General features: G+C 73.0%; 37 protein-coding genes and 1 riboswitch. Of the genes, 11 read left to right on the plus strand and 26 right to left on the minus strand.

The window, feature by feature from the left end; translation table 11 throughout:
• From ONA70_RS10175 to pdhA, 5 genes are all read right to left on the minus strand, one after another.
• Positions 1–1262, minus strand: a 1262-nt coding sequence (locus ONA70_RS10175; RefSeq protein WP_265006113.1) for a L,D-transpeptidase, incomplete at its 3' end; no start/stop codon positions are given.
• A 196-nt stretch (positions 1263–1458) separates the two neighbouring features.
• Positions 1459–3138: a right-handed parallel beta-helix repeat-containing protein gene (locus ONA70_RS10180; protein WP_265006114.1), complete on the minus strand. Its 1680-nt coding sequence runs from the start codon at positions 3136–3138 to the stop codon at positions 1459–1461.
• A 103-nt stretch (positions 3139–3241) separates the two neighbouring features.
• The gene (locus ONA70_RS10185) at positions 3242–4621 is read right to left on the minus strand and encodes a dihydrolipoamide acetyltransferase family protein (RefSeq protein WP_406601177.1); all 1380 of its coding nucleotides are present in this window, start codon (positions 4619–4621) and stop codon (positions 3242–3244) included.
• Positions 4618–5622 carry an alpha-ketoacid dehydrogenase subunit beta gene (locus ONA70_RS10190; RefSeq protein WP_265006116.1) on the minus strand — a complete coding sequence of 335 codons (1005 nt, stop codon included), beginning with the start codon at positions 5620–5622 and terminating at the stop codon, positions 4618–4620. Before ONA70_RS10190 ends, ONA70_RS10185 begins: the two co-directional genes overlap by 4 nt.
• Positions 5622–6827, minus strand: a complete 1206-nt coding sequence (gene pdhA, locus ONA70_RS10195; RefSeq protein WP_265006145.1) for a pyruvate dehydrogenase (acetyl-transferring) E1 component subunit alpha — start codon at positions 6825–6827, stop codon at positions 5622–5624. Before pdhA ends, ONA70_RS10190 begins: the two co-directional genes overlap by 1 nt.
• Positions 6828–6899: 72 nt before the next feature.
• Here pdhA and ONA70_RS10200 point away from each other — a divergent pair, with 72 nt between their 5' ends.
• The gene (locus ONA70_RS10200; RefSeq protein WP_265006117.1) at positions 6900–7406 is read left to right on the plus strand and encodes an Lrp/AsnC family transcriptional regulator; all 507 of its coding nucleotides are present in this window, start codon (positions 6900–6902) and stop codon (positions 7404–7406) included.
• A 1-nt stretch (position 7407) separates the two neighbouring features.
• Here the strand turns inward: ONA70_RS10200 and ONA70_RS10205 are convergent, their stop codons facing one another.
• The 3 genes from ONA70_RS10205 to ONA70_RS10215 form a co-directional block, all read right to left on the minus strand.
• Positions 7408–8382 (minus strand): DNA polymerase domain-containing protein, encoded by a 975-nt coding sequence (locus tag ONA70_RS10205; RefSeq protein ID WP_265006118.1) that lies wholly within the window; start codon positions 8380–8382, stop codon positions 7408–7410.
• 44 nt (positions 8383–8426) lie between these two features.
• Positions 8427–8756, minus strand: a complete 330-nt coding sequence (locus ONA70_RS10210) for a hypothetical protein (protein ID WP_265006119.1) — start codon at positions 8754–8756, stop codon at positions 8427–8429.
• Positions 8757–8905: 149 nt separating this feature from the next.
• Positions 8906–9136: a hypothetical protein gene (locus ONA70_RS10215; RefSeq protein WP_265006146.1), complete on the minus strand. Its 231-nt coding sequence runs from the start codon at positions 9134–9136 to the stop codon at positions 8906–8908.
• A 143-nt stretch (positions 9137–9279) separates the two neighbouring features.
• On the opposite strand from ONA70_RS10215, the gene ONA70_RS10220 reads away from it, so the two are divergent.
• The 4 genes from ONA70_RS10220 to ONA70_RS10235 all read left to right on the plus strand — a co-directional run bounded on the left by ONA70_RS10220 (position 9280) and on the right by ONA70_RS10235 (position 13917).
• On the plus strand, positions 9280–10011 hold the full coding sequence (locus tag ONA70_RS10220) for a histidine phosphatase family protein (protein ID WP_265006120.1): 732 nt from the start codon (positions 9280–9282) through the stop codon (positions 10009–10011).
• Positions 10012–10186: 175 nt separating this feature from the next.
• Positions 10187–11707, plus strand: a complete 1521-nt coding sequence (locus tag ONA70_RS10225) for a S8 family peptidase (RefSeq protein WP_265006121.1) — start codon at positions 10187–10189, stop codon at positions 11705–11707.
• A gap of 119 nt (positions 11708–11826) precedes the next feature.
• On the plus strand, positions 11827–12327 hold the full coding sequence (locus tag ONA70_RS10230) for a hemerythrin domain-containing protein (protein ID WP_265006122.1): 501 nt from the start codon (positions 11827–11829) through the stop codon (positions 12325–12327).
• Between the two features lie 64 nt (positions 12328–12391).
• Positions 12392–12480: riboswitch (ZMP/ZTP riboswitch) on the plus strand.
• An 18-nt stretch (positions 12481–12498) separates the two neighbouring features.
• Entirely contained in the window at positions 12499–13917 is a 1419-nt protein-coding gene (locus tag ONA70_RS10235; protein WP_265006123.1) for a glycine hydroxymethyltransferase, read from the plus strand.
• Positions 13918–14076: 159 nt separating this feature from the next.
• On the opposite strand, the gene araB is transcribed toward ONA70_RS10235, so the two are convergent.
• The 7 genes from araB to ONA70_RS10270 form a co-directional block, all read right to left on the minus strand.
• Positions 14077–15717 (minus strand): ribulokinase, encoded by a 1641-nt coding sequence (gene araB, locus ONA70_RS10240; RefSeq protein ID WP_265006124.1) that lies wholly within the window; start codon positions 15715–15717, stop codon positions 14077–14079.
• A gap of 56 nt (positions 15718–15773) precedes the next feature.
• Entirely contained in the window at positions 15774–16025 is a 252-nt protein-coding gene (locus ONA70_RS10245) for a hypothetical protein (protein WP_091658185.1), read from the minus strand.
• 69 nt (positions 16026–16094) lie between these two features.
• Positions 16095–17462, minus strand: coding sequence for an aminotransferase-like domain-containing protein (locus ONA70_RS10250; protein WP_406601178.1), 1368 nt, complete (start codon positions 17460–17462; stop codon positions 16095–16097).
• Positions 17411–18526, minus strand: a complete 1116-nt coding sequence (locus ONA70_RS10255; RefSeq protein ID WP_265006126.1) for an alpha-hydroxy acid oxidase — start codon at positions 18524–18526, stop codon at positions 17411–17413. Before ONA70_RS10255 ends, ONA70_RS10250 begins: the two co-directional genes overlap by 52 nt.
• The gene (locus ONA70_RS10260) at positions 18519–19505 is read right to left on the minus strand and encodes an alpha/beta hydrolase (protein WP_265006127.1); all 987 of its coding nucleotides are present in this window, start codon (positions 19503–19505) and stop codon (positions 18519–18521) included. The genes ONA70_RS10255 and ONA70_RS10260 overlap by 8 nt, the downstream gene beginning before the upstream one ends.
• A gap of 9 nt (positions 19506–19514) precedes the next feature.
• On the minus strand, positions 19515–20732 hold the full coding sequence (locus tag ONA70_RS10265; protein ID WP_265006128.1) for a cytochrome P450: 1218 nt from the start codon (positions 20730–20732) through the stop codon (positions 19515–19517).
• A 67-nt stretch (positions 20733–20799) separates the two neighbouring features.
• Positions 20800–22080, minus strand: coding sequence for an SGNH/GDSL hydrolase family protein (locus ONA70_RS10270; protein ID WP_265006147.1), 1281 nt, complete (start codon positions 22078–22080; stop codon positions 20800–20802).
• A gap of 338 nt (positions 22081–22418) precedes the next feature.
• Between ONA70_RS10270 and ONA70_RS10275 the strand changes: the two genes are divergently transcribed.
• The 4 genes from ONA70_RS10275 (at position 22419) to ONA70_RS10290 (ending at position 35364) form a co-directional block, all read left to right on the plus strand.
• Positions 22419–24008, plus strand: a complete 1590-nt coding sequence (locus ONA70_RS10275; protein ID WP_265006129.1) for a class I adenylate-forming enzyme family protein — start codon at positions 22419–22421, stop codon at positions 24006–24008.
• A complete protein-coding gene (locus ONA70_RS10280) occupies positions 24005–25270 on the plus strand; it encodes an MFS transporter (RefSeq protein WP_265006130.1) in 1266 nt (421 codons plus the stop codon). Before ONA70_RS10275 ends, ONA70_RS10280 begins: the two co-directional genes overlap by 4 nt.
• 217 nt (positions 25271–25487) lie before the next feature.
• Positions 25488–34853 carry a SpvB/TcaC N-terminal domain-containing protein gene (locus ONA70_RS10285; RefSeq protein ID WP_265006131.1) on the plus strand — a complete coding sequence of 3122 codons (9366 nt, stop codon included), beginning with the start codon at positions 25488–25490 and terminating at the stop codon, positions 34851–34853.
• Between the two features lie 52 nt (positions 34854–34905).
• Positions 34906–35364: a TorF family putative porin gene (locus ONA70_RS10290; RefSeq protein ID WP_265006132.1), complete on the plus strand. Its 459-nt coding sequence runs from the start codon at positions 34906–34908 to the stop codon at positions 35362–35364.
• 415 nt (positions 35365–35779) lie between these two features.
• Here the strand turns inward: ONA70_RS10290 and ONA70_RS10295 are convergent, their stop codons facing one another.
• Genes ONA70_RS10295 through ONA70_RS10305 form a run of 3 tightly spaced genes read right to left on the minus strand, consistent with a single transcriptional unit; the run spans position 35780 to position 37848 of the window.
• Entirely contained in the window at positions 35780–36259 is a 480-nt protein-coding gene (locus ONA70_RS10295; RefSeq protein WP_265006133.1) for an SLOG cluster 4 domain-containing protein, read from the minus strand.
• 21 nt (positions 36260–36280) lie between these two features.
• On the minus strand, positions 36281–37552 hold the full coding sequence (locus tag ONA70_RS10300; RefSeq protein ID WP_265006134.1) for a cupin domain-containing protein: 1272 nt from the start codon (positions 37550–37552) through the stop codon (positions 36281–36283).
• Between the two features lie 8 nt (positions 37553–37560).
• Positions 37561–37848 (minus strand): hypothetical protein, encoded by a 288-nt coding sequence (locus ONA70_RS10305; protein WP_265006135.1) that lies wholly within the window; start codon positions 37846–37848, stop codon positions 37561–37563.
• A 192-nt stretch (positions 37849–38040) separates the two neighbouring features.
• Between ONA70_RS10305 and ONA70_RS10310 the strand changes: the two genes are divergently transcribed.
• Both ONA70_RS10310 and ONA70_RS10315 read left to right on the plus strand, forming a co-directional pair.
• Complete coding sequence (locus tag ONA70_RS10310) at positions 38041–38784, plus strand: PIG-L deacetylase family protein (protein ID WP_265006136.1); 744 nt, start codon at positions 38041–38043, stop codon at positions 38782–38784.
• Positions 38785–38793: 9 nt separating this feature from the next.
• Positions 38794–39630 (plus strand): DUF72 domain-containing protein, encoded by an 837-nt coding sequence (locus ONA70_RS10315; RefSeq protein WP_265006137.1) that lies wholly within the window; start codon positions 38794–38796, stop codon positions 39628–39630.
• On the opposite strand, the gene ONA70_RS10320 is transcribed toward ONA70_RS10315, so the two are convergent.
• The 8 genes from ONA70_RS10320 to ONA70_RS10355 form a co-directional block, all read right to left on the minus strand.
• Entirely contained in the window at positions 39587–40015 is a 429-nt protein-coding gene (locus tag ONA70_RS10320; protein ID WP_265006138.1) for a DUF2267 domain-containing protein, read from the minus strand. The genes ONA70_RS10315 and ONA70_RS10320 overlap by 44 nt on opposite strands.
• Before the next feature lie 299 nt (positions 40016–40314).
• Positions 40315–41187 (minus strand): DUF72 domain-containing protein, encoded by an 873-nt coding sequence (locus ONA70_RS10325; protein ID WP_265006139.1) that lies wholly within the window; start codon positions 41185–41187, stop codon positions 40315–40317.
• Between the two features lie 47 nt (positions 41188–41234).
• On the minus strand, positions 41235–41633 hold the full coding sequence (locus ONA70_RS10330; RefSeq protein ID WP_265006140.1) for a TraR/DksA family transcriptional regulator: 399 nt from the start codon (positions 41631–41633) through the stop codon (positions 41235–41237).
• A gap of 288 nt (positions 41634–41921) precedes the next feature.
• A complete protein-coding gene (locus ONA70_RS10335) occupies positions 41922–42551 on the minus strand; it encodes a nucleoside/nucleotide kinase family protein (RefSeq protein WP_265006141.1) in 630 nt (209 codons plus the stop codon).
• A 56-nt stretch (positions 42552–42607) separates the two neighbouring features.
• Entirely contained in the window at positions 42608–43216 is a 609-nt protein-coding gene (locus ONA70_RS10340; protein WP_265006142.1) for a winged helix-turn-helix domain-containing protein, read from the minus strand.
• A gap of 292 nt (positions 43217–43508) precedes the next feature.
• The gene (locus ONA70_RS10345) at positions 43509–44075 is read right to left on the minus strand and encodes a winged helix-turn-helix domain-containing protein (RefSeq protein ID WP_265006143.1); all 567 of its coding nucleotides are present in this window, start codon (positions 44073–44075) and stop codon (positions 43509–43511) included.
• Positions 44076–44181: 106 nt separating this feature from the next.
• Positions 44182–44673, minus strand: a complete 492-nt coding sequence (locus ONA70_RS10350; RefSeq protein WP_265006144.1) for a rhodanese-like domain-containing protein — start codon at positions 44671–44673, stop codon at positions 44182–44184.
• Between the two features lie 56 nt (positions 44674–44729).
• Complete coding sequence (locus tag ONA70_RS10355) at positions 44730–45182, minus strand: cysteine dioxygenase (RefSeq protein WP_265006148.1); 453 nt, start codon at positions 45180–45182, stop codon at positions 44730–44732.
• Positions 45183–45216: the final 34 nt, after the last annotated feature.

The raw sequence follows: 45216 nt of genomic DNA on the forward strand, positions 1-45216 counted from the left end.
CTCGGCGACGGGGCGGGGGCGGGCGATCCGCCGGCCACCGCGCCGGGGTGCGGCACCGCGCTCTGCGTGGGCTTGAGCCCGGCCGGGACCGGCAGCGCGCTGCCCTTGGCGAACTCGTCCCAGCCGACGTTCCAGGCCGTGAAGCCGTTGCCCTGATCCAGCTTCACCTCGGTGCCCTTGACGGTGACCAGGTCACCGACCTGGGTGATGCCCATCAGCCAGTCCGCGGCGGCGGCGGAGACGTTGGCGCACCCGTGCGAGGTGTTGGTGTAGCCCTGCTCCCCCTCCGACCACGGTGCCGAGTGGATGAACTCGCCGCCCCAGGTGAGCCGCTGGGCGTCGTCCACGTCGACCACGTAGCCGCCGTTCGGGTCGCCCCGGGTGTCGAAGGTGGTCCGGTCGAACTTCTCCATGATCACCATCGTGCCGCTGGAGCTGGGCGTGCTCTCCTTGCCGAGGCTCACCGGGATCTTGCGGAGCAGCTTGCCGTCCTGGTAGACGGACATCTGCTTGGTGGCGTTGTCGATGTCGAGCGAGACCTGCCGGCCGACCTTGGAGGTCGCGCTGTGGTCGGCGTCACCGATGGCGTCCTTGCCGATCGGCAGCCCCTCCAGGGCGCTGCGCACGCTGATCTTCGTACCGGTCTTCCAGAAGTCGGGCGCCCGGTATTCGACCTGCTTGCCGTCCGACTCCCACGACCAGGTGCCCGGCTGCGGCGGGTCGGTCTTCACGAACAACCGGCGTTGCACGTCCGCCCTGGCCTCTTTGGGAATTGGCGGATCGAACGCGACGACCACCGGCATCGCCGTCCCGTACGTCTGATCGGCGGTGAAATAGAGTTCGCTCTTGATGGCCTGTTTGGTGGATTTCGCCATCGTGGTGAACGTCGTCTTCTGCGTGGTCGTCCGCCCGGAATCGCCGGTCGCGGTCACCTCCGCCGTGTACGTCCGGGAATTCTTCAGCGGCGCGTCTGGCACCCAACTCGACCCGTCCTCCCGCGGCCCGGCCGGCACCGGCTGGCCCTTGTCGTCGGTCAGCTTGACCGCGGTGATCTTCCCGCGGTCGACCTTCGCCCCAACCTCGGCGCTGACCGGCACGTCCTTCGTTCCCTGCGCCGGGGTCAGGGTCACCGACGGCGCGGACGCCTGCTTGCCGTGGCCGCCCTTCACGGCCTCTCTCTGGCCGGCGGTGCACCCGCCGATCACCAACGGTGTGGCCGCGATGGTTACCGCCAACAGCGTCAATCGCCGCCTCACATCCATATTCCACACCCCATTTCCACTCCCCCTTGACTCACATTCTGTCGACGCCAGGCGACGCCGAGGCCTATTCGGAGAAATTGCTCGGGGCACCGAGTTCGTTTTCGATTCGGACGTACGGAAGTGGGAATCGCCGACACGGAAAGGGGTCTGCGTCACGTGGTGCGGCCGCTGCGCCGGACCGGACGGGACGACCGGTTCAGCCCGGGTCGTCGGTGCCGTGGTTGCGTTCCCAGCGACCGCCGGTCGGCGACCTGTCCAACCGGATGGGTCCCTCCGCGTTGCCGGCGAGGTCGTTGTCCTCGATCCGGCAGTCCACGCAGCTGCCCCGTCCGGTGATCCAGAGCCCGTGGGTCTGCGCCTGCGGGTGCCGCCTGTCCCAGATCCGGTTGCCCCGGATGCTGGCCGAGTCGAGGGCCGCGTTCACCGTGATGCCGGCCCGGGTCGGCGGCGCCGCCGGCAGCTCGTACGAGGTGCCGGGCACGGGAGTGTCCGCGCTCCAGCCGGTGTGGGCGTCCGGCCGGATCGGGGCGAGGCTCAGCGTGGCGGAGTCGTTCGCCGCCACCACGGCGATCCGGTCGCCGACCCGGACCACCTTGCCCCGGTGCTCGTCGGGCTGCCAGGTCGCCCGGCGGTCGACCACCTGCTTCTCGCTGTACCGCACCGAGTCGCCGCCGCCGCGCTCGGCGGGGCCGCACTGCCGGCCGTTGCCCCGGATCCGGTTGTTCACGATGATCGCGTCGTCGATCGGTCGGTCGATCCGGATGGCGTCGAGGCTGTTGTCGTAGAAGTCGTTGCTCTCCAGCACGATCTCCCGCGCGTGCGCCTGCTCCTCGCCGCCCAGGCTGCGCTGGTGGTAGCCGTACCGACCGTTGCCGCTGATCCGGTTGCCCCGGATGGTGTACGGCCCGGGGGTGTTGCCGATGCTGATCCCGTCCCGCATGTTCCCGTCGATCACGCAGTCGGTCACGATGCCGCCCCGCCCGGCTGAGTGGGTGGTGCCCTTGGCCGAGACGTGGAAGCCCGCCTCCAGGTTGCCGGTCATCGTGCAGGCGGAGACGATCGCCCCGTTGGCACCCCAGTCGGAGATGCCGAACCGGTTGCCCTGGGCGTGGCAACCGATGATCCGGATGCCCCGCGGCCGCAGCTCACCGGCCTGCTGCAGCTCGAGGAAGATGCCGTTGGTGGCGTTGCCGACCGCCGAGCAGTTGACGATGTTCAGCCGCTCGACGCTGCCCCACCCGCCGATGCCGATCCCGATCCCGGCGCCGCCCATCTCGGTGCCGTTGTCCAGCCGGCCGCAGCCCACCACCAGCACCCCGTCGATCAGGCTGTCCTGCAGGAAGTCGCAGCCCAGGCCGCTCGCCGCGGTGTGGTGGATGTACAGGTTGCGGAACACGCCCCGGACCACGTACTGCAGGGCCAGCCCCTTGGCGAGCGGGTTGTACTCGGCCGAGGCCACCCCGGAGCCGTCGATCTCGAAGTCGGCGAAGGTGCAGTACGCCAGGTGCCGTTCCCGGTCCGCCCCGTGCAGCGCGGCGGTGTGAAAGGCCAGCGGGGTCGGGTCGGCCCGGTTGCCGGAGTTGCTCAGCACGAAGCGGGTCGCCCCGGGACCGGCCCCGACCAGCGAGACGCCGGCGCGCCACACCGTGCCGGCGTCCCGGATCGAGTAGACGCCGGGCGGGCAGTAGATCACCCGGGCCCGCCCGTCGGCGGCGTACGCGTCCCCCAGCCGGTCCACCAGCGCGGCGAACGCTGGCTGGTCGTTGGTCGTGCCGTCCCCGGTCAGGCCGTGCTCGTGGGCGTTGCAGAGCAGCGGCGCGCCGGCGACCGGGTAGGGACGCACTCCGGCGACGGAGGGCATGCTCGGGTACGCCATCCGTCTCCTCCCCCTCGACGACCCGGCCCGCTTTCCCGGTCCCGAGCAGGAGAAACGACGCGGCCCCGGCCCCCTGGCGGGGGCCGGGGCCAGGCGGGAGGGCTCAGACGTTCGCCACCAGCAGGGCGGGCTGCTCGACGCAGTCCGCCACGTGCCGCAGGAACCCGCCGGCCACCCCGCCGTCGCAGACCCGGTGGTCGAAGGTCAGGCTGAGCTGGGTGACCTTGCGGACCGCCAACTGCCCGTCGACCACCCAGGGCTTGTCCACGATCCGACCGACGCCGAGCAGCGCGGCCTCCGGGTGGTTGATGATCGGGGTGGAGCCGTCCACGCCGAACACCCCGTAGTTGTTCAGCGTGAAGGTGCCGCCGGTCAACCGGGCCGGGGGCAGGGTGCCGGCCCGGGCGGCGGCGGTGGTCTCCGCCAGGGCGGCGGCCAGCTCGCGGGTGGTCAGCCGCTGGGCGTCGCGCAGCACCGGGACGACCAGGCCCCGGTCGGTCTGCGCGGCGATGCCCAGGTGCACCCCGGCCGACTGGACGATCCGCTGCCCCTCGGTGTCCACGTGTGCGTTCAGCTGCGGATACCTCCGCAGGCCGCTGAGGCAGATCCGGGCCAGCAGGGCCAGGATGCTGACCGGCGCGTCCGGGGTGGCGGCGTTGATCGCGGCCCGGGTCGCCAGCAGCCCGGTGGCGTCCACGTCCACCCAGATGGTCACCTCGGGGATCTCCCGCCGGCTGCGGGAGAGCTTGTCGGCGATCGCCTTGCGGATGCCGGTGAGCGGGATGACCACGTCACCGTCGGGGGCAAGCCCGACGTGCGCGTCGGGCACGGCGGCGAGTCGGGCCGCCGGGGCGTCCAGGGCCGCCTCCACGTCGGCGCGGCGGATCACCCCGCCGGGCCCGGTGCCGCGCAGCGACGCCAGGTCGACACCGCGCTCCTTCGCGAGCCGCCGCACGATCGGCGAGATGACCAGGGGGGCCGGCGCGCCCTGGGCGGGCGACCCGGTGCCGCCGGTGGCCTCCGTCGGGGCGGGCGCCGCCGGGACGGCCGCGGCGTCCGCCCCGGCCGGGACCGCCTGCGCCGGAGTACCGGGGTCCGGGGCTAGCGCCAGGCGGGGGCGCCGCCGGCGGCGGCCGGCACCGCCGTGGCCGGTGCCGTATCCGATGAGGACGTTGCCGGAGCCGGCGCGCTCCTCCTCCCGGTAGGTGGCGTGCGGGTCGTCCCCGCCGTCGAGCGGGGCGATGGTGATCAGCGGCTGGCCCACCGGGCGGACCTCACCCGCCGCGCCGTGCAGGGCGACGACCCGTCCGGCGTACGGGCAGGGCACGTCGACCACGGCCTTGGCGGTCTCCACCTCGACCACGGTCTGGTCGACGCTGACCACGTCGCCGACGGCGACCCGCCACTCGACGATCTCCGCCTCGCTCAGCCCCTCGCCCAGGTCCGGCAGGAGGAAGTCCCGGGTTCCGGTCGCGGTGGTCATGCCGCCACCCACTTTGTGTCCGGCTGGTCGTCCCACTGCAGCCGGGCGACGGTGTCCAGCACCCGGTCCACCGAGGGCAGGTGGGTGTGCTCCAGCATCGGCGCCGGGTACGGGATGTCCAGGCCGGACACCCGCAGCACCGGGGCGTGCAGGGCGTGGAAGCAGCGCTCCTGCACCCGGGCGGCGATCTCCGCGCCGACTCCGGCGAAGCCCTGCGCCTCCTGGATCACCACGCACCGGCCGGTCCGGCGCACCGAGGCGGTGACCGTGGCGTCGTCGAACGGCACGATGGTGCGCACGTCGACGACCTCCAGGTCCCAGCCCTCCTCGCGGGCGGCCTCGGCCGCCTCGAGCGCGACCGGCACGGCCGGGCCGTACGCGACGAGGGTGGCGTCGGTGCCGGCGCGGCGGACGACGGCCTTGCCGAACGGCGCGGTACGGGCCGGCAGCTCCGCCTCGGCGCTGGAGAAGTAGAGCTTCTTCGGCTCCATGAACACGACCGGGTCCGGGTCGTCGATCGCCTCGCGCAGCAGCGAGTACGCGTCCTCGACGGTGGCCGGGGTGACCACCTTCAGGCCGGGGGTGTGCGCGTAGTACGCCTCGGACGAGTCGCAGTGGTGCTCCACGCCGCCGATGCCGCCGGCGTACGGGACGCGGATGACGATCGGCACGCTGAGCGCGCCCCGGGTGCGGTTGCGCAGCTTCGCCACGTGCGAGGCGATCTGCTCGAACGCCGGGTACGCGAACGCGTCGAACTGCATCTCGACCACCGGCCGCAGGCCGGACATGGCCAGGCCGACGGCGAATCCGACGATGCCGGCCTCGGCGAGCGGGGTGTCGAAGCAGCGCTTGTCGCCGAACCGGGCCTGGAGCCCGTCGGTGATCCGGAAGACGCCGCCGAGCTGGCCGACGTCCTCGCCGAAGACGACCACCCGCTCGTCGTCGAGCAGCGCGTCGGCGAGCGCGGCGTTGAGCGCCTTCGCCATGGTCATGGTGGCCATCAGGCGTCCCCCTGCTCGTCCCGGGCGGCGGCCAGCTCGGCGCGGACCTGCTCGCGCTGCTCGACCAGCTGCGGGGTCGGCTCCGCGTACACGTGCTCGAACAGGCTGAGCGGGTCGACCGCCGGCTGGGCGTTCATCCGGTCGCGCAGCGCGGCGGCGTACGCCTCGGCCTCCTCGGCGATCGCCGCGACCGCGGCGTCGTCCAGCGCCTCCCGGCTGCGCAGGTACGCCTCCAGCCGGGCGATCGGGTCGCGGTCCCGCCACGCCTCGACCTCCTCGGCGTCCCGGTAGCGGGTGGCGTCGTCGGCGTTGGTGTGCGGCTCCATCCGGTAGGTGTGCGCCTCGACCAGGAACGGGCCCTTGCCGGACCGGGCGTGCTCGACCGCGCGGGTGAGCACCGCGAGGACGGCCACCGGGTCGTTGCCGTCGACCTGCTCGCTGGGCACGCCGTAGCCGACGCCCTTGTACGCCAGGCTCGGCGCGGCGGTCTGCCGGGACAGCGGGACGCTGATCGCGTACTTGTTGTTCTGCACGAAGTAGACCACCGGAGCCTTGAAGACGGCGGCGAAGTTGACCCCCTCGTGGAAGTCGCCCTCGCTGGTGGCACCGTCCCCGATGAAGGCCAGCGCCACGGTGTCCCGCCCCTGGTACGACTCGCCGTACGCCAGGCCGGCAGCGTGCACGCACTGGGTGGCCAGCGGGGTGCACTGCGGCGCAGTGTGCGTGGCGGCCGGGTCGTAACCGCAGTGCCAGTCGCCGCGCAGCAGGGTGAGCACCTCGACCGGGTCGATGCCCCGGGAGGTCAGCGCCATCGACTCGCGGTAGGTCGGGAAGACCCAGTCGGTGTCCCGCAGGGCGAGGACCCCGCCGACCTGGCACGCCTCCTGCCCGCGCGAGGACGGGTAGACGGCCAGGCGGCCCTGCTTGGTCAGCGCGGTGGCCTGCACGTCGAAGCGGCGGCCGACGGCCATCCGGCGGTACATCTCCCGCAACGCGTCGACCGGCGGCTCCGGGTAGTCGTCCCGGGCCGGCAGCGGGGTGCCGTCCGGGTTCAGCAGTCGGACCGGCTCGGTGGTCGGCAGCAGGCCGGCCGACGGATCGGGGGCGGCCGGGGTGGCCGGCCGGCGGGTGCGGGGGGATGCCCTGCGGACCGCCTGGGGTGTGGTCGTCACGGCGGGGACCTCCTGGACGTGTGGTGGCCCTATGCTCCTGCTGTCGGATGATTGACTCAACATCGCGGATGAACGCGGGACGAATGGCATTGGAATGAGGGCTTCATGAGCCAGGAGACCGGCACCACACCGGGCACGGCGGGCGGAACGGGACGTTCGGCCGGGCCGCTCGACGAGGTGGACCGGCGGATCCTGCACGAACTGGTCCGCGACGGTCGGCTGTCCATCCGTACGCTGGCCGAACGGGTGCACGTCTCACGCACCAACGCGTACGCCCGGCTGGAGCGGCTGGTCCGCGACGGGGTGGTCACCGGGTTCCAGGCGCGGGTCGCCCCGGAGCCCGCCGGGCTGGGCACGTCGGCGTACATCGCGCTGACCATCGAGCAGAACACCTGGCGCGAGGTGTCGGCCGAGCTGGCCCAGGTCCGCTACATCGAGCACGCGGCGCTGCTCAGCGGCGAGCACGACGTGCTGGCCCTGGTCCGCGCGCCGGACAACGCCACCCTGCGGGACGTGGTGCTCGACCGGGTGCAGAGCATCGCCGGGGTGCTGTCGACGCGCACCTGGCTGGTCTTCGGGGAGTTCGACGGGACACAGACCCCCTGGCCGTGAGTCACCGCTCCGGCGGGGACTCCAGCCCTTCCCGATCGGCCAGTTCCAGCAGCGGTTCGAGGGAGAAGCGCCGCTCGTCCAGGCCGGCGTGCGGGTCGCCCCGCTCGGCGAACCGGGGCGGCAGGCTGACCACGTCGAAGTCCTCCGGCCGCGCGTCGTCCAGCTCCGACCAGTCCAGCGGCGCGGAGACCAGGGCCTGCGGGGTGGGCCGGATCGAGTACGCCGAGGTCATGGTGTGGTCGCGGGCCATCTGGTTGTAGTCGACGAAGACCGGCCGGTCCCGCTGCTCCCGCCACCAGGTGGTGGTGACCAGGTCGGGCAGCCGGCGCTGCATCTCCCGGCCGAGGGCCAGCACCGCCCGGCGGCAGTCGCCGAAGCTCCACCGGGGCTCGATGGACAGGTAGACGTGGATGCCCCGGCCGCCGGTCGTCTTCGGGTAACCGACCAGGCCCAGCTCGTCGAGGAACGCCCGTACCTCGTGGGCGACCGGCACCACCTGGGCGAAGTCCACCCCGGGCATCGGGTCGAGGTCGATCCGGAGCTGGTCGGGGTGTTCCACGTCGGCCTTCGACACCGGCCACGGGTGGAAGCGCAGGGTGCCCAGGTTGGCCGCCCAGGCCACCACGGCCAGTTCGGTCGGCGCGACCTCGTCGGCGGTGCGGCCACTGGGAAAGGTGATGTGCGCGGTGTGCACCCAGTCGGGCGCGCCCGCCGGCAGCCGCTTCTGGTAGAACGCGTCACCCTTGTTGCTCTGCCGGGTGGCGATCTTCGCGCCCTCGAACACCCCGCGCGGCCAGCGCTCCAGCATGGTCGGCCGGTCACGCAGGGCGCGCAGGATGCCGTCGCCGACGGCGAGGAAGTAGCTGACCACGTCCAGCTTGGTCAGCCCGCGTTCCGGGAAGTACGGCTTGTCGGGGCTGGAGACGCGGACCAGCCGCTCCCCCACCAGGATCTCCTCGGCCGCCGCGGTCGCCACGCCTCACACCGTACGACGCGGCGGCGCACCACGCGGGAATGTCGTCAGGTGATGAGCAGGACGCCGACGGCGATCAGCGGCACGGAGACGAAGAGGAAGATGCCGATCCCGGTGAGCACCCGTCCGCCGCCCCCGTCCTCCCGCTCCGGCGCGAGACCGAAGGCGGACCGCGCCGGCAGCATGCCGATCCGGCTCAACGTCAGGTCACCGGTCATCCCGAGCAGCGCACCGACCAGCATGAACGCCACGCCGAGCCGGTGGGTGAACTCGCCGCCGCTGACCCCGACCCAGACGCCGACCGCGACACCGATCACCACCACCGCGATCACGAAGAGCACCAGGGCTTCCCGTAGCCCCTTGATGACCGTCGACATGCGCCGTCCTCCCCCGCGGACCGGGCCCGCCCCGGTACGCCGGACGACATTCTGCCCGGTCGATGCCACGGTGCACAGTCCCGTTCCGGTCGGCAGGAGGACACGCCACGGCCGGACGGGCACGTGCCCGCCCGGCCGTCGGGTACGGCTCAGCCGTTCTCCTTCTGGAGCCGGCTCATGAGCATCTTCTTGCCCTGGTCGCCGGCCTTGCGATTGTTCTCCTGGATCTTCCGGAACCAGGTCGCCAGCTCGGTGTCGCCCCGATCCTCCGCATCGGCGATGTACGTCTCCATCTGCCAGATGTGCTGCAGTGACATCTGCACCGCGTGGATCAGGTCGTAGTTCTTGTCCTTCACCGGGCTCATCGGCTCTCGAACCATGGTCGCCACGGCACACCTCCCCGTGTGTCGGCTTTCGGAGCACCGCGCTTACCCGTCCCGGCGCGGTTCACGCCTCGTCCCGCCGGCCCGGCGGCCACTACCGGCACGGTTACCCGCAGCGGGCCCCGGGTACCGGAGGCCGCATGGCGGAACTCGCAGCCCTCTGGATCGTCCGGCATGGCGAGAGCACGGCGAACGTCGCGGCGACCGCCGCCGAGGCGTCCGGCGCCGAACTGATCGACCTCACCCACCGGGACGCCGACGTGCCGCTGTCGGCCACCGGCGAGGAGCAGGCCCGGGCGACCGGCCGTTGGCTGGCCGGACTGCCGGCGGGCCACCGCCCGGAGGTCGCGGTGGTGTCGCCGTACCTGCGTGCGGTGCGGACCGCCGAGCTTGCCCTCGCCGGCACCGGTGTACCGGTCAGCCGGGACGAGCGGCTGCGCGATCGCGACCTGGGCATCCTCGACGGGCTCACCCCGCACGGGGTGCGTTCCCGCTACCCGGCCGAGGCGGAACGCCGGGCCCGGCTGGGCAATTTCTACTACCGGCCGCCCGGCGGCGAGTCCTGGACCGACGTCGCGCTGCGGCTGCGCGCCCTCCTCGGCGACCTGCGCCGCGACCACGCCGGCCAGCGGGTGCTGCTCTTCGGCCACGACGCGCTGGTCTTCCTGCTCCGCTACCTCGTGGAGGGGATGACCGAGAAGGAACTGCTGGCGTTGACCCGCCAGCAGGTGATCGCCAACTGCTCGGTCACCGGCTGGTCGACCCACCGGGCCGGCCGGTTGACGCCGGAAGTGTTCAACGACGTCGCCCACCTGCGCCGGCAGGGCGCGCGCCCGACCCGGGAGGACGAGGTCCATGCCGAGCCGGTCTGAGGCCCCGTGCCCGTTGGCCACCGTCTGACGGTTGTTGTTCGTCCGTTCGGGTGTGTGTAACACCACACCAAATCCCTACGCTGATCCCTCGAAAGCGAGCGACCTGCTCGTTTTCCGCCGGCCCGCTTCCCGCCAGGGAGTGGGGCTCGGCCGGATCGGCCCCCTGGGAGTCTGTGTGAAGAACCTCCGTCGCAAGACACTGGCCGCCGCGTCCGCCATGACGCTCGCCGTCGGCCTCGCCCTCACCGGCGGGCTGGCTCCGGCGGCGGCCGCCGGACCGGAGACCTCGTATCTGGTCCTCGCCCCGCAGGGCGCCAACACCAACCAGGCCGCCGCCCGCGTGGCGTCCGCCAACGGCACCGTCGTGGCCACCTACGACCAGATCGGCGTGCTCGTCGTCCGCTCGACCAACCCGAACTTCGCCACCCAGGTGGCGGGCGCGGGCGTCGAGTCGGTGGCGTCCACCGCCGGCCTGGGCACCGCCCTCGATGACAGCGAGACCGTCGAGGCGTCCGCGGCCGACGTCGCCAGCGCCACCGGCGACCCGACCAAGGAGCCGCGCTACGGCGAGCAGTGGGACATGAACATGATCCACGTCCCGCAGGCCCACGCGATCACCACCGGCAGCCCGAACGTCGTCGTCGGCGTGCTGGACAGCGGTATCTCCAGCACCCACCCGGACCTGGCGACCCAGATCGCCAAGGACAAGAGCACGTCCTGCCTGGGCGGTGTCGTCGACACCACCGAGGCGGCGTGGAACCCGACCAGCAGCGACCACGGCACCCACGTGGCCGGCACCATCGCCGCCGCCGTCAACGGCGTCGGCGTGACCGGCATCGCGCCGGGCGTCAAGGTCGCCGCCGTCAAGGTGGTCAACAACGACGGCTTCATCTACCCGGAGGCCGCGGTCTGCGGGTTCGTCTGGGCCGCCGACCACGGGATGCAGCTGACCAACAACAGCTACTTCATCGACCCGTGGGAGTTGAACTGCCGCAACGACGCACGCCAGCGCCCGGTATGGCAGGCCGTGCAGCGGGCCATCCGTTACTCGCAGAGCAAGGGCGTGCTCAACATCGCGTCCGCGGGTAACTCGAACTACGACCTGGCCCACAAGAACACCGACTACGACAGCCCGAACAACCTGCCGGCGCCGCAGGAGCCCACGCCTCGCGAGGACCTCAACAGCGCCTGCCTCGACCTGCCGGCCGAGGCGCCGGGCGTGGTCACCGTCGCGGCGGTCGGCCCGACCGGGCAGAAGAGCTACTACTCGTCGTACGGTCTGGGCGTGGTCGACGTGACGGCCCCGGGTGGTGACACCCGGTTCCGCACCCAGGGTGCGCGGTCGACGCTCGCCGACGGCATCCTGTCGACGACCTTCAACACCGCCACCCGGACCAACGGGTGGGGCTACAAGCAGGGCACGTCGATGTCCGGCCCGCACGTCACGGGTGTTGCGGCGCTGGCGCTGTCGGCACACCCCGGGATGACCCCGAGTGCGCTGTCGTCGTTCCTGGAGCGTACGGCGGTGGCGCAGCCCTGCCCGGCGGGCGTTTACGACCCGGTGCCGAACTGGCCGGTGCCGGTTCCGCCGGCCACGCTGCCCCACAACATCGGCCCGTCGTACTGCTCGGGCGGGACGGCGCGTAACGCGTTCTACGGCGCCGGCATGGTCGACGCGTTCAACGTGGTGAAGTGAAGTAGCGGTAGCACCATCTATCGCGGGGCCCGGCGACGTGTCGCCGGGCCCCGTCCGTTTTTCCAGCTCAGGCCGGGGGTAGTGGATCACCGACAAAGCCGACCTACAAGGAGGTGCCGGTGTCCACCGACGCGATCGTCCTGCTCAAAGAGGACCACAAACAGATGCGCCGCCTGTTCCGCGAGTTCGAGAAGGCGGCGGACGGCCCCGCCGCCCGGCGGCAGGAGCTGGTGACCCGGATCATCGAGGCACTCACCGTGCACACCTACCTCGAGAACGAGGTGATGTACCCGCAGGTCCGCGAGCTCCTGCCCGACCTGGCGGACGACATCCTCGAGTCGTACGAGGAGCACCACGTCGCCGACCTGCTCTGCGCCGAGCTCGCCGACCTGGACGCCGCCGACGAGCGGTTCGTCGCCAAGACCACGGTGCTCATCGAGAACGTCGAGCATCACGTCGAGGAGGAGGAGCAGGAATGGTTCCCGAAGGTCCGCGAGGCGCTCGGCCGTAACCAGCTCCAGGAGATCGGCGAGCGGATGATCGCGATGCGCCCGGACGCGCCCCGCAGCCCCAAGGACCCGAAGGCGCGCCGGAGCGCCCGCGACGCCGCCACCGCCTGAGGCGGCCGGTACCCGACCTGGGGCCCGGCCTCTCCGGTCGGGCCCCGGCGTACCCGGTAGGATCGGCGCGGGCCGTGACTGGCGCGTGGGATGGAGCACCATCGGGGAGCGGTCCCGTCACGAGGACGCACGCCGAGCGCCTGGGCCTTCCGCACGTCACCAGGAGGTCGCATGTCGCTGAACGCCGAATCCACCGCCTTCCGCAGCGCGCTCGAGGTGATCCGCGCCGTCGAACCGCGGGTGGCCGACGCCATCGGGGCGGAGCTGGCCGACCAGCGCGAGTCGCTCAAGCTCATCGCCAGCGAGAACTACGCCTCCCCCGCGACCCTGCTGGCCATGGGCAACTGGTTCAGCGACAAGTACGCCGAGGGCACCGTCGGCCGCCGCTTCTACGCCGGCTGTCAGAACGTGGACACCGTCGAGGCGCTCGCCGCCGAGCACGCCCGGGAGCTGTTCGGCGCGGCCCACGCGTACGTGCAGCCGCACTCCGGCATCGACGCCAACCTGGTCGCCTTCTGGGCGATCCTGGCCGACCGGGTGGAGTCCCCGGCCCTGAAGAAGGCCCAGGTACGCCAGGTCAACGAGCTCACCGAGGCGGACTGGTTCGCGCTGCGCCGGGAGCTGGGCAACCAGCGGATGCTGGGCATGTCGCTGGACGCCGGCGGTCACCTGACCCACGGCTTCCGCCCGAACATCTCCGGCAAGATGTTCGACCAGCGCAGCTACGGCACCGACCCGGCCACCGGCCTGATCGACTACGACAAGGTCGCCGAGGCGGCCCGCGAGTTCAAGCCCCTGATCCTGGTCGCCGGCTACTCGGCGTACCCCCGGAAGGTCAACTTCCGGATCATGCGGGAGATCGCCGACTCGGTCGGCGCCACCTTCATGGTCGACATGGCGCACTTCGCCGGTTTGGTCGCGGGCAAGGTCTTCACCGGCGACTTCGACCCGGTGCCGCACGCGCACATCGTCACCACCACCACCCACAAGTCGCTGCGCGGCCCGCGCGGCGGCCTGGTGCTCTGCGGCCCGGAGCTGGCCGACCAGGTCGACCGGGGCTGCCCGATGGTGCTCGGCGGCCCGCTGCCGCACGTGATGGCCGCCAAGGCGGTGGCCCTCGCCGAGGCCCGCCGCCCCGACTTCGCCGACTACGCCTCTCGCATCGTCGCCAACGCCCAGGCACTCGCCGAGGGGTTGCTGCGGCGGGGCGCGAAGCTGGTCACCGGCGGCACCGACAACCACCTGGTGCTGATCGACGTCTCCGGGTACGGCCTCACCGGCCGGCAGGCCGAGCGGGCGCTGCTCGACTCGGGCATCGTGACCAACCGCAACGCGGTGCCGCAGGACCCGAACGGCGCCTGGTACACCTCGGGCATCCGGATCGGCACCCCGGCGCTGACCACCCGGGGCCTCGGCACCGCCGAGATGGACAGCACCGCCGAGCTGATCCACACCGTGCTCAGCCAGACCACCCCCGGCGAGTCCAAGGCCAAGTACGTGCTCGACCCGGCCCTGGCCGACAAGGTGAACAAGCAGGCCAGCGAGCTGCTGGCCGGCTTCCCCCTCTACCCCGGCGTCGACCTCGGCTGACGGTCGGGCCGGCCGGCTCCCGGCCCGGGCCTGATCGACACGGAATGCGGTGGTCGGGGCTGTCCGGCGCAACGGATGCCCCGGCTTGCCGCAGCGCGAGCCGATCCAGCCCGGGCCGCAGCGCGAGTCGGATCCAGCCCGGGCCGCAGCGCGCGCCGGTCAGGCCCGGCGGCGGAGGGCGCGCAGGCGGTGCAGGACCTCGCTGCCGCCGCGCCCGAAATGGTCGTGCAGGGCGCGGTACTCGGCGTACAGCTCGTCGTAGGCGGCGGCCCGGGTCGGGTCCGGGTACCAGGTCTCACGGCGCGGCGCGGCCATCGCCGCCGAGGCCGTCGCCACGTCCGGGTACGCTCCGGCGGCCACCGCCGCCTGGATCGCCGAGCCGAGCGCGGCCGGGTGCGCGGTGTCGACCACGTGCAGCGGGCGGCGCAGCACGTCGGCGTAGACGCGCAGCAGCAGCCGGTTGGCGGTCAGCCCACCGGCGGCGGTCAGCTCGTCGACGCGTACCCCGGCGGCCTCGAACGCCTCGACGACCGTCCGGGCGCCGAACGCGGTCGCCTCCAGCAGGGCCCGCCAGATCTCCTCCGGCCGGGTGGCCAGGGTCAGCCCGACCAGCACGCCGCTCAGCTCGTGGTCCATCAGCACCGAGCGGTTGCCGCTGTGCCAGTCCAGGGCGAGCAGCCCGTGCCCGCCGACCGGCTGGTCGGCGGCCAGGGCGTCGAGCAGCGCGGGCACCGGTACGCCGCGCCGCCGGGCCTCCTCGGCGTACCCGGCGGGCAGCGCCCGGTCCAGGTACCAGGCGAAGATGTCCCCGACGCCGCTCTGCCCGGCCTCGTAGCCCCACCGGCCGGCGGTCACCCCGCCCTCGACGACGCCGCAGACGCCGGGGACCTCCCGGCAGCTGTCCGCGTTCATGATCAGGCAGGTCGAGGTGCCGAGCACGGCGAGCATCCGGCCGGGCTCGACCGCGCCGGCCGCCGCGGCGGTGACGTGGGCGTCGATACCGCCGACGGCCACCGCAGTGCCCTCCGGCAGCCCGGTCCAGCGGGCGGCCTGGGCGGTCAGCCCACCGGCCCGGCTGCCCGGGGCCAGCAGCGGCCCGTCGAGCTTCGGCAGCAGCGCGGGCAGCTCGGGGTGCAGCGCGGCGAGGAAGTCCGAGGTCGGGTACCGGCCGTCCTGGCGCAGCCCCTTGAACCCGGCGGCGGAGGCGTTGCGGGTGAGGCGTCCGCACAGCTGCCAGACCAGCCAGTCGGCGGTCTCGATCCACCGCTCGGCCCGGTGGAAGACCTCCGGGTCCTCCTCCAGCACCTGGAGGGTCTTGGCGAGCTGCCACTCGGCGGACACCCGGCCCCCGTAGCGGGGCAGCCACGACTCGCCCCGGCCGGCGGCCAACGCGGTGATCCGGTCGGCCTGCCGCTGCGCGGCGTGGTGCTTCCAGAGCTTCGGCCAGGCGTGCGGCCGCTCCCGCAGCACGGTCAGCTGCGCGAGCGGGGTGCCGTCGGCGCGGGTGGGCAGCAGCGTGCAGGAGGTCGCGTCGAGGCCGACGCCGACCACGTCCGCCGGGTCGATCCCGGCGGCCCCGACCGCGGCGGGCACCGCCTTCCACAGCACTTCCCGGTGGTCGGCCGGGTCCTGCAGCGCCCAGTCCGGGGGCAGCGGTCCCCCGTCGGGCAGCCGCTCGGTGAGCACCCCGTTCGGGTACTCGTGGACCGCGCTGCCCAGCTCGGCGCCGGTGGCCACGTCGACCACGACGGCCCGCCCGGAGAGCGTCCCGAAGTCCAACCCGACGACGTACCGGCCCACCCGTGACTCCTCACCCCCACCGCCGGGGGTCGGCGCCGGGGGAGACAGGCTACCCGTCAGCGCAGCGGCCGCTTGAGGTGGTAGCGGTGCACCTCGGTGCTGCCCTGCACGTTGTTCACGTCCTCGGCGGCCGAGACCAGCTCCCAGCCCTCCCGCCCGACCCGGTTGAGGTGCGCGATGGCCGTGTCGCCGTACGCGGTCACGTCGGTGCGCGACCCGTCCGGGGCGTACCAGACGAACGAGACGTGGAAATTGCGGCCCTGCCCCTGATAGCGGCGGACCAGCAACGCGTACTCCCAGGCAACCATCCGTCCATTATCTACGGACGGATCTTCGGGCGGGAACACGGGTGGTGGCGGGACGGCGACACTGCGGCGTCACGCCGGCACCGGACGGGCGGCCAGTTCGTCGGTGATCAGCGCGGCGAGCCGGTCCAGCCCGAGGTCGATCTGCTCCGGCGTCACCGCGCTGACCGACAGCCGCAGCGCGTTCACCGGCACGCCGTCGTCGTAGAAGTGCGCCATCGGGGTCCAGAGCACGCCGTGCTCCCCGGCGGAGCGGTGCAGCAACGCGTCGTCCACCCGGAACGGCACGGTCACCACCACGAAGAAGCCGCCGGCCGGGACGTTCCACCGCACCGGGCCACCGGCCGGGAAGCGGTCGGCCAGGCCGTCCACCAGGTGCCGCAGGTTGCGGGCGTACGCGGCCCGCTCCCGGATGTTGGCCGCGACCAGCGAGCAGTCGTGGGCCAGCAGCGCCCCGCCGATCACGGCCTGGGCGATCGGCGAGGTGTTCACGGTGACCATGCTCTTGATCTTGGCGAGCTGGTCGGCGAGCGGCCCGACCGACCCGTCGGAACCGGCCACCCGCTGGTCGGCGACGACGTACCCGACCCGGGCGCCGGGCAGCACGGTCTTGGCGAACGAGCCGAGGTAGACCACCCGGCGGCGGGTGTCCAGCGCCTTGAGGGTGGGCAGCCGCTCGGTGCCGCCGGCCGGGAAGAGGCCGTACGGGTTGTCCTCGATCAGCAGCAGCTCCTCGTCGGCGGCGAGGTCGAGCAGCCGCCGCCGCTGGGCCAGGTCCATGCTGACCCCCGAAGGGTTGGCGAAGTCCGGCATCACGTAGCAGGCGCGCGGGCGCAGCCCCTCAGCTCGGGCCCGGCGCAACTGCTCCCGCAGGTCGGCCAGGTCGATCCCGTCCGGGCCGCCGGTGACCGGGCGCACCGGCAGGTCGACCAGCCGGGCGGCCCCGGTCAGCCCGACGTACGTGGGGGCCACGGCGAGCAGGACGTCCGCCGGCCCGGCCCGCAATGCCCGCAGCACCAGGAACATCGCTTCCTGGCAGCCGACGGTCACCACGATCGTCTCCGGGTCGACGGTGATCCCCTCGTCCACCGCGAGGTTGCGGGCGATCAGGTGGTGCACGATCCCCTTGGTCCGGCCGTACTGGAGCAGGGTCCGGTCGACCTGCACGGGGTTCAGCCCGAGGTCGTCGGCGAGGTGCCGGCGGAAGGTGTCCAGATGCTCGTGCAGCGCCCCGGCGTCGAAGAACTCCTCGTACGGGCGCCCGGCGGCGAGCGAGACCGCGTCCGGATAGTGCTGGGCCACCTCGTTGAGAAAGTTCATCGAGTTCAGCGCGGGGTCGTCGACGCTGGCGTGCAGGGCCGCCACGGTCAGGTCCACCGGCTCCATCGTCAGCCTCCGATCAGGGTGCGTAGCTGCCGCGCCGCGGCCGGGTCGGGGCAGCCGGCGAGGGTGAGCGCGTCGCGCAGTTCGGCGGCGAGCAGCGCCAGGGCCGCCTCGGCGCCGGCCCGCCCGCCGGCCGCCAGGGCCCAGAGCAGCGGCCGGCCGACCAGCACGCCGGCCGCGCCGAGGGCGAGCGCGCGCAGCACGTCGGTGCCGCTGCGGACCCCGCCGTCGAACAGCACCGTGCACCGCTGCCCCACCGCCGCGACCACCTCGGGCAGGACGGTCGCCGACGCCGGGGCGCCGTCGAGTTGCCGCCCGCCGTGGTTGGATACCACCACGGCGTCCGCGCCGGCCTGCGCCGCGCGCACCGCGTCGCGCGGGTCGAGGACGCCCTTCACCACCAGCGGCAGCGGCGTACGCTCGCGCAGCCAGGCCAGGTCGGCCCAGCTCATCGCGGGGTGGAAGACGGCGCCGGTGTGCGCGGCCACCGCGGACCTGCCGGGGGTGCCCTGGTGGGCCAGGTCGTCGCGGCCGCCTGCCAGGTTGGCGGCGGTGACGTGCGGGGGCAGCGCGAAGCCGTTGCGCACGTCGCGCAGCCGCCGGCCGAGGACCGGCACGTCCACGGTGACCATCAGCGCGGTGCACCCGGCGGCCCGCGCCCGGTCCACCAGGTCGGCGACCATCACCCGGTCGCGCAGCCAGTAGAGCTGGAACCACACCGCGCCGCCCGCCGCCGCGACCTCCTCCAGCGGCGCGCTGGCCACGGTGCTGGCCACGTAGGGCACGCCGGCGGTCCGGGCGGCAGCCGCCAGGGCCACCTCGCCGTCCGGGTGCAGCAGTTTCTGGTACGCCATCGGTGCGACCGCGGCCGGCAGGGCGCACGTCCCACCGGGCAGCGCCGCCTCGGTACGCGGGGTGTCCACACCGGTCAGCACCCGGGGCAGCACCGCCACCCGGTCCAGGGCGGCCCGGTTGGCGGCGAGTGTGGACTCCGTGCCGCTGCCGCCCTCGACGAAGTCCCACACGTCGGCCGGCAGCACCGCCCGGGCCAGCGCGGCGAAGTCGGCCAGGCTGGCCGGCGGCACGAATGTCTCGACGGATGCCGTGAGCTGTTCAGCCATCCGCCGACCCGCCCGTGGCGGCGCCGGACGCCGACGCCGCCGGGGTGCGGCCGAACCGGTCGCGGAGGAAGGCCGCCGCCTGCTCCTGGGCCCGCCGTCCGGCGTCGAACACCCCGGGCATGGCGAAGAAGCCGTGGATCATGCCGGGGTACCGGGTCGCCTCGGTGGGGACGCCGGCCTCCCGCAGCCGGGCGGCGTACCGCTCCCCCTCGTCGCGCAGCGGGTCGTGCTCGGCGGTGATCACCAGCGCCGGGGGCAGCCCGGAGAGGTCCTCGGCGAGCAGCGGCGAGGCGAGCGGGTGGGCCGCGTCGGCCGGGTCGGTCAGGTAGTGCTGCCGGTACCAGGCGACGGAGTGCCGGTTGAACAGCAGCGGGTCCTCGTCGGCCCGGGCCGGGGCCGGGCCGGGGCGCTGGTCGGTGTTCGGGTAGACCAGCAGTTGGGCGACGAGCCGGGGGCCACCGTCGGCGCGGGCCAGCAGCGTGACCGCGGCGGCGAGGTTGCCGCCGGCGCTGTCCCCGCCGACCGCGAGCCGGTCCGGGTCGACGCCGACCTCGTCGGCGTGCGCGGCCAGCCAGCGCAGCGCCGCGTAGCAGTCGTCCACGGCGGCCGGGAAGCGGTGCTCGGGCGCGAGCCGGTAGCCGACCGTCACGGTCTGGCAGCCGGTGGCGTTGGCCAGCCGGCGGCAGATCCCGTCGGCGGTGTCCACGCTGCCGAGCGTCCAGCCGCCGCCGAAGAAGTAGACCAGGGTGGGCAGCGGGCCGTCCCCGGCCGGCCGGTGGATCCGCACCGGCAGCGGCCCGTCCGGGCCGGGGACCTGCGTGTCGCGTACCTCGTGGACCGGCTCGACCGCGCCGGAGCCGGCGCGGATCGCGGCGAGGTCGGCGGCGCGGGCCTCGGCCAGGGTCTGGGTGTAGAGCGGTGCGGTGCCGGCGGCCGCGCGGGCGGCCCGCCACGCGACCACCTGCGGGTCGAGGGCCATGCCGGTCTCCTAACTGCCGGTGGTGACGAAGAGCTTGTCGATGCCGCGCAGGAAGAGGCTGCCGCTGTACGTGAAGTCCTGGCTGACCGCCAGGCGGGGGAAGCGGGCGAAGAGTCGGGGCAGGGCGAGCCGCCCCTCCAGCTTGGACACCGCCGAGCCGAGGCAGAAGTGCAGCCCCACGCCGAAGGCGAGCGAGGGCGGGCCCTCCCGGTGCGGGTCGAACCGGTCCGGGTCCGGGAAGCGGGCCGGGTCGCGATTGGCCGCGGCGATCAGCAGCAGCACGTTCTCGTCCTGCTTGACCGGCACGCTGCCGAGGTCGGTGTCGCGCGGGGCGGACCGGGCCAGGAAGTGCACCGGGCTCTCCATCCGCAGGATCTCGTCCACGCAGCCGCGGGCCAGCTTGTCGTCGCCGGGCAGCGCGGCGACCACGTCGGGGTGGGCGAGCAGCAGCGGCAGGCCGTTGCTGAACATGTAGACGGTGGTGACGAAGCTGGCGTTGAAGAGCACGATCAGGTTGCTGATCAGCTCCTCCTCGGTCAGCTCCACCCCGCCGGCGTCCAGCACCTCGACCAGCCCGCTGATCAGGTCCTCGCCGGGCTGCCGCCGCCGGTGGGCGATCAGCTCCCGGTAGTACCCGCGCAGTTCCTCGGCGGCCTGGTTGGCCCGGGCCAGCCGTTCCGGGGTCTTGCCGGCGACGTCCATGTACTCGTCGATCCAGTCGACCCGCTGCCGGTACCAGGCCAGGTCGGCCTGGGGCAGGCCGATGAACTCGGCCATCACCAGCGCCGGGACCGGGTACGCGAAGTCGGCGACGAAGTCCACCTCGGCCCCGCCGGCGCCGGCCTCGGCCATCCGGTCCAGCCGCTCGTCGACGACCCGGACGATCACCGGCTCCAGCGCGCCCAGCCGGCGCGGGGTGAAGGTCTTCGCGAACACCGACCGCATCCGGGTGTGATCGGGCGGGTTGGTGAACATCATCGAGCTGAGGAAGGTACGCAGGATCTCCTGCTGCTCCCAGCCCGGCGGGAAGCCCTTGTACCACTCCGGGTCGCGCAGCACCTGGTCGACCAGGTCGTACCCGCCGGCGACGGCGGTGACGGTGCTGTGCTCGGCGCGGGTCGGGACAGCGTTGATCGGCCCGTGTTCGTGCAGGGCCGCGTACCACGGGTAGGGGTTCTGCCGGCCCTGCTCGCTGTACAGGCCGGTCAGGATCTCGTCGACGTCCACGGCGGTGGTTCCTCCCCAGGAGTGAGCGGCGGGGGCGGCGTGGTGCCGACGCCGCCCCCGCCAGGTGTCACAGGCTCAGCAGCGGCAGCGGTACGGCGTCCGCCATGGCCTGCGCGCCGCTGTCGTTCGGGTGGATGTGGTCCCCGGCGTCGTACGCGGGCAGCAGCCGGCTCGGGTGCGCCGGGTCGCGCAGCACGGCGTCGAAGTCGAGCACGCCGTCGAACTCCGCCGCGCCCGCGCCGCGCAGCCAGCTGTTCACCGCCTGCCGGGTGGCCTCCTTCTCCTCCGTCCACACGCCCGGCCCACCGTTGCCCTCGTATGGGGTGATGGTGCCGACCAGGCTGGTCAGGCCGCGCTCCTTGGCCTGCTGGTTGATCTGCCGCAGGGTGGCGATGATGCGCTCCGCGCTGTCGCCGTTCATCCAGATGTCGTTGATGCCCAGGTGGGTGATGAGGGTGCGCACCCCGGTCTGCGGGAAGACGTCCTCGTTGAGCCGGGCCAGGGCGTTCGGGCCGAGCTCGTAATAGCCCGGGAAGTCGCCCGCGCCGGGCTCGGTGCCCTCGTGGTTGAGCCGGTTGCCGGACAGGCTCAGGTTCAGCACGCCCGGGGTGCGGACCTCGGGCCGGGCGTCGATGAGCCGCGCGGCGAGCAGGTCCGGCCAGCGCCGGTCCTCGTTGACCGTGCTGCCGTTGCCGTCACCGATGGAGTCGCCCAGGACGACCACCGCGCCGGGGCTCATCCGGCGTTCCACGTCGATGCCGGAGAGGAACATCCAGCAGCAGTTCGGCTTGATGGTGAAGCCCGCGCCGCCGGCGGCGGTGGTGAGGTCGGTGGCGCCGATGAAGTTGGTGACCCGGGACTGGCCGTGGAACGTCACCGGGCCGGTGAGCACCGGGAAGTACACGGTGACGACCAGGTCCTCCTGCTCCTCGACCGGGAAGTCCAGCGGGTCGCTGAGCAGCTCGGCACCCTTGTTGATGGTGGCCGAGGCGACGCCGGAGAAGGTGAGTTCCCGGACACTGGCCGGGTCGATGTCGGACCGGTCCGCGGTCGCGGCGTCGGGCCGGGCGACGGTGGCGTGGCCGACCTTCACGGCCTGCTCGCCGTAGAGGTTGGTCAACCGGACCCGGAGCCGGTCGCCGCCGACGGTGGTCTGCACGGTCATCCGGATGCTCTGGTTGTTCAGGCCGGTGTTGGTCAGGCCCACGGTGTTGCCACGGGTGACCGCCGCGGCCCAGCTGGCCGCCCACTCCGCGCGCCCGCCCCGGGCGCTGTCGGTGTCGGCGGGGCCGGCGCTCGCGGTGACCGCCGGGGTGCCGGCGATCAACAGCGTGGCGGCGGAAGCTATCACGTGCCATCTCTTCGGGGTCGGCATTGATCCTCCATCGTCGGCAGCTCGGGGGCACGGTCGGATCGACGGCACTGCCCGGGCGATGGTCCGGAAACTAGCCGCCCAGCAAGATGAGCGTCAATCAACCTGATCGACATGATCAAATGTCTTCGGGGTGCCGGCGGACGCCGTTCGGCTCTGTCCTCCCCGGATCGTCCTGCCTAGGCTCTACAACCGGCGGCGGTGCGGTCGCCGACCCTGGCACCTGTCGTCGCGTCCCGGCTCTGACCTGCCCGGACGCTGTTCTCGGCGGCCTGCGTTCCCGCCGGCCGCAGATCACGATGGGGGCTGGAGCGATGACCGACGGCGCGGACCGACCGACGTCCTACGTGCACCGGGCGCTGGACCTGTTCGCCGACTTCGGCGACCGGGAGGCGCTCGTCGGTGGCGGCCGGCGACTGACCTATCCGGAGGTCGCCGCCGAGGTGCGCGGGCTGGCCGGCGCGCTGCTGCGGCACGGCGTACGCCCCGGCGACGCGGTGCTGGTGATGCTCGGCAACGCGGTGGAGGGGCCGCTGCTTCAGCTCGCCCTGCACCTGCTCGGCTGCCGGGCCATGTGGGTCGCCCCGGTGACCTCGCGGCGGGAGGTCGACGAGTTCGTCGTCCTGGCCCGCCCGGACGCCTTCGTCTACGACGCCCGCGACGGTGCTTCGCTGGGGCCGGAGATCGCCGCCGGCCTGGCCGGCGTACCGGTGCTCTGCCTCGGCCCCGGCGGCGCGGGGCCAGACCTCACCGCGGCCGGCGGCGAGCCGGTGGAGCTGCCCGCCGAGGTGCCCGCGCCGGAGTCGTTCCTGCAGACCAGCGGGACCACCGGCACCCCCAAGCCGGTGCACCACCGGGAGAGCTTCTACCAGCAGGTCCTCGCCCTGGCCGCGGACTTCCGGGCGGCCGGCTTCCCGCCGCTACGGCACCTGTCGCACTCGCCGATGTGGCTGGCCAGCGGCCAGATCACCGCGCTGTTCAACCTGTTCACCGGCGGGGTGCTGTTCCTGCGCGAGCGGTGGGACCCGGAGGCGTTCATCCGTACCGTGGACGCCGAGCGGCTGACCTCCACCTTCGTCACCCCGCCGATGCTCTACGAGGTGCTCGACCACCCGGCCCTGGCGGGGGCCGACTTCTCCGCCATGTTCATGTTCAACGTGGGCGCCGGGCCGGCCGCGCCGGCCCGGCTGCGGCAGGCGATCGCCCGCTTCGGCCCGTGCCTGCGCATCGTGTACGGGCTCAGCGAGGCGGTGGTGATCTGCGCGCTGCCCGGGCTCACCGAGGACCCGGAGCACCCGGAGCGGCTGCGTTCCTGCGGCCGGCCGTACGGGGACGTGGCGGTGGAGATCCGCGACGCCGAGGGCCGGGTGCTGCCCACGGGCTCCGACGGGGAGGTGTGGGTCCGCACCAGGCTCAGCTTCGCCGGCTACCACGGCCAGCCGGAGCTGACCGCCGAGACGCTGGTCGACGGCTGGGTGCGCACCCGCGACATCGGCCACCTCGACGACGACGGCTACCTCTACCTGGTCGACCGGCTCCAGGACCGGATCCTCACCCGGCAGCGGAGCTGGCCGATCTACTCCCGCCCGATCGAGGACGTGCTCGCCGCCCACCCCGAGGTACGTGCCGCCGCGGTGATCGGCGTGCCGGATCCGGTGGCCGGGGAGCTGCCGTACGCGTACGTGGTGCCGGCGCCGGGGGCGACGGTGACCGGCGACGAGCTGATCGCGCTGGTGACCGGGGAGCTGAGCGACACCTGGGCGCCCGGCGCGGTGGAGTTCGTCGACGCGCTGCCGCTGAACCGCTCGGCCAAGGTGGACAAGCGCGCCCTGCGCGCCCGGTACGCGGCCGCCCACCCGACGGATGCGGAGTCGGTGGGCACCGTGATCGGGAGTTCGGCGTGACCTCGCGCCGGGAGCTGTACACCCGGGCAGGCCCCGGCGGAAACCCGCGCCGGGAGCTGTACACCCTGGTCGGCGCCGACCTGCTGTCCAACCTGGGCACCCGGGTCTCGGTGGTGGCCATCCCCTGGCTGGTGCTGGAGACCACCGGCAGCCCCACCCGGATGGGCCTGGTCGCGGCGGCCGAGACGTTGCCGTACATGCTCTCCAGCGCCCTCGCGACCCCCTGGGCGGACCGGTTCGGGGTGCGCCGCACGGCGGTCACGGTGGACGCGGCCAGCGCGGCGGCGATGGCGGTGGTGGCGCTCGCCCCCTGGCTCGGGTTCGGCGCGCTGCTCGCGCTGGTCGCGGTGGCCGGCGGGCTGCGCGGCATCGGCGACCGGGTCAAGCACGTGCTGTTCAAGCCGGCCGCCGAGCGGGCCGGGGTACCGCTGATCCGGCTCACCTCCGCCTACGACGGGCTGGTGCGGGGCATGACGCTGTTCGGCGCGGTGCTCGGCGGGCTGCTCGTCGACTGGGTCGGGGTGACCCGGGCGATCTGGATCGACGCGACCACGTTCGCGGTCTGCGCGCTGCTGATCGGCGTGCTGGTCCGCCCGCCCGCACCGGCCCGACCGGCCCCCCGGGAGAGCTACCTGCGCGCGCTGCGGGGCGGGTTCGGCTACCTGCGTACCGACCGGGTGCTGCTGACCATGCTGGTCGTGGTCTCGGTGTCGAACATGTTCGCCAACGCCAGCGTCGCCGTCTGGATCCCGCTCTGGGTCGACCGGGTGCTCGGCGACCCGGCCGGCTTCGGCCTGCTGCTGGGGGTGTTCTCCGGCGGGGCGCTGCTGGGCAACCTGCTCTTCACCGTGGCCGGGACGCGGCTGCCCCGCCGGCTCACCTTCGCGCTGGGCCTCACGCTCAGCGGCGCGCCCCGGCTGCTCGCGCTCGCCCTCAGCGACCACCTCGCCGTGGTGCTCACCGTGATGTTCCTGTCCGGCATCGCGGTCGCGGCGGTCAACCCGCTGCTCGGCACGGCCCTCTACGAGCGGGTGCCGGAGTCGTTGCAGACCCGGGTGCTGGGCATCTCCGGCTCGGTGGCGTTCCTCGGCCTGCCGGTCGGGGCGCTGCTCGGCGGCTGGTCGGTGGCGCTGCTCGGGCTGACCCCGGCGCTGCTGGTGATGGCCGTGGTCTGCCTGGTGCTCACGGTCGGCCCGCTGCTGCTGACCCGATCGCAGGTGGACCGTCCGGCGCCGGAACCGGCGGTCTCCCCGGCGGCGTGACGCCGGTCTGGCGGGTTCGCGGGCGGCTCGCCCCGCTCCGGGCGTCGGTGTCCGAAGCGGGGTGATTGGCGACGGGAGGTCCGAACCGACACGTACGGTCACTGTCTCGTCACCGATCTGGCAATTTAACTATTTAGATGGCCAGTTCCTACCCTGAGTGATTGCTGGAAATACTGCCTGGGCCGTCCCGCGTGCTCTGGCGTAAGGGGTCTCTCCCATGTGGCAACCCGATGTCCTCGGCATCCGTCCGCTCCTGGCCGCCACCCGGTGGACCCGGTTGCTGGCCGTCGCCGTGGTGCTGATGCTGGTCTCCAGCGGCCTGTCCGCCTCCACCCCCCGGTCGCGCCCCGACCGCACCGCCACCCAGTCGGCGGTGCCCCCGGGCACCACCTGCGGCGAGAGCGCCGGCACCGCGGCGGCGGCCACCAACGTGGCCCTGGCCCTGCCCGACTACCAGCAGGTCGTGGCGCCAGGCATGGCGGCCACCGTGGCGTACGGCGGGGCGAAGCTGGGCATCGGCCCGAAGGCGGTGCGGCTGCCGACCGGCATCGGGATCACGGTGCTGGCGCCGGGGCTGACCCCGAAGCTGGACAGCGGCATGACCAACGTGACCGGCAAGACGAAGAAGGGCGGCGGCTACCGGTTCACCCCGCACCCGCAGCAGTTCGCCGAGTCGATCCAGGTCACCCTCCCGTACGACCCGGCGCTGATCACCGACGACTTCACCGCGCAGGACGTCTACACGTACTTCTTCGACGACGTGCAGAGCTGCTGGCAGGTGCTCGAGCGGGTGTCGGTGGACGAGGTCAACCACACGGTGACCTCACTGACCGACCACTTCACCGACATGATCAACGCGACCGTGACGGTGCCCGAGCACCCGGAGGGCGTGCAGTTCAACCCCAACCAGATCAAGGGGATCCAGGCCGCCGACCCGGGCTCGCAGGTCAACCTGATCTCCCCGCCGCAGGCGAACAACCAGGGCGAGAACCACCTCGCGTACCCGATCGAGGTGCCGCCCGGGCGGCAGGGGCTGACCCCGCAGCTGGGCCTGTCGTACAACTCCTCCTCGGGCAACGGCTGGACCGGCGTCGGGTGGGACCTGTCGGTGCCCACCATCTCGGTGGAGACCCGCTGGGGCGTCCCCCGCTACGCCGCCGGCACCGAGACCGAGACGTACCTGCTCAACGGGGAACAGCTCACCCCGGTGGCGCACCGGGGCGCGCCGGTGGCCCGGACCGCCGAGAAGGTCTTCCACACCCGGGTCGAGGGCAGCTTCGCGCGGATCGTCCGGCACGGGACCAGCCCGAAGAACTACACCTGGGAGGTCACCGACAAGAACGGCATCCACTGGCACTACGGGGCGCCGGCCGGTGCGGCCGGGCCCGCCGCGGACGCGAGCCTCGCCGACGACGACGGCGACGTCTTCCTCTGGGCGGTGAACGAGGTCCGCGACCCGCGCGGCAACTTCATGCGCTACCACTACGCGAAGGTCGCCGACACCGGCCTGGCCGGCGGCACCGTCGCCGGTCGCAACCTCTACGTCGAGAAGATCACCTACACCGGCCAGGGCACCACCGAGGGCCGGTACGCGGTCGCCTTCGACCGGGACCGGGAGCTCGGCGAGGCGCTGCGGGTGGACACGTCGATCGACGCCCGGGGCGGCTTCAAGCGGGTCACCGCCGACCTGCTGCGCCGGATCGAGGTCAGCCTCGACGGCAAACTGATCCGCCGCTACGACCTCACCTACACCCGGGGCGCGTTCTTCAAGACGCTGCTCAAGGCGGTCATCCAGTACGACGCCGACGGCGCCGAGTTCAACCGCCACGAGTTCAGCTACTACGACGACATCCGCGACGACGCCGGCCGGTACCAGGCGTTCCGCCAGGTCCCCTGGACCTCGCCCGGCGACGGGCTGGGCAACTCCGCGCTCAACCTCACCTCGGACCGGGCCGGCGACGCCAGCGCGCTGAACGCCAACACCAACACCAGCGGCGGCGGCCACCTCTACGTGGGCGTGGGCACCTCGCCGACCAAGTCCGGCACGGTCGGGGTGAAGCTCGGCTTCAGCCACGGCGAGGACAAGGGCCTGCTGGCCCTGGTGGACGTGGACGGCGACGCCCTGCCGGACAAGGTCTTCCGGGACGGCGGCACGGTGAAGTACCGGAAGAACCTCTCCGGCCCGGCCGGCGAGCCGACCTTCGCCGCCCAGGCACAGCCGCTCAACCTGCCCGGCATCATGGGCGAGTCCAGCAACACCCTCACCCTCGGCGTCGAGGGCTACCTGGGCGCGGTCGCCGCCCAGCTCGACTACGTCAACTCGTTCGCCACCACCAGCCAGTACTTCAGCGACGTCAACGGCGACGGCATCCAGGACCTGGTGAACGGGTCCACCGTGCTGTTCGGCCGGGTCGGCGCGAACGGGGTGCCGGTGTACGGGGTCAGCGGCGACACCCCGGCGCCGATCGGCCAGGGACAGGTCGACGCCGACGGCCTCTTCGGCTCGTTCGGCGCCGACCGGGACCGCCTCGACCGGTCCTTCCCGCTGCTGGACAGCGTGCGCCGCTGGGTGGCCCCGTACGACGGAACCGTGACGATCAGCGGGGACGTCCGCCTCTCCCCCGGCACCGCCGCCGCCCGAGCCGAGTCGCGCACCGCGGACGGGGTGCGGGTCGCCGTGCAGAAGGAGGGCACCGAGCTCTGGTCGGCACGGATCGGCAAGGACGACAACGACCCGCACAGCCCGGCCGGGGTGGACGCGGTGAGCGTCGCCCGCGGCGACCGGCTCTACTTCCGGGTCGGCTCGGTCGCCGACGGCGGACTCGACCAGGTCTCCTGGGACCCGCAGGTGAGCTACGTCGGGGTCGGTGACCCACAGGACGTCAACGGCCTTCCGGCATACCGCTTCCAGGCGTCCCGGGACTTCACCCTGGGCGGGCGTACGGCCACCGCGAAGGCCCCGCTGACCGGCACCATGCACCTCTCCGGCGACCTGGTGAAGTCCGCCGCCACCTCCGACGACGTGACCGTGCTGATCACCCGCAACGGCACGCCGGTGCTGGAGCGCACGATCGCGGCGGCGGACACCGGCAGCGTCCCGGTCGACCTGGACGTCGACGTGCAGCAGGGCCAGACCCTGCAGTGGCGGATCCGGGTCGACTCGCCGATCGACGTGGACAAGTTCGCCTGGACGCCGCGTGCCTACTACACCTCCGCGCAGGGCGTGGACCAGGTCACCGCCCCGGACGGCAAGCCCTACATCGACGTGTACCCGCCGTACACGCTGGACCTGTACCCGGTCGACGCGCTGACCGCGCCGCAGCAGACGTACGCCGTGACCACCGGCGGCACGCTGACGGTCGCCCCCCAGCTCGCCTTCGACTTCGGCACCGCGAAACCGACCGCCCGGGTCGCCTTCACCGTGAAGCGCCGCGGCGACCTGGTCGCCAAGCGGTTCTTCCAGATCACCAACGGGGTGGTGACCGCGCCGGACCCGTTCGAGGTCAGCGCGGACAGCGGCGACGAGCTCTGGTTCGACTTCAGCACCACCGACCCGGCGCTGCGCGGCTTCCTCACCGGCAGCGGGGTCACCGTCGACGGGGTGGACGCGCCCAGCGCGTTCCGCAGCGCCGCCGAGGAGGGCGCGTTCCCGCAGCCGTACCGGGGCTGGGGCGCGGTCGGCTACAACGGCAACGGCGACCGGGCCGCCCAGCCGATCGCCCAGGACGACCTGGTCGTCGACGAGCACTACGGCGACCAGCTCCCGGACAGCGTCGACCCGCAGGCCCAGAAGGACGCCTTCGCCGCCGACCCGAAGGTCGACCCGCCGAAGGTCACCCCGTTCACCCCGTCGCCGCAGGACGGCCGCTGGGGTGCCGGCGAGCACTCCTGGGTGGCCCGGACCGAGGTGAGCAGCGCCCGCCTCGGCACCGACTCGGTCAACCTGCCCCGGCCGCAGGACTTCGCGGGCGCCACCGCGGTACCCCGGCTGTCCCGCTCCCAGCAGGTCTCGGTGACCGGCAGCGTCGGCGGCGGCGTCGGCTCGCTCGGCGGCAGCCTGGCCACCGGCGACAGCACCGGCCAGCTCGACTACCTCGACCTCAACGGCGACCAGTACCCGGACGTGGTGGGCGCCGGGGCGGTGCAGTACACCGACCCGAACGGCGCGCTCGGCGCCACCCGGGGCGCCCTGCCCGACGGCGCGGTGCGCCGCAGCAGCAACGTCTCCGGCAACGCCAGCGCGGGCAGCGCCGCCCGCACCATCTCCACCGGCCGGGGGTACGACAGCCCGCCCGGCACCTCCACCGCCACCAGCGCGCAGTCCGGCAACGACATGCCACCGCTGGGCTTCGGCGGCAGCTTCGGCGGCAGCAAGTCCGACGGCGAGTTCGACCTGCTGGACGTCAACGGCGACAGCCTGCCCGACCGGGTGTACGCCGACGGCCGGGTGGCGCTCAACCTCGGCTACGCCTTCGCCCCGGCCGAGCAGTGGCGCAACCCGGTCGGGCTGAACAAGGGCGGCGGCACCAACGGCGGCGTGAACATCGGCTTCAACACCGACTTCTACGGCTTCGCCGGCGGCGCCTCGTTCAGCCAGGGCAGCTCCTCCTCGTCCGCGACGCTCGCCGACATGAACGGCGACGGCCTGCTGGACCAGGTCCTCTCCGGCAGCCCGATCCGGGTCGGCTTCAACACCGGCAACGGGTTCGAGACGCCGCTGCCCTACTACGGCAGCCTCACCGACGTCAACGGCGACCGGAACGCGAAGCTGGGCGGCGGGGCGTACTTCACCTTCGGCATCTGCTTCGTGGTGGTCTGCATCGTGATCAACCCGGGCGCCGACGTGGCCACCGGGGCGAGCCGGACCGAGCAGGCGCTGCGCGACATCAACGGCGACGGGTACGCCGACCACCTCGCCTCCACCAAGGACAACCAGCTGGTGGTGGCGGAGAACCGGACCGGCCGGACCAACCTGCTGGCCGGGGTGACCCGCCCGCTGGGCGCCCGGATGGACTTCGACTACACCCGCGACGGCAACACCTACGGACAGCCGCAGTCGCGCTGGGTGCTGTCGAGTGTGTCGGTGAACGACGGCCGGCCCGGTGACGGGCAGGACGTCCAACTGGTCACCTACCGCTACTCCGGCGGCGTCTACGACCGGCTGGAGCGGGACTTCCGGGGCTACGGCACCGTGGTCGAGCAGCACCGGGACCACGGCGACGGCGACGCCGTCCGGCGCAGCGTCACCCGCCAGTTCCGCACCGACAGCTTCTACACCAAGGGGCTGCTCACCCGGGAGCTGACCGCCGACGGCGAAGGCCGGCCGTTCCAGGAGACCCTGCACACCTACACCGCCCGCGACGTCGGCGATCCGGCCGGCACCGCCGACCTGGCCAGCACCACGGCAACCCTGTTCCCGCAGGAGACCCGGACCGACGTCCGCTACTACGAGGGCCAGGCCGACCCGGGCAAGACCACGTACATCACCCGGGAGTACGACGCGGTCGGCAACCTGACCCGGCAGTTCGACGCGCAGGACGCCGGCACCGCCGACGACCTGGACGCCCGGATCGGCTACACGTACACCGACCCGGCCTGCCGGGACACCTGGATCGTGGGCATGCCGCACGTGATCGACGTACGCGGCGACGGCACGCTGATGCGGCACCGGGAGTCGACGATCAACTGCGCCACCGGTGACCTGGCCCAGGTACGGGCGGCGCTCGCCGACGGCAGCACCGCCACCACGGACCTGGAGTACTACGGCGACGGCAACCTGAAGTCCGTCACCGGCCCGCCGAACCAGGCCGGCCAGCGCTACCGGCTCGACTACACCTACGACACGGTGGTCAACACCCACGTCGAGCAGATCACGGACAGCTTCGGCTACACGTCGAAGGCCACCCACGACTTCCGGTTCGGCCTGGTGGAGACCACCACCGATTTCAACAACCAGCAGGTCCGCAACACCTACGACGCCAAGGGCCGGCTGGACACGGTGACCGGGCCGTACGAGATCCCGGCGAACCGGTTCACCATCGACTTCGAGTACCACCCGGAGGCGGCGTACCCGTACGCGGTCACCCGGCACGTGGACCGGCAGGCGGACGGGAGCATCCGGGACGACACCATCGACACCATCACCTTCGTCGACGGGTTGAACCGCACCACCCAGACCAAGAAGGACGCGGCCGTGCCGGCCGAGACCGACGGGCCGCCGCAGGACGTCATGGTGGTCTCCGGCCGGGTGGCCTACGACTACCTGGGCCGGGCGGTGCAGAGCTGGTACCCGGTCACCGAGCCGAAGGGCGCGGCCAACACCACCTTCAACCCGGCGTACGACCCGGTGACCCCGACCCGGGTCAGCTACGACGTGCTCGACCGGACCACCCACACCACGTTCCCGGACGGCACCGCGACCAGCATCGACTACGGGTTCGGGCCGGACCGGGACGGGGTGACCCAGTTCGAGACGATCGTCACCGACGCCAACGGCAAGACGAAGCGGACGTACACCGACGTCCGGCAGATCACCACCGCGGTCAAGGAGTTCAACCCGGCCGGCGGCCAGCCGGTGATCTGGACCAGCTACCGCTACGACCCGATGGGCCAGCTGGTCGCCGCCGTCGACAACAACGGCAACGTCACCAGCTCGACGTACGACAACTTCGGCCGGCGGACCGCGCTGACCAACCCGGACACCGGCACCACCCGGTCGGGATACGACCTGGCCGGCAACCTGGTCCGGAAGGTGACCGCCAAGCTGGCCGCGGTGTCCAAGGCGATCGAGTACGACTACGACTACACCCGGCTGAAGGCGATCCGGTACCCGGTCTTCCCGGCCAACAACGTCAGCTACACCTACGGCCCGCCGGGCGCGTCGGACAACGCGGCGAACCGGATCACCGGCGTGACCGACGGCGCCGGCACGGTCAGCCGCCGCTACGGCCCGCTGGGTGAGCTGACGCAGGAGACCCGGACCACCCCGGCCCAGGGCAGCCACGTCGAGACCTTCACCACCACGTACGCGTACGACTCGTTCAACCGGATGCTCTCGCTCACCTTCCCCGACGGCGAGAAGCTGTCGTACCACTACAACAGCGGCGGCCAGGTCGACTCGGCCAAGGGCGTCAAGGGCGAGTTCGCGTACGACTACCTCAAGCGGCTCGACTACGACAAGTTCGAGCAGCGGATCCTGCTGGACACCGGCAACGGCACCCGCACCCGGTTCAGCTACAACGCCGAGGACCGCCGGCTCAGCACGATCAAGGCGAACCTGTCCAACGGGTACGTCTTCCAGAACCTGAACTACGGCTACGACAACGTCGGCAACATCATGTCCGTCGTCAACGACACGGTGGCTCCCAGCGGCCCCGAGGTCGGCATGCAGGTCGGCGGCCCGAGCACGCAGACCTACCAGTACGACGACCTGTACCAGCTCACCCACGCCGAGGGCAGCTACCAGCCGCGTACCCCGCAGAACGACCGGTACCGGGTGGACCTCAGCTACGACAGCCTGCACAACGTCACCCGCAAGACCCAGGTGCACGAGTTGGTCAGCAACGGGGCCACCATCGTCGAGGGCAAGCTCAGCTACGACTACGCGTACGCCTACGGCAGCGCGAAGCCACACGCCCCGACCGCCATCGGCATCTACTCGCTGGCGTACGACGAGAACGGCAACCAGGTCAGCCGGAACCAGCAGCCCAAACCGCGCCGGCAGCTGATCTGGGACGAGGAGAACCGGCTCGCCTGCAGCCACGAGAACGTGCAGAGCCAGACGCTGCCGCAGACCCCCGCGTCCTGCGACAACGCCGGTGGCACCCCGAACAGCGCCCGTTACTACTACGACGACCAGGGCAGCCGGGTGGTCAAGGACGGGGCGCAGTTCCACATCTACCCGAACCAGAACTACTCGACGCGCGGCAACAAGCAGTTCAAGCACGTCTACGTCGGCCAGGACAAGCTGATCACCAAGCTGGTCGAGCCGACCTTCCGCCGCGAGGACCGGCAGTACTACTCGCACAGCGACCACCTCGGTTCGACCGGGTTCGTCACCGACGACCAGGGCGGCCTGAGCGAGCACCTGCAGTACTTCCCCGGTGGCGAGACGTGGGTCAGCGAGCACTCCTCGCAGCCCGTGCCGCAGCAGTTCACCGGCAAGGAGTTCGACCAGGAGACCAACCTCTACTACTTCGGGGCCCGCTACTACGACCCGCGTACCCAGGTGTGGCAGAGCGCCGACCCGGTGCTGGAGAACTACCTGGAGGGCACCCCGAACGGCGGCGTGTACGCCTCGATGAACCTGGCCCTCTACACGTACGCCTACAACAACCCGATACGCCTCGGCGATCCCGACGGCAGGTTCCCCTGGAACCGGGTGCTGGGCGGGGTGAAACTCGTCGGCGGCGTCGCCGAGGCCGCCGCAGGCGTGGCGCTCGGGGCCGCGACGAGCTGGACAGGGGTCGGCGCGGTCGCCGGTGGCGCGGTCGCCGTGCACGGGGTGGACGTCGCGATCAGCGGCGCACGACAACTGTTCAGCGGCGAGGAGACCAGCTCCTTCACCAGCCAGGGGTTGCAGGCGGCGGGGGTCAGCAAGCAGAACGCCGAGCTGATCGACGCCGGCATCTCCATCGTCGGCAGCGCCGGCGCCGGCGTCGCCACCTCGGCGATCCGGGGCGCGGCCACGGCGGCGCCGAAGGCGGCGGCGGCCGGGGCCGAGCAGGTGGCGGCGCGGACCGCGCCGACCACCGCCGAGCGGGTCGCGCAGACCGCGGCGAACATCCCCTGCGTCGGCAACAGCTTCGCGGCCGGCACCCGGGTGTTGATGGCCGACGGCAGCACCAAGCCGATCGAGCAGGTACGCACCGGTGACCAGGTGATCGCCGAGGACCCGGAGACCGGTGAGCGCGGCCCGCGGGAGGTCACCCACCTGATCATCGGTCAGGGCGTGAAGCACCTGGTCGACGTCGAGGTCAACGGCGAGCTGATCACCGCCACCGACAAGCACCCGTTCTGGGTGGAGTCGGCGAAGCGGTGGGTCGACGCGCAGGACCTGACCGCCGGGGACAGCGTCCGGCTGGCCGACCACCGGATCGTCACCATCCGGCAGGTCCGCCACTACACCCAGGTCGACCGGGTGTTCAACCTGACCGTCGACGGGATCCACACGTACTTCGTGGTGACCGGCGACGGCCGGGCGGCCGACGCGGTCCTGGTGCACAACGCGAACTGCTCGGTGAACGCGAAGATCCTCGCGCAGAACCTGTCGGCGGCCAACGTGGTCCGACCGGCGGAGACGGCGGCGCACCACATCGTGGCCAGCGGCGCCAAGGCCGCAGGGCCGGCCCGGGCCCACCTGGCCAGCCTCGGGGTGAGCATCAACGAGGCGGCCAACGGCGTCTACCTGCCCCGCTTCGTCAGCTCGGCCAACCCGCTCGGCGCGGCGGTGCACTCCACCACGCACAGTCCGGCCTACTACGCCGAGGTCAACCGGTTGATTCTGCAGACGAGGACGGCACAGGAAGCCCGCAACGTGCTGGCGTACATCGGTAGACAGCTGGCGGCGGGACCGTGGCCGTGATCCCGCCGCCCCGGGCCCGCGCGGGCGGGCCCGGGAGAGGAGTATGACGGGCATGTCACCGCGACTGCCGATCGAAGCCGCCGAGGCCGCCTTCCGCGACCTCGGCGGCTTCGCCGTGGACGACCCAGCCGCGCCGCCGCCGGCCCGGCTGATCGAGGCGGTACGCCGGTTCGCCGCCGTCGAGTTCGACGTGTCGACCGAACTGCCGGACCAGGACGGCCTGCTCTTCCAGTACACCCCGCTGGGCGGCAGCTTCCTGCTCGGCTTCGTCCGCCAGTTCGAGCTGGTCGACGCCGACGGCGAGCACGAGGGATACGTCCAGCTCCACGCGGACTACGAGCTGCCCCCGGACCCGGAGCTGACCGCCCTCGGCAGCTACACCGACTGGTGGTTCCGGGGTGGGCCGGAGTCCTTCGACGACTGGTTCCTCCGGGTGTCCACCCACCCGGTCTGGCAGCGGGCGGCAGGGGTCACGCCGGCCCGCTTCGAGATCTACGCCGACGAGGTGTGAACCTCTCCATGGCGACCTGGGAGGACGTACGCCGGATCGCGCTCGCAAGGAGGCGCTGCTCGCCGACGACCCGGCGGATGAGACCGACGGCGCCACGCGGTAGCCGCACGGAGCTGACGAATTGCGGGCCCCGACGAACGGGTGATCCGCGGCGGGCGCCGCCGGCAAGGTCACTTGAGACCTCCTTTGGAGCTGACAGCACAGACGACTCACGGACGACCGGCACCCGACCCGGCGACGCAGGGGGCGACAGGGGTGACGCCGGAGGTGCCGCCAGGGGGATGCCGGGGCGCCGGGCTGGCGACGCGGCGGGCGGCGACATCACCAACGACTCAGCTCCAAAGCGTTTCGCAGAACTACACCCGCCTCGCAGGCGATGGCAGGGCCCACACCCGGGGGCCCCCAATCTCCAGCGTCACGGCTCCCGCGGCACGGCCACGCCGGCGACGCGGACCGCCTCCTCAGGGGTGTCGACGTGGACCGGGCCGGGCACCGGGCGACCGTCGGCGTCGACGATCCGCCAGCCGCCGAGCACCACCACCGGGATGCCGCCCCGGCGCAGGCCGAGCGCCACCTCGCTCAGGGTCCCCCAGGAGCCGCCGATCGCGATCACCGCGTCCGCGCTCCACACCAGGATCGCGTTGCGGGCCTGTCCCATGTTGGTCACCAGGTACGCGGACAGCTCGGCGGGACCGGGTTCGGTGCCGTCGTCGGGGCGTACCCCGATGACCAGGCCGCCGCGGGCGCGGGCGCCGGCGGCGACGGCGGCCATCACGCCGCCGCCTCCGCCGCAGAGCACGGTGGCCCCCTGGCCGGCCAGCAGCTCCCCCACCCGCCGGGCGTGCGCCAGCTCGGCCGGCGTGGCGTCGGCCGGGCCGCACACCGCCACCTGCATCCGTCTCACCTCCACCGCAGGTCAGGCCGGAGTGAGCACGGCCTCCTTGAGCAGGCGCCGGGCCAGGACGAGGCGGTCCGCGTCGTCGTCCAGGCCGGGCAGGTCGCCGACCCGGGTGACCTCGCCGGTGAGCACGGCCCGCAGCGCCGGCTCGCAGGTGCCGGGCAGGCTGATGGTGCGGTCGAAGAGTCGCAGCGTCACCGTGCCGTCGCCGGCCGGACCGAGCTGCCAGCGCAGCCCGGCGCGGGGCGCGACCCGGCTGTCCGGGGCCAGCGCGGCCAGGGCGGCGGTCTGGGCGAGCGGGCGGATCGGCGCCGGCCGGGCGGCCGGCCAGGCCCGGGCGCGCAGCCGGGCGGCCACCGCGGCCGGGTCGGCCCGCAGCAGCCAGTCGCGCAGCGCCTCCACCGTCTCGGTCAGCTCCGGCTCGATCGCGTCCGGGTCGGCGACGTCGATGCCGAACGGCAGCCCGGCGCGCAGCCGGGGATCCTCGGCGGCGAGCGCCAGCAATTCCTCGACCAGGGCGTACCGGGTCAGCGCGCGGATGCCGACGGTCAGGTGCAGCGAGCTGGACTCCTGCGCCTGGGCGCTGTGCAGCCAGCCGCGCGGCAGGTAGAGCGCGTCGCCCGGTTCGAGCACCACGTCCAGCTCGGGCCGCCCCTCGGCGGTGGCCGAGACCTCGTCGGCCCGGCCGCCCCAGGGCTGCTTCTCCAGCGGGTCGGGCAGCACCGGCGGGTGGATCCGCCAGTGCTTGCGGCCGTCGACCTGGAGCACGAAGACGTCGTGGGTGTCGTAGTGGGTGGCGAAACCCTGGCTGCCCACCGGGGTCAGGTAGGCGTTGACCTGCGCCGGCTGGGCCAGGGCGACGCCCAGGTCGCGGGCGAAGTCGACCAGCGCCGGCCAGGCGCGGTGCAGGCCCTGGAGGACCAGCGTGGCGCCGTCGGCGTACAGCGCCAGGACCTTCTCGTCGAGGACCTGGTCGCCGATCTCGGCGCCGGCGCCGCCACCGCCGGTGTAGTGCGCCGCCGGCACCAGTTGGCCGTCCTTCGCCACCCGCAGGAACGGGGTTCGCAGGCCGCGCCGGCTGAGCAGCTCGTCGGCGTCGGCCGGGCTGAACAGGTCGGTGAAGCCAGCCGGGTTCGGCAGCTCGGCGGCCCGGGACAGCAGCGGAGCGCGCCCCCAGTGGTCGGCGGCGAACTTGGCCGGCTCCTCCGCCACGCACCGGGCCAGCGCCTCGCCCACGGAAGACGGAACCGCCGGACGGCCGTGGCCGCCCGGCGGGTCGAGGTAGGTCATGGCGATCCTCAGGCGCTGCCGTCGGCGCCACCGTCGCGCTGGCCCGGGGTCGCGCCACCGTCGGCCGGCCCCTCCGCGCCGCCGTCGGCGCCACCGTCCTGCTTGCCCGGGGTCGCCCCGCCGTCGGCCGGACCCTCGGCGCCACGGTCGGCACCCCGGTCCGCGCCGCGTTCCGCGCCACGGTCCGCGCCGCCGTCGGCGCCACCGTCCTGCTGGCCCGGGGTCGCGCCACCGTCGGCCGGACCCTCCAGGCCGCCGCCGCTGGTGGTCTGCATGTCGTCATCGTTGAGTGCCATGGGTGCTCCCTCGGGTTTGCCGCCCCGTCGTGCGTCGGGGTTCCTCGTGCAGCGGTACCCCACGCGCGATCTTCTCTAACCACACCGTAAACGTCGGGACCCGGCGACACGGACGGTTCGCCCGGCCCCGCGCATCCGATGGCAGGCGGACCGACGCCACCGGTGCCAGGATGGCCGAAAGGGAGGTGGGTCATGGGGCAGCCGGAACCGTTGACACCGCTGGCCGAGGACTGGCAGCGGGCGCTGGCCGTGGTGGCCCACCCCGACGACCTGGAGTTCGGCGCGGCCGCCGCGGTGGCCCGCTGGACGAGTCAGGGCCGCGAGGTCGGCTACTGCCTGCTGACCAGCGGGGAGGCGGGCATCGACGGGATGCCGCCGGAGCGCAGCCGGGTGCTGCGCGAGGAGGAGCAGCGAGCGTCCGCCGCCGTGGTCGGGGTCCGCGCGGTCGAGTTCCTCGGCCTCCCCGACGGCCTCCTGGAGTACGGGGTCGCGCTGCGTCGGACGATCGCCGGGGTGATCCGCCGGCACCGCCCGGAGATCGTCATCACCAACAACTTCCGGGACACCTGGGACGGGGCGTACGCGCTGAACCAGGCCGACCACATCGCCTGCGGCCGGGCCACCCTGGACGCGGTCCGCGACGCCGGCAACCGGTGGATCTTCCCGGAGCAACTGGTGGACGGCGTGCAGCCGTGGTCGGGCGTACGCGAGGTGTGGGCGGCCGCCTCGCCGTTGGCCCGGCACGGGGTGGACGTCACCGCCACCTTCGACCGGGGCCTGGCGTCGCTACGGGCGCACGGAGCGTACCTGAGCGGCCTCGGCGACGGCGGCTTCGACGCCGAGGAGTTCCTCGAAGGGCTGGCCCGGCCGGCCGGGACCCGCCTCGGCGTCCGGTACGGCGCCGCGTTCGAGGTCTTCCGGCTCAATGTCGCCTAGCGGCCGGCGATGATCCTGGTCGGCACCTCCGGCTGGCAGTACCGGGATTGGCGGGACCACTTCTACCCGGCCAAGCTGCCGCAACGGCTGTGGCTGGAACACTTCGCCGCGCGGTTCGCCACCGTGGAGGTCAACAACGCCTTCTACCGGCTACCCGAGCGGGACACCTTCGTGGCCTGGCGGGACCGGACCCCGGACGACTTCTGCGTCGCGGTGAAGATGAGCCGCTACCTCACGCACGTCAAGCGGCTGCGGGATCCGGCCGAACCGGTGGCCCGCTTCCTCGACCGGGCGACCGGGCTGGGCGACCGGCTCGGGCCGGTGCTGGTGCAGCTCCCGCCGAACCTGCGGGCCGACCCGGAGGCGCTGGACGCGACATTGCGGCTGTTCCCCGCCGAGGTGCGGGTGGCGGTCGAGCCCCGGCACCCCAGCTGGTGGACGGAGGAGGTGCGCGGGGTCCTGGAGCGCCGCCGGGCCGCACTGGTGTGGGCCGACCGGCTGAGCCGCCTGGTCGCCCCGCTCTGGCGGACCACCGACTTCGGCTACCTGCGGCTGCACGAGGGCCGCGCCCGGCCGTGGCCGCGCTACGGCCGGACCGCGCTGGCCACCTGGGTACGTCGGCTGGCCACCACGTTCTCCGCCGACGAGCCGGCGTACGTCTACTTCAACAACGACCCGGGCGGCGCGGCGATCGTCGACGCGGTGGCCTTCGCCGGGCTGGCCCGACGGGCCGGGCGGCCGGTCACCAGGACGCCGAAGACCCGCCCCACCGGTGCGGTGGAGCGGGTCGGGACGCTGCCGATCAGGGAATCATCTGCACCAGGTCCTTCGGCATCGCCGACTTGACGTCCTCCCATTCGCCCTGGTTCATGTGCCGGCGCAGGGTGTCCAGCACCACCTGCACCACCTGCTCCGTGCCGCCCTCCACGTCGTACGGGAAGCCTTGGCGGACCTCGTAGAGGAAGTCGTCGCGATTCAGCTTGATCGGCACGCTCTCCGGCTGCCAGCCGTCGAAATAGACGCCCCGCAGCAGCACCGGCAACTGCTGGGCGAACTCGACGCTCTGCGCCACCGGCAGCCGGTCCCGCAACAGGTGCAGCACCGTGCGCAGGGCCGCGTAGGACTGGTTGCGCTGCTCCTTCGGCCAGCCGTACGCCGACTCGATCTCCTTGAGCATCACGTTCGTCTTGTCCAGCGAGGACTCGAACGCGGAAATCATCTGCTCAGCCATCTGCCCACCCCCGTGCGTCGGTTTCCCACCGTCGGTCATCGGTGCGGCGCGGCGGCCCGCTGGGCCCCCGCCAGAGCCGGGTCGGGCTGAACCGACCGGGCCGTTCGCCGCGCCGGGGAGGGTCGGACTTCCCGACCACGTGCAGCACCCCGCCACGGCGCCGATCCGCTACGACCCGCACCGTCATGGCCCACCTCCTGTCGGCCTCGCGGTCGCGTCGGTCGACCGACCGCACACACCGTCCAGGCTCGCTGGAGAGGGGGTGAGCCGGCCTCACCCCGAAAAGGTGAATCAGGTCGTCAGTCGGCGCCGAGGAACTCCCGCAGCCGCTGGCCGTTGCGCTGGGCATAGTCCCGGTAGCAGTTGTTCATCAGCACGTGGGTCCGCGCCGCCTCGCCGGCCAGCTCGCGCAGCTTCGGCGCCCAGCCGCGCAGCTCCCGGTCGGAGTAGTCGTAGCCGAACTTCTCGTGGATGTCGGTGCTGGTCCACTTGTCGCTGTGCCCGTGGAAGCGGACCACCGCGAGGTCCGCGGTGGCCGCCAGCACCGGGGGCACCGACGACTTGTGGCCCTGCGGCATGTCGACGCAGACGAACGGCAGCTCGTGCCGGCGCAGGAAGGTCAGCGTCTCCTCGGCGTTGTCGCCGGCGAACCAGGAGGCGTGCCGGAACTCGAAGACCGGGCGCAGCGGGTCGCACCGCTTCGCCACCTCGAGCAGGTACTGCTTGTTGTCCCGCTTGATGGTGAACCAGGGCGGGAACTGGAACAGGATCGCGCCCAGCTTGCCCGCCTCGACCAGCGGGTCGAGAGCGGACAGGAACCGGGTCCAGACCTCCTCGTACGCCTGCGGCGGCAGGTCGTCCGGGTAGAGGTTCTTCTTCTCTGTGTCCGGGCGCAGGTCCTTGTAGAGCGACGCGACCCGGGTCGGATGACCGGTCAGCAGGCTGAACGCCTTGACGTTGAAGGTGAAGCCGGCCGGGGTGCGGTCCACCCACAGCCGCGCGGTCCGCTCGGCGGGCGGCGAGTAGTAGGTGGCGTCCACCTCGACCAGCGGGAACTGGCGCGCGTAGTAGGCCAGCCGCTTCTCCGGGGTGTCCGCGGTCTGCGGGTACCAGCCGGAGTCGAGCAGAGTCCGGTCGGTCCAGGAGGCGGTGCCCACCTTGATCTCACCCATCTGGCGAGTCCACCGCGTTCGGGACCGACCGGCAACCCGGGCGACGCTCAGGCCGCCCGCCGCTCCCGGGTCTGCTTGCAGGACACACAGGAGGTCGCGGACGGGAAGATCTCCAGCCGTTCCACCGGGATCGGCGCGGAGCAGCCCTCGCAGAAGCCGTACGTGCCCTCCTCGAGCCGGGTCAGCGCGTGCTCGAACTGGGCGCGCCGGTCCAGGATGCTGCGCAGCAGGGACTGGGCCGTGTCCCGCTCGGCGGTCTTGGTGCCGCTGTCGGCCTGGTCGTCGCCGGCCGTGTCACCGATCTCGACCAGCCGCAGCACCTGGCTCTGCTGCACGGCCTGCTCGTACTCCGCGGTCAGCTCGTCGTACCGCGACTGCAGGGACTGCCGGATCCGGTCGTTCTCCGCCTGGGAGCGGCCCGTGGCTACCGTGTCGTGGACGAGCATCGCTGCCTGCCTTTCCTGGGGCCTCATGCCGGTCCGGGGCGCGAACGCCCCGGACGTGGTCCGATGGAATGCCCGGGCGAGATCACCCGTGCTCTGTGAGCCGGGCGATTACCCGCCGCCTCCGCGGATCAAACCGACGACCCCCTGGGTTCTTTTTCGCCGTTCGTGCCGGCCTGCGCCGGGCGGTCCGTCCCGGCCCGTCCCGCGCCGCCCCGGCCAGTGCCCGTCCGGCCGGAATGCACGGGCCCAGGCCGGCCGTCCGGTTCCACCTTTGGCAGGCCGATGCGGTCAGCCGGCCTCCACCAGGGCCGGGTGGCGCGGGTCGTCGGCGCGTACCACCACGTCGGCGAAGGCGGCCGGGGCGACCTCGTCGGCGTAGCGGGCGAACGCTGGGAGGGTCCAGCGCTGCTCCGGGTCGGTACGCCGGTCCAGCGCGGCCGGCGAGAGCTCCAGGTGCACGGTGACGTCGAACGGCAGGCCCCCGCCGAGCAGGAGCGAGCCGCTGACCAGCACCACGCCGCCGGGCGGCAGCTCGACGTAGCCGGCCCGGCTGGCCCGGTCGGCGACGGCGTCCCAGAGCGACGGGAGCAGCCGGCCGGAGCCGTCCGGGCCGGCCGGGTCGAGGACCTCACGGCGCAGCCCGACCTCGTCGACCCAGCCCTCGTAGTAGGCGTCCGGGTTGGTCCGGCCGTGCTCGAGGCGTACCGAGGCGGGTCGGAGGAAGTCCGCCGCGCGGACGTGCAGCACCGGGCGGCCGGCGGCGCGCAGCGGGTCGACCAGCGCGGCGGCGAGAGCGTCCGGCGCCGCGGCCGGCGGACCGTCGACGGCGACCCGCAGCCGGCCGGGCACGGCGGCGCCGGCGAGCCGGTCGGTCAGTTCGGCGACGAGGCGCTCGGGGGTGATCGGACGGACGCGCATCCGCCCATCCTGCCCGCCGGGCCGGACGGGACTCGGCGCGGCGGGCCGGACCCGGTTCAACCGGAGCGGCCGATGGTGACGCGGGCGTCGTCGGCGAGCCGGTAGCCGACGCCGTAGACGGTGGTGACCAGCGGGACGTCCACGCCGACCTTGCCGCGCAGCCGGCGGACGTGCACGTCGACGGTGCGGACGCCGGCGTGCTCGTACCCCCAGACGGCGTTGAGCAGTTGCAGTCGGGTGAACACCCGGCGCGGGTGGGCGACCAGGTGCAGGAGCAGGTCGAACTCCAGCCGGGTGAGCGGCAGCGGCTCGCCGTCGCGCAGCACCGACCGGGAGGCGGCCAGGATGTGCAGGGTCGGGATGGCCGGCGCGAGCGGCAGGCCCGGGGACCGCCCGGCCGGCACCGCATCGGGGCGGCGCTCGGTCTGGCCCGGGCCGCTGGAGATCACGGCGTCGCCGCGTTCCAGCAGCTCACGGGCGGCCTCCAGGAGCCGGCGGGCGGCCGGGGACAGCGACTCCTCGCAGGCGAGCGGGATGTTGAGGGTGACGGTCAGCACGGGTGCCGCCGTGTTGGTGGGGCGGCGCTGGCCGCCGGGGGGACGACCGGGGACCGCGGGCTGGGACGTATGCCATCCGGCGCGCGACGAGGCGGGGCTGACCGACATGGTCCTCCTTGGCTGGTCCGGGTATCTCCCCACGGCCCGGGACGCCGCTTCATCGATGCTTCCCGGCGCCTGTGCGAGGGTCAAGAGGCGGCTGCGTTGCATGAATGTGACAATTGACGAACACATCGGAGCCGAATGCTCGCTCTGCGTACGAGGCCAGATGATTACAGCAGAGCGGCGAGATGCCCCGGTAAGGGGGGTCCCTGTCCGGTTCACATTGGGCGGTGCGGGGCCCGGAACACGGACGCGGCGTACCCGCGGGACCCGGGTACGCCGCGCCACGTCCGCGCCGTCAGCCCTCGCGGTCCACCACGATCCGCGCCTCGTCGGCCAGCCGGTAGCCCACCCCGTACACGGTGGTCACCAGCGGCGTGCCGACGCCGAGCTTGGCCCGCAACCGGCGCACGTGCACGTCCACGGTACGCGCCACGGCGTGCTCGTAGCCCCAGACGTTGGCCAGCAGCTGGAGCCGGGTGAACACCCGCCGGGGGTGCTCGGCGAGGAAGAGCAGCAGGTCGTACTCGATACGGGTCAGCGGGATCTCCCGACCGCCCTGGCGGACCGTCCGGATGCCGCTGAGGATGCGTACCGTCTCGGGCTCCTGAACCTCCGACGGCTGGGGGGCGGGCGGCTCGGCGGGGTGGCGCAGGCCGACCACCGCGCCGGCGGCGGGCTCCTCGGCCCGGACGATCCCCTCCCCGGCGAGTTCGTCGAGCAGGTCGACCAGGCGGGCGAGCCCGGGCGTCAGCGGCCCCGCCCCAAGGTCGAGGGTGACGGTGAGGGTTTGCGCGGTACGCGGCCGGGGCGGGGCGACCCGGCCGCCGCGGCGCGGGCGCGGAGAGATGGCGACGACGGACATGGAGCCTCCTGTGCTGGCGGTACGCTACGACGACTTCAGCTCGGCGCGTCTTGCGCCGCGCCACGACCTGAAGCCGTCGTCCGCCACACCGGGTACGGCGTGACGGTCAGTGGGACGCCCGGCCGGCGGTGACCGGGGACGCGGCGGACGAGGATCGGAGCGGCGGGACGGGGCCGAGGGTGGGCAGCCCGGCGATCCGCCAGGCGGCGAACCCGCCGACCACGTCGGTGGTCCGGTGCAGGCCGAGGTCCTGCAACGCGGCGGCGGCCAGCGAGGAGGTGTAACCCTCCTGGCAGATGACCACGACGGGCACGTCGTAGTCGACGGCCTGGGGCAGCCGGGCCGGGCAGCGCGGGTCGAACCGCCACTCCAGGACATTGCGCTCGACGGCGAGGGAACCGGGTACGGTGCCGTGCGCGGCGCGCTGGCCGGCCGGACGGATGTCGACCAGCAGCGCCCCACCCCGGTACGCGAGGTGGGCCTGCTCGGGGTCGAGCCGGCGCAGCCGGGCGCGGGCGGCGGCGAGGATCTCGTCGATGCCCCGCGAGCCGGGCGGGGGGACCGGACAGCTGTCGGTGCGGGTGTGGGTCGTCGGCATCGTCGCGTCCTTCCATGCGGTACGAGTCAGGGGGTGCGGGGTTCGGGGCGGCCGGGTCACCAGGCGACCCCGGCCTCGGCCACGTCGGCGACCAGGAGCCGCCCGGTAACCAGGCGGTAGCGGGTCATCCGGCGCAGCGCGGGCCGGTAGACGTGCACGCTGACCGCGGGCTGGTCGCCCCGATTGGTGACGACGTGCACGTGGCGGGCGCCGAAGCGCCGCCCGGCGCCGGTGACGAGCCGGTGCGGGCGCAGCCGACCACCGCTGACCGTCTCCTCGGTGAGGGTGCCGGCGACGACCAGGAACGCCCCGGACGAGCCGCCGTGGTCGTGCAGGTCGGTGCCCTGCCCGGGCAGCCAGCTCAGCGCCCACACCTCGTGCTCGGCGTCGGCGGCGAGCCGCGCGTACCACCGCCCGATCGGGTCGAAGCGCAGCGGGACCGGCCAGCCAAACGGGTCGACCCAGCGGGCGGCGACGGCGAGCAGGTCGGGCGGGTCGGTGCGGCTCATCGGCGGTTCGTCCTCATGATGCGACGGATGCCCA

This window comes from Micromonospora yasonensis (assembly GCF_026013475.1).
Lineage (GTDB): Bacteria > Actinomycetota > Actinomycetes > Mycobacteriales > Micromonosporaceae > Micromonospora > Micromonospora yasonensis.

What these genes read in the sequence shown, in the direction of transcription:
- ONA70_RS10180 (WP_265006114.1), bottom strand. Translation starts at nt 3,138, where the DNA reads ATGGCGTACCCGAGCATGCCCTCCGTCGCCGGAGTGCGTCCCTACCCG.
- ONA70_RS10185 (WP_406601177.1), bottom strand. Translation starts at nt 4,621, where the DNA reads ATGACCACCGCGACCGGAACCCGGGACTTCCTCCTGCCGGACCTGGGC.
- ONA70_RS10190 (WP_265006116.1), bottom strand. Translation starts at nt 5,622, where the DNA reads ATGGCCACCATGACCATGGCGAAGGCGCTCAACGCCGCGCTCGCCGAC.
- ONA70_RS10200 (WP_265006117.1), top strand. Translation starts at nt 6,900, where the DNA reads ATGAGCCAGGAGACCGGCACCACACCGGGCACGGCGGGCGGAACGGGA.
- ONA70_RS10210 (WP_265006119.1), bottom strand. Translation starts at nt 8,756, where the DNA reads ATGTCGACGGTCATCAAGGGGCTACGGGAAGCCCTGGTGCTCTTCGTG.
- ONA70_RS10215 (WP_265006146.1), bottom strand. Translation starts at nt 9,136, where the DNA reads ATGGTTCGAGAGCCGATGAGCCCGGTGAAGGACAAGAACTACGACCTG.
- ONA70_RS10220 (WP_265006120.1), top strand. Translation starts at nt 9,280, where the DNA reads ATGGCGGAACTCGCAGCCCTCTGGATCGTCCGGCATGGCGAGAGCACG.
- ONA70_RS10235 (WP_265006123.1), top strand. Translation starts at nt 12,499, where the DNA reads ATGTCGCTGAACGCCGAATCCACCGCCTTCCGCAGCGCGCTCGAGGTG.
- ONA70_RS10245 (WP_091658185.1), bottom strand. Translation starts at nt 16,025, where the DNA reads ATGGTTGCCTGGGAGTACGCGTTGCTGGTCCGCCGCTATCAGGGGCAG.
- ONA70_RS10255 (WP_265006126.1), bottom strand. Translation starts at nt 18,526, where the DNA reads ATGGCTGAACAGCTCACGGCATCCGTCGAGACATTCGTGCCGCCGGCC.
- ONA70_RS10260 (WP_265006127.1), bottom strand. Translation starts at nt 19,505, where the DNA reads ATGGCCCTCGACCCGCAGGTGGTCGCGTGGCGGGCCGCCCGCGCGGCC.
- ONA70_RS10275 (WP_265006129.1), top strand. Translation starts at nt 22,419, where the DNA reads ATGACCGACGGCGCGGACCGACCGACGTCCTACGTGCACCGGGCGCTG.
- ONA70_RS10285 (WP_265006131.1), top strand. Translation starts at nt 25,488, where the DNA reads ATGTGGCAACCCGATGTCCTCGGCATCCGTCCGCTCCTGGCCGCCACC.
- ONA70_RS10290 (WP_265006132.1), top strand. Translation starts at nt 34,906, where the DNA reads ATGTCACCGCGACTGCCGATCGAAGCCGCCGAGGCCGCCTTCCGCGAC.
- ONA70_RS10295 (WP_265006133.1), bottom strand. Translation starts at nt 36,259, where the DNA reads ATGCAGGTGGCGGTGTGCGGCCCGGCCGACGCCACGCCGGCCGAGCTG.
- ONA70_RS10300 (WP_265006134.1), bottom strand. Translation starts at nt 37,552, where the DNA reads ATGACCTACCTCGACCCGCCGGGCGGCCACGGCCGTCCGGCGGTTCCG.
- ONA70_RS10305 (WP_265006135.1), bottom strand. Translation starts at nt 37,848, where the DNA reads ATGGCACTCAACGATGACGACATGCAGACCACCAGCGGCGGCGGCCTG.
- ONA70_RS10310 (WP_265006136.1), top strand. Translation starts at nt 38,041, where the DNA reads ATGGGGCAGCCGGAACCGTTGACACCGCTGGCCGAGGACTGGCAGCGG.
- ONA70_RS10315 (WP_265006137.1), top strand. Translation starts at nt 38,794, where the DNA reads ATGATCCTGGTCGGCACCTCCGGCTGGCAGTACCGGGATTGGCGGGAC.
- ONA70_RS10320 (WP_265006138.1), bottom strand. Translation starts at nt 40,015, where the DNA reads ATGGCTGAGCAGATGATTTCCGCGTTCGAGTCCTCGCTGGACAAGACG.
- ONA70_RS10325 (WP_265006139.1), bottom strand. Translation starts at nt 41,187, where the DNA reads ATGGGTGAGATCAAGGTGGGCACCGCCTCCTGGACCGACCGGACTCTG.
- ONA70_RS10330 (WP_265006140.1), bottom strand. Translation starts at nt 41,633, where the DNA reads ATGCTCGTCCACGACACGGTAGCCACGGGCCGCTCCCAGGCGGAGAAC.
- ONA70_RS10335 (WP_265006141.1), bottom strand. Translation starts at nt 42,551, where the DNA reads ATGCGCGTCCGTCCGATCACCCCCGAGCGCCTCGTCGCCGAACTGACC.
- ONA70_RS10340 (WP_265006142.1), bottom strand. Translation starts at nt 43,216, where the DNA reads ATGTCGGTCAGCCCCGCCTCGTCGCGCGCCGGATGGCATACGTCCCAG.
- ONA70_RS10345 (WP_265006143.1), bottom strand. Translation starts at nt 44,075, where the DNA reads ATGTCCGTCGTCGCCATCTCTCCGCGCCCGCGCCGCGGCGGCCGGGTC.
- ONA70_RS10350 (WP_265006144.1), bottom strand. Translation starts at nt 44,673, where the DNA reads ATGCCGACGACCCACACCCGCACCGACAGCTGTCCGGTCCCCCCGCCC.
- ONA70_RS10355 (WP_265006148.1), bottom strand. Translation starts at nt 45,182, where the DNA reads ATGAGCCGCACCGACCCGCCCGACCTGCTCGCCGTCGCCGCCCGCTGG.